Annotated in this window: 50 protein-coding genes and 3 tRNA genes (1 of these 53 running past the window's edge); 22 read left to right on the top strand and 31 right to left on the bottom strand. The window is 36.6% G+C overall.

The features are described from left to right. From porK to BUA76_RS17585, 4 genes are all read right to left on the bottom strand, one after another. Window positions 1-1,355, bottom strand: partial view of a T9SS ring complex lipoprotein PorK/GldK gene (porK, locus tag BUA76_RS17600; protein ID WP_072886095.1) — the 5' portion only. It extends 64 nt beyond the left edge of the window; the window shows 1,355 of its 1,419 coding nt (coding positions 1-1,355); the start codon lies at window positions 1,353-1,355; its stop codon lies beyond the left edge, outside the window. Window positions 1,356-1,463: 108 nt separating this feature from the next. Further along, window positions 1,464-3,317 carry a glutamine--fructose-6-phosphate transaminase (isomerizing) gene (glmS, locus tag BUA76_RS17595; RefSeq protein WP_072886094.1) on the bottom strand — a complete coding sequence of 618 codons (1,854 nt, stop codon included), beginning with the start codon at window positions 3,315-3,317 and terminating at the stop codon, window positions 1,464-1,466. Between the two features lie 36 nt (window positions 3,318-3,353). Next, complete coding sequence (locus BUA76_RS17590) at window positions 3,354-4,937, bottom strand: DUF4270 family protein (protein ID WP_072886093.1); 1,584 nt, start codon at window positions 4,935-4,937, stop codon at window positions 3,354-3,356. 15 nt (window positions 4,938-4,952) lie between these two features. Further along, window positions 4,953-5,723 carry a glycogen/starch synthase gene (locus BUA76_RS17585; protein ID WP_072886092.1) on the bottom strand — a complete coding sequence of 257 codons (771 nt, stop codon included), beginning with the start codon at window positions 5,721-5,723 and terminating at the stop codon, window positions 4,953-4,955. A 181-nt stretch (window positions 5,724-5,904) separates the two neighbouring features. Here BUA76_RS17585 and panC point away from each other — a divergent pair, with 181 nt between their 5' ends. Next, complete coding sequence (gene panC / locus BUA76_RS17580) at window positions 5,905-6,753, top strand: pantoate--beta-alanine ligase (protein ID WP_072886091.1); 849 nt, start codon at window positions 5,905-5,907, stop codon at window positions 6,751-6,753. 208 nt (window positions 6,754-6,961) lie between these two features. Here the strand turns inward: panC and BUA76_RS17575 are convergent. The 3 genes from BUA76_RS17575 to BUA76_RS17565 form a co-directional block, all read right to left on the bottom strand. After that, window positions 6,962-7,034, bottom strand: a tRNA-Lys gene (locus BUA76_RS17575). A 72-nt stretch (window positions 7,035-7,106) separates the two neighbouring features. Next, window positions 7,107-7,189: transfer RNA gene (locus tag BUA76_RS17570), tRNA-Leu, on the bottom strand. Window positions 7,190-7,224: 35 nt separating this feature from the next. After that, window positions 7,225-7,297, bottom strand: a tRNA-Lys gene (locus BUA76_RS17565). 115 nt (window positions 7,298-7,412) lie between these two features. Here BUA76_RS17565 and BUA76_RS17560 point away from each other — a divergent pair. Continuing rightward, a complete protein-coding gene (locus tag BUA76_RS17560) occupies window positions 7,413-7,928 on the top strand; it encodes a shikimate kinase (RefSeq protein WP_072886090.1) in 516 nt (171 codons plus the stop codon). An 11-nt stretch (window positions 7,929-7,939) separates the two neighbouring features. On the opposite strand, the gene BUA76_RS17555 is transcribed toward BUA76_RS17560, so the two are convergent. Further along, window positions 7,940-8,377, bottom strand: coding sequence for an RNA-binding S4 domain-containing protein (locus BUA76_RS17555; protein ID WP_072886089.1), 438 nt, complete (start codon window positions 8,375-8,377; stop codon window positions 7,940-7,942). Between the two features lie 54 nt (window positions 8,378-8,431). Between BUA76_RS17555 and BUA76_RS17550 the strand changes: the two genes are divergently transcribed. After that, window positions 8,432-9,190: a hypothetical protein gene (locus BUA76_RS17550; protein WP_072886088.1), complete on the top strand. Its 759-nt coding sequence runs from the start codon at window positions 8,432-8,434 to the stop codon at window positions 9,188-9,190. A 38-nt stretch (window positions 9,191-9,228) separates the two neighbouring features. Here the strand turns inward: BUA76_RS17550 and BUA76_RS17545 are convergent, their stop codons facing one another. Next, window positions 9,229-10,746 (bottom strand): FMN-binding glutamate synthase family protein, encoded by a 1,518-nt coding sequence (locus BUA76_RS17545; protein WP_072886111.1) that lies wholly within the window; start codon window positions 10,744-10,746, stop codon window positions 9,229-9,231. Window positions 10,747-11,024: 278 nt separating this feature from the next. Between BUA76_RS17545 and BUA76_RS17540 the strand changes: the two genes are divergently transcribed. After that, the gene (locus BUA76_RS17540; protein ID WP_072886087.1) at window positions 11,025-11,666 is read left to right on the top strand and encodes an acetyltransferase; all 642 of its coding nucleotides are present in this window, start codon (window positions 11,025-11,027) and stop codon (window positions 11,664-11,666) included. Between the two features lie 178 nt (window positions 11,667-11,844). Here BUA76_RS17540 and mtaB read toward each other — a convergent pair whose 3' ends face one another. From mtaB to BUA76_RS17520, 4 genes are all read right to left on the bottom strand, one after another. Next, window positions 11,845-13,191: a tRNA (N(6)-L-threonylcarbamoyladenosine(37)-C(2))-methylthiotransferase MtaB gene (gene mtaB, locus BUA76_RS17535; RefSeq protein ID WP_072886086.1), complete on the bottom strand. Its 1,347-nt coding sequence runs from the start codon at window positions 13,189-13,191 to the stop codon at window positions 11,845-11,847. Window positions 13,192-13,257: 66 nt separating this feature from the next. Continuing rightward, window positions 13,258-13,899 (bottom strand): hypothetical protein, encoded by a 642-nt coding sequence (locus tag BUA76_RS17530; protein WP_228408505.1) that lies wholly within the window; start codon window positions 13,897-13,899, stop codon window positions 13,258-13,260. Between the two features lie 68 nt (window positions 13,900-13,967). Next, the gene (locus BUA76_RS17525) at window positions 13,968-16,061 is read right to left on the bottom strand and encodes a T9SS type B sorting domain-containing protein (RefSeq protein ID WP_072886084.1); all 2,094 of its coding nucleotides are present in this window, start codon (window positions 16,059-16,061) and stop codon (window positions 13,968-13,970) included. Window positions 16,062-16,190: 129 nt separating this feature from the next. Continuing rightward, window positions 16,191-16,988: a hypothetical protein gene (locus BUA76_RS17520; RefSeq protein ID WP_072886083.1), complete on the bottom strand. Its 798-nt coding sequence runs from the start codon at window positions 16,986-16,988 to the stop codon at window positions 16,191-16,193. Between the two features lie 194 nt (window positions 16,989-17,182). Here BUA76_RS17520 and glgP point away from each other — a divergent pair, with 194 nt between their 5' ends. Next, the gene (gene glgP / locus BUA76_RS17515; protein ID WP_072886082.1) at window positions 17,183-18,847 is read left to right on the top strand and encodes an alpha-glucan family phosphorylase; all 1,665 of its coding nucleotides are present in this window, start codon (window positions 17,183-17,185) and stop codon (window positions 18,845-18,847) included. Between the two features lie 155 nt (window positions 18,848-19,002). Here glgP and BUA76_RS17510 read toward each other — a convergent pair whose 3' ends face one another. Further along, the gene (locus BUA76_RS17510; protein WP_072886080.1) at window positions 19,003-19,194 is read right to left on the bottom strand and encodes a DUF6496 domain-containing protein; all 192 of its coding nucleotides are present in this window, start codon (window positions 19,192-19,194) and stop codon (window positions 19,003-19,005) included. 11 nt (window positions 19,195-19,205) lie between these two features. Beyond that, entirely contained in the window at window positions 19,206-19,679 is a 474-nt protein-coding gene (locus tag BUA76_RS17505) for a hypothetical protein (protein WP_072886079.1), read from the bottom strand. Window positions 19,680-19,797: 118 nt separating this feature from the next. Between BUA76_RS17505 and BUA76_RS17500 the strand changes: the two genes are divergently transcribed. Continuing rightward, window positions 19,798-21,927, top strand: a complete 2,130-nt coding sequence (locus tag BUA76_RS17500) for a S9 family peptidase (RefSeq protein WP_072886078.1) — start codon at window positions 19,798-19,800, stop codon at window positions 21,925-21,927. Between the two features lie 345 nt (window positions 21,928-22,272). Here the strand turns inward: BUA76_RS17500 and BUA76_RS17490 are convergent, their stop codons facing one another. Continuing rightward, the gene (locus BUA76_RS17490) at window positions 22,273-22,518 is read right to left on the bottom strand and encodes a DUF2281 domain-containing protein (RefSeq protein WP_072886077.1); all 246 of its coding nucleotides are present in this window, start codon (window positions 22,516-22,518) and stop codon (window positions 22,273-22,275) included. Window positions 22,519-22,603: 85 nt separating this feature from the next. Here BUA76_RS17490 and BUA76_RS17485 point away from each other — a divergent pair, with 85 nt between their 5' ends. From BUA76_RS17485 to recG, 6 genes are all read left to right on the top strand, one after another. Next, a complete protein-coding gene (locus BUA76_RS17485) occupies window positions 22,604-24,259 on the top strand; it encodes a peptide MFS transporter (protein WP_072886076.1) in 1,656 nt (551 codons plus the stop codon). Window positions 24,260-24,392: 133 nt separating this feature from the next. Then, window positions 24,393-26,147, top strand: a complete 1,755-nt coding sequence (locus BUA76_RS17480) for a peptide MFS transporter (RefSeq protein ID WP_072886075.1) — start codon at window positions 24,393-24,395, stop codon at window positions 26,145-26,147. 62 nt (window positions 26,148-26,209) lie between these two features. Next, the gene (locus tag BUA76_RS17475) at window positions 26,210-27,196 is read left to right on the top strand and encodes a PDDEXK nuclease domain-containing protein (protein ID WP_072886074.1); all 987 of its coding nucleotides are present in this window, start codon (window positions 26,210-26,212) and stop codon (window positions 27,194-27,196) included. Window positions 27,197-27,213: 17 nt separating this feature from the next. Beyond that, window positions 27,214-28,725, top strand: coding sequence for a peptide MFS transporter (locus tag BUA76_RS17470; RefSeq protein WP_072886073.1), 1,512 nt, complete (start codon window positions 27,214-27,216; stop codon window positions 28,723-28,725). A gap of 40 nt (window positions 28,726-28,765) precedes the next feature. Further along, complete coding sequence (locus tag BUA76_RS17465) at window positions 28,766-29,299, top strand: thioredoxin family protein (protein ID WP_072886072.1); 534 nt, start codon at window positions 28,766-28,768, stop codon at window positions 29,297-29,299. A 70-nt stretch (window positions 29,300-29,369) separates the two neighbouring features. Next, on the top strand, window positions 29,370-31,454 hold the full coding sequence (gene recG, locus BUA76_RS17460) for an ATP-dependent DNA helicase RecG (protein WP_072886071.1): 2,085 nt from the start codon (window positions 29,370-29,372) through the stop codon (window positions 31,452-31,454). 488 nt (window positions 31,455-31,942) lie between these two features. On the opposite strand, the gene BUA76_RS17455 is transcribed toward recG, so the two are convergent. From BUA76_RS17455 to dapA, 4 genes are all read right to left on the bottom strand, one after another. After that, on the bottom strand, window positions 31,943-32,386 hold the full coding sequence (locus BUA76_RS17455; protein ID WP_072886070.1) for a response regulator: 444 nt from the start codon (window positions 32,384-32,386) through the stop codon (window positions 31,943-31,945). Beyond that, window positions 32,383-32,961, bottom strand: a complete 579-nt coding sequence (locus BUA76_RS17450) for a helix-turn-helix domain-containing protein (RefSeq protein ID WP_072886069.1) — start codon at window positions 32,959-32,961, stop codon at window positions 32,383-32,385. The genes BUA76_RS17455 and BUA76_RS17450 overlap by 4 nt, the downstream gene beginning before the upstream one ends. Before the next feature lie 286 nt (window positions 32,962-33,247). Further along, window positions 33,248-33,754 (bottom strand): GNAT family N-acetyltransferase, encoded by a 507-nt coding sequence (locus tag BUA76_RS17445; RefSeq protein WP_072886068.1) that lies wholly within the window; start codon window positions 33,752-33,754, stop codon window positions 33,248-33,250. 208 nt (window positions 33,755-33,962) lie between these two features. Continuing rightward, the gene (dapA, locus tag BUA76_RS17440; protein ID WP_072886067.1) at window positions 33,963-34,835 is read right to left on the bottom strand and encodes a 4-hydroxy-tetrahydrodipicolinate synthase; all 873 of its coding nucleotides are present in this window, start codon (window positions 34,833-34,835) and stop codon (window positions 33,963-33,965) included. 819 nt (window positions 34,836-35,654) lie between these two features. On the opposite strand from dapA, the gene BUA76_RS17435 reads away from it, so the two are divergent. The 8 genes from BUA76_RS17435 (at window position 35,655) to recO (ending at window position 43,306) form a co-directional block, all read left to right on the top strand. Beyond that, on the top strand, window positions 35,655-36,425 hold the full coding sequence (locus BUA76_RS17435; protein ID WP_072886066.1) for a hypothetical protein: 771 nt from the start codon (window positions 35,655-35,657) through the stop codon (window positions 36,423-36,425). Between the two features lie 173 nt (window positions 36,426-36,598). Continuing rightward, entirely contained in the window at window positions 36,599-37,276 is a 678-nt protein-coding gene (locus tag BUA76_RS17430; RefSeq protein ID WP_072886065.1) for a T6SS effector amidase Tae4 family protein, read from the top strand. A gap of 6 nt (window positions 37,277-37,282) precedes the next feature. Further along, entirely contained in the window at window positions 37,283-37,771 is a 489-nt protein-coding gene (locus tag BUA76_RS17425) for a hypothetical protein (RefSeq protein ID WP_072886063.1), read from the top strand. A gap of 35 nt (window positions 37,772-37,806) precedes the next feature. Next, on the top strand, window positions 37,807-38,289 hold the full coding sequence (locus BUA76_RS17420) for a hypothetical protein (RefSeq protein ID WP_072886062.1): 483 nt from the start codon (window positions 37,807-37,809) through the stop codon (window positions 38,287-38,289). A 337-nt stretch (window positions 38,290-38,626) separates the two neighbouring features. Continuing rightward, window positions 38,627-39,388 (top strand): 5'-nucleotidase C-terminal domain-containing protein, encoded by a 762-nt coding sequence (locus BUA76_RS17415; RefSeq protein ID WP_072886061.1) that lies wholly within the window; start codon window positions 38,627-38,629, stop codon window positions 39,386-39,388. Further along, window positions 39,385-40,335, top strand: a complete 951-nt coding sequence (locus tag BUA76_RS17410) for a bifunctional metallophosphatase/5'-nucleotidase (protein WP_072886060.1) — start codon at window positions 39,385-39,387, stop codon at window positions 40,333-40,335. The genes BUA76_RS17415 and BUA76_RS17410 overlap by 4 nt, the downstream gene beginning before the upstream one ends. Before the next feature lie 2 nt (window positions 40,336-40,337). Continuing rightward, window positions 40,338-42,620 carry a type IX secretion system anionic LPS delivery protein PorZ gene (gene porZ, locus BUA76_RS17405; RefSeq protein ID WP_072886059.1) on the top strand — a complete coding sequence of 761 codons (2,283 nt, stop codon included), beginning with the start codon at window positions 40,338-40,340 and terminating at the stop codon, window positions 42,618-42,620. Then, window positions 42,620-43,306 carry a DNA repair protein RecO gene (recO, locus tag BUA76_RS17400; RefSeq protein WP_072886058.1) on the top strand — a complete coding sequence of 229 codons (687 nt, stop codon included), beginning with the start codon at window positions 42,620-42,622 and terminating at the stop codon, window positions 43,304-43,306. Before porZ ends, recO begins: the two co-directional genes overlap by 1 nt. Before the next feature lie 16 nt (window positions 43,307-43,322). On the opposite strand, the gene BUA76_RS17395 is transcribed toward recO, so the two are convergent. The 7 genes from BUA76_RS17395 to BUA76_RS17360 all read right to left on the bottom strand — a co-directional run bounded on the left by BUA76_RS17395 (window position 43,323) and on the right by BUA76_RS17360 (window position 51,730). Then, a complete protein-coding gene (locus BUA76_RS17395) occupies window positions 43,323-45,977 on the bottom strand; it encodes an MGH1-like glycoside hydrolase domain-containing protein (protein WP_072886110.1) in 2,655 nt (884 codons plus the stop codon). A 359-nt stretch (window positions 45,978-46,336) separates the two neighbouring features. Further along, on the bottom strand, window positions 46,337-47,146 hold the full coding sequence (locus tag BUA76_RS17385) for a glucose 1-dehydrogenase (protein WP_072886056.1): 810 nt from the start codon (window positions 47,144-47,146) through the stop codon (window positions 46,337-46,339). Window positions 47,147-47,220: 74 nt separating this feature from the next. Next, entirely contained in the window at window positions 47,221-47,694 is a 474-nt protein-coding gene (locus tag BUA76_RS17380; RefSeq protein WP_072886055.1) for a GNAT family N-acetyltransferase, read from the bottom strand. 3 nt (window positions 47,695-47,697) lie between these two features. Further along, window positions 47,698-48,312, bottom strand: coding sequence for a DUF1684 domain-containing protein (locus BUA76_RS17375; RefSeq protein ID WP_072886053.1), 615 nt, complete (start codon window positions 48,310-48,312; stop codon window positions 47,698-47,700). A 123-nt stretch (window positions 48,313-48,435) separates the two neighbouring features. Then, on the bottom strand, window positions 48,436-48,840 hold the full coding sequence (locus tag BUA76_RS17370; RefSeq protein ID WP_072886052.1) for a hypothetical protein: 405 nt from the start codon (window positions 48,838-48,840) through the stop codon (window positions 48,436-48,438). A gap of 117 nt (window positions 48,841-48,957) precedes the next feature. Further along, a complete protein-coding gene (mqo, locus tag BUA76_RS17365) occupies window positions 48,958-50,463 on the bottom strand; it encodes a malate dehydrogenase (quinone) (RefSeq protein ID WP_072886051.1) in 1,506 nt (501 codons plus the stop codon). A 229-nt stretch (window positions 50,464-50,692) separates the two neighbouring features. Then, the gene (locus tag BUA76_RS17360) at window positions 50,693-51,730 is read right to left on the bottom strand and encodes an NAD(P)H-dependent glycerol-3-phosphate dehydrogenase (protein ID WP_072886050.1); all 1,038 of its coding nucleotides are present in this window, start codon (window positions 51,728-51,730) and stop codon (window positions 50,693-50,695) included. A gap of 227 nt (window positions 51,731-51,957) precedes the next feature. Here BUA76_RS17360 and BUA76_RS17355 point away from each other — a divergent pair, with 227 nt between their 5' ends. After that, window positions 51,958-52,956, top strand: a complete 999-nt coding sequence (locus BUA76_RS17355; protein WP_083573254.1) for a M23 family metallopeptidase — start codon at window positions 51,958-51,960, stop codon at window positions 52,954-52,956. Window positions 52,957-53,028: 72 nt separating this feature from the next. On the opposite strand, the gene BUA76_RS17350 is transcribed toward BUA76_RS17355, so the two are convergent. From BUA76_RS17350 to BUA76_RS17335, 4 genes are all read right to left on the bottom strand, one after another. After that, entirely contained in the window at window positions 53,029-53,679 is a 651-nt protein-coding gene (locus tag BUA76_RS17350; RefSeq protein WP_072886048.1) for an NAD(P)-dependent oxidoreductase, read from the bottom strand. Window positions 53,680-53,738: 59 nt separating this feature from the next. Further along, window positions 53,739-54,146 (bottom strand): Rrf2 family transcriptional regulator, encoded by a 408-nt coding sequence (locus BUA76_RS17345; protein WP_072886047.1) that lies wholly within the window; start codon window positions 54,144-54,146, stop codon window positions 53,739-53,741. Between the two features lie 65 nt (window positions 54,147-54,211). After that, window positions 54,212-55,162 carry a hypothetical protein gene (locus tag BUA76_RS17340; RefSeq protein WP_072886046.1) on the bottom strand — a complete coding sequence of 317 codons (951 nt, stop codon included), beginning with the start codon at window positions 55,160-55,162 and terminating at the stop codon, window positions 54,212-54,214. 97 nt (window positions 55,163-55,259) lie between these two features. Further along, window positions 55,260-55,694: an FKBP-type peptidyl-prolyl cis-trans isomerase gene (locus BUA76_RS17335; protein ID WP_072886045.1), complete on the bottom strand. Its 435-nt coding sequence runs from the start codon at window positions 55,692-55,694 to the stop codon at window positions 55,260-55,262. Window positions 55,695-55,903: 209 nt separating this feature from the next. Here BUA76_RS17335 and BUA76_RS17330 point away from each other — a divergent pair, with 209 nt between their 5' ends. Further along, window positions 55,904-56,905: a catalase family protein gene (locus BUA76_RS17330; protein WP_072886044.1), complete on the top strand. Its 1,002-nt coding sequence runs from the start codon at window positions 55,904-55,906 to the stop codon at window positions 56,903-56,905. The last annotated feature ends 766 nt before the right edge of the window (window positions 56,906-57,671 follow it).

Here is a 57,671-nt window from a genome sequence, read left to right as displayed (position 1 = left end):
ATATAGCTTCTTGCTGAATCTTTTCTCTCCCAGTCTCTTGTACCGTTCATCAACATATATCCTACATCTTTCCAAGAACCTCCTCTCACTGATTTTTTGTTATCAGCCAAATCTTTTGTAGAAGGGTTTAAAGTAGATGAGAACCCGTATGAAGAGTTGTTGTAAGCAGATAATGTCCATTCAGAAACGTTTCCAGCCATATCATATAATCCATAACCGTTTTTCTTAAATTTCTTTACAGGAGCAGTATATGTATAAGTACCTTTTTTGTTGTCTTCCATGTAATCTCCTCTCTTAGGCTTGAAGTTTGCCAAATAGCAACCTCTGTCGTCCATCAAGTAAGGACCACCCCAAGGATAAGTCGCATTTTGCATTCCGCCTCTTGCAGCATATTCCCATTCGATTTCCGTTGGAAGTCTAAACTGCAATGGTCTTTGTTTTCTTCTCTTTAAACTTTCGTTATAATCAGATTTCAGTTTTGATCTGAAGTTACAGTAAGCTCTTGCCTGATCCCAGGTAACTCCAACTACCGGATAATCTTTGTAAGCTTTGTGCCAGAAATATTGCTCGAACAATGGTTCGTTATAAGCAAAATGGAAATCTTTTACCCAAACGGTTGTATCAGGATAGATGGCGATGCTTTCACTTCTAAGGTAGTTTACACCTCTTTCTTTTTCAGCCATAGCAACATCCATATCTCCCCATCTGTAAGTATATTTAAGTTTACTAACATCAAGGATTCTTTCATTACCAATTCTTGAAGAAGCAGGTAAATACATTGACTCCAGAACCTCTGCATATTCTACATCCGGATATTTGGATGTATTCCAATGCAATGGAACTTTCCAGTCGATTTTTTTGGTAGGATCGAAAGTGCTTTCGTCTCCTCCTCCCTGTGCTTCTAAATATTCCTGATATGGTGTTAAATTTTCTTCTTTTTGAGCAAGATATGCATAATCTCCTATGCTTTGTCCTCTACCTCTACCTTCACCACCTTCTCCGGCAGCTTCAGCAAGCAGCGTTCTTGCGATAGAATCTCTTACATAATTGATAAATACTCTGTATTCAGCATTGGTAGTTTCTGCTTCATCCATGAAGAAAGAAGAAACAGTAACTGTTTTTGCCTGAGCTTTTTCAGGACTGTCTGTAAAATCCTCATCAGTTAGCCCCGCAACAAACGATCCTGCAGGAATTGCAACCATGCCGTATGGTCTTTCCGCAACAAATGATTTTGTTTTTTCTCTTGGTATCAACTCTCCTTTTGTTCCTGGTTTCCCCACAGAAGAAGTACCACCACCTGAACAAGATACCGACGCTACTGACGCAGACAATAATAAAAGAAATATCCTTTTCATGTTAATTTTTATAATTAAGCCGTAAATATATAATTTTTTTAAGAAACTTTTAAGATTTTTTTTGAAATAACGAAAGAAATCTAAATTTATTTTATTTACAAGTATTTTTTATTCTACAGTTACAGATTTTGCGAGGTTTCTCGGCTGATCTACATTAGCTCCCCGGTACACTGCAATATAGTATGCTAACAGCTGTAAAGGCACTGATGCTACGATCGGCGAGAAACATTCTGACGTTTCAGGAATCTCAATAACGTAGTCCGACATTTCGCTTACCTGTGTATCTCCATTATTTACCACAGCGATTACCTTTCCTTTTCTTGCTTTGATTTCCTGAACATTGCTTACAATCTTATCATAATGTCCTTTTTTAGGAGCAATGATAACAATCGGCATATTTTCGTCGATCAACGCAATTGGCCCGTGTTTCATCTCTGCAGCCGGATATCCTTCTGCGTGGATATAAGAAATTTCTTTAAGCTTCAAAGCTCCTTCAAGGGCTGCAGGATAATTGTATCCTCTTCCCAAGTAAAGGAAGTTTGTTGCATTGACAAAATCTTTAGCAATATTCTGCACCAGCTCATGAGTAGAACTTAATACATCTTCGATCTTTTTAGGAATAGCATCCAATTCAGCGATTAAGCTCATGAAATCTGCATTTCCTAAGTTTCCGTTGTGTTTACCTAATTTTAACGCAATTAAGCTAAGAATAGTAAGCTGCGCTGTAAAAGCCTTTGTAGAAGCCACACCAATTTCAGGGCCTGCGTGCGTATATGATCCTGCATCCGTAATTCTTGCGATAGATGAATCTACAACATTACAGATTCCATAAATGAATGCTCCTTTTTCTTTTGCGAGTTTTAGGGCTGCCATGGTGTCTGCCGTTTCTCCGGATTGGGAAATTGCAATAACAACATCTTTATCTGTAATAATAGGATTTCTGTATCTGAATTCAGAAGCGTATTCTACTTCAACAGGAATTCTTGCATATTCTTCGATAAGATACTCTCCGATAAGTCCTGCATGCCATGATGTTCCGCAGGCAATGATGATAATTCTGTTGGCATTTTTGAATCTTTCGATATGATCCCAAATTCCGGCCATCTTGATAACACCTTCTTCAACCAGCAATCTTCCTCTCATGGTATCATGAACGGATTTCGGCTGTTCGAAAATTTCTTTTAACATAAAATGCTCATAGCCGCTTTTCTCAATCTGCTCAAGACTCAGCTTAAGTTTCTGGATTTCAGGGATAATTTTAGAATTCTCAGTAATCGTTCTTATATCTACACCATTTTCCAATGAAATAGTAGCCATGTGACCTTCTTCAAGATAAATCGCTTCTTTGGTAAATTCCACAAAAGGAGAAGCGTCGGACGCTATGAAATATTCTTTATCTCCGATTCCGATTGCCAACGGAGACCCTAATCTTCCAACAACAAGAACTCCAGGATAATCTTCATGCATTACGGTAATAGCATATGCCCCGTAAACTTCATTTAAAGCGTATCTTACAGCGGTAGGGAAATCCGTTTCAGCATTAAGATCCATAAAATACTGAATAAGATTGACCAATACTTCGGTATCTGTTTCAGATTTGAAGGTGAATCCTTTTCCGGTAAGCATTGTTTTGATGGTATCATAATTTTCAATGATCCCGTTATGAATAATAGCAAGCTTGCCGTTATTAGACAAATGAGGGTGAGAGTTTCTGTCGCTTGGCACACCGTGAGTTGCCCAACGGGTATGTCCCATTCCTATTTTAGCTTTTCCTTTTAACTGGCTGGAAATATTCACAAGATCCTCAACTTTACCTTTCGTTTTTTCAACCTCTAATTTGTTATTTCCATCTTCTAAAACGATTCCGGCACTGTCGTACCCTCTGTATTCTAATCTTCTAAGACCATTAATTACTATATCATAAGCGTCTTGAAAGCCTGTATATCCAACGATTCCGCACATAATTATATCAAGTGTTTAAGTGTTTTTTGTTCAATTTTATTTTGTCCCGTAAGTAACCATAAGCTGTACTCGGTTAGCATTTGTTGCATCTGTCCCAATAAATACAGCTCTGCTTGTATTATAAGGAGTAGTTGTAGATTTGTATCCGGTAAGAGTAATCCCGTCGGAACTTGTTTCGAAACTTCCTAAATCTATTTTAAAATATTTTGTTTCGGTTTTGTCTGTTGACGCTTTGCTATCCGGTTCAATCATTTCTTTTATGGACTGTGTAACAATAAAGTCGTAATATGTTTTATCTGTATCCATATTGTACGCTTTAAAAATAGTATATCCGGTAACTCCTGCCAGTTTTAACAGATCGTTGGTGAAGTTTGTTCTAACTTTAGTAGGATTGGTAGAACTTGGATCAACATATCTTCGCAATAAAGTAAATTCTTTAGGTTTTGTATATTTTGTACTATTCCATGCAGGATCTACATAAATTCTAATCTTAGCACTTATTATAGCTGCTTTATTATTTTGATATAGATTTTTAAGATCATTAATAGTAGTCTCAGGAATTTTAATCCCTATAGAATTACCTCCCATTGCCTGTGCATAAAGTTTTGCATCACCAGTAACACTGTTATATCCGGCACCAGCTACTGCAGAACCCGTTCTGGCATACTGATACTGACCGATATGAGCATTTCCTGATCCTAATACAAATGAATATGAAGTCTGCGGTCTTGTGGTAGTCCCGTTTTCCGTTTTATCATATTTATAATACATGATCATCTCCATATCGTTAGGAGAGAACTGGAACAAATATCCGTCCGACTCTGCAACAGAAACTCTTAATCCTTTAAAATAACGGATAAAGTTGGATGCATCCTGAAGCTCGGGCTGATCTTTTTTAGCAATGATTTTAGTCTGGAAGAAATTCTTATCCAGCGGAATTCTGATTCCCGGCGTTGAAGCAGTAAATAATGCCGTACCACCATCATCTTTTGTAATGGCAATAGAACTCGCATTTCCATTGAATACTTTTGAACCCAATTCATTGGAATCAAACGCAAAAACATCATTAGATTTTACCGTATCTGATGCTGCTTTAAGGAAAGTCTGTACTTCATTTACCTTTATGGTCAAGCTCTTTTTTGCTTTACCGAATTTTAAAACAGGATATGTATTCACCACTTTTTTCGCATTTACCGCTCCATCTGCTGCTGTAGTATAAGTGTAATTATCATCTACGGTATTTGTCGTAACAGAATCTGAGGCATATCTTGGTTTTATCACGAGAACTACAGAATCTACAGTGGCATTGGTTCCAAAGTCAGGATCATAAGTGGATAGCTTAACCTGAGTAAGATAAGATGCCTTCTGCATTCCGAACTGGCTTTCATTAAAAGCACCCAACACTCCATAAGTAAGTTTTGCAGCATCCGTACGAATGGTATCGTTATTATTAATATTATATGCAATAACAGGAAAAGCCTGTTCCTTACCTTGTGCAGCCCCGTCTAAAAACAGCTGTTCTCCCAAAGTATCCGCTTCCGGTTCACAATTGTAAAGTAATATACTTCCCAAAACCACCATAGAAATTGCGGTGATTGTCTTCTTAACAGTATGAATCATTAAAAATGTGTTTTCTTAATAAAGTTGATTAATAGAATCGATGTCCAGATATTCCGATTTCGGGGTTGATGTTTCATTGAAAGCCTTATCAAGGTCTTCATCAAGAAACTCATCACCTTTTACAATCATATCCACATAGTCCATACTTTCGGCCACAAAAGTTTTAACGCTTGGATTATTTAACGCTTTAAGACCTGAAATATTATCAAACTTCAGCTTTTCGTCAATATTGGAAGCTAAAGGGGCATCCTTTTCATTGTACAACGAAAGAACAATTTTTGCATCCTTAAAATAAGTATCGGATTCGTAGTATGTTTTAAGATAAATAGGAACAAAAGATGACATCCACCCGTTAAGATGAATCACATCAGGAACCCAGTTGAGTTTCTTAATGGTTTCGATTACGCCTCTGGCGAAGAAAATAGCTCTTTCGTCGTTATCATCAAAAGGATTTCCTTCATCATCAAAATAATATTGCTTTCTTTTGAAATATTCTTCATTATCGATAAAGTATACCTGAAGTCTTTCCCCCGGAAGAGACGCTACTTTAATAATAAGAGGCTGATCCAGATCATTGATAATGATATTCATCCCCGACAGGCGGATTACCTCATGGAGCTGGAATTTCCTTTCACTTATTTGTCCAAATCTTGGCATAAAAACTCTTACATCATTGCCTTCATTGTGCATCTTAAGTGCCATTTTGTTTACCACTGCAGCCATATTTGTATCTTCCTGATATGGATACATCTCTGTAGTAATGTACAGTATTTTTTGATTCGGCATAAACTTCTATCTAATTTTTGTAAAAATGCTTTAATGCGCAAAATTACGAAAAAACATTCAACATTAGTTTAATTAACATTTTTTTACGATAATTCACTGTCTGAAATTATTAAAACCATGTCTAACTGTATCATAACTATATGATATTTTTACTATTTTTGAATTACTATTAAAATAAACTATGGAAGTTTTAAAAAGCAAGAAGATTCTTCAGGATTTCATTGAAAGACAGAAGGAAATGGGAAAGAAAATAGGTTTCGCCCCCACTATGGGCGCCCTCCATGACGGCCATCTTTCGCTCTATAAACTGGCAAGAGAAGAGAATGATCTGGTGGTTTCATCAATTTTTGTTAACCCAACGCAATTCAACAATGCGGAAGATCTTGAAAAATACCCGAGAGACATTAACCGCGATATTTTGATCCTTGAAAAATCCGGGTTGGTAGACGCGGTTTACATTCCTGAAGTCACCGATATCTATCCTGAAAAGACCGAAAGCAGGCATTATGATTTTGATGGACTTGAAAATGAGATGGAAGGAAAATCCAGGCCGGGCCATTTTGATGGTGTGGGAACCGTAGTAGAAGAACTTTTTTTACAGGTAAAACCGGACAGTGCTTATTTTGGGGAAAAGGATTTTCAGCAGCTTGCCATTATCAGAAAGATGACTGAAAAGAAAAAGCTTCCTATTAAAATAATTGGAGTTCCTATTTTCAGGGCAGAAAACGGACTGGCCTTAAGTTCCCGAAACCAGAGACTCGATAAAGACCGCAGAGAAGCTTCAAAAATAATTTATGAAACGTTAAAAAAAGTCAATGAATGGTTCCGTGTATTAACGGTTCCGGAAATTAAACAGCGGGTACAAGAGGTTTTCGATAACCAGAGAGGAATGCAGCTTGAATATTTCCTGATCGCCGATGAGAAAACATTAAAAGAAACTGATTTCTTTTATAAAGACAGAAGTTTCAGGGCATTTATCGTAGTCGTTGTAGACGGAGTGCGATTGATCGACAATATACATCTGGATTAATTAAATCTAAACTTAATCTTTAACCAACTAAAACATAAACGTTACTTTCCGAGTGGCGTTTTTTTTACTGTAATTTCAGGTTGAAAAAATTTTAAAAAAAAGAAAATGATTGGAGTACATAAAAAATCAAAGGCCTCCTGAGGGAAGCCTTTGAAACACCAAATCACAAAATATTAATATGAAAAAAATTTACTTTTCAGTAAACTTGTGACCCGGCTGGGATTCGAACCCAGGACCCATACATTAAAAGTGTATTGCTCTACCAGCTGAGCTACCGAGTCGGTCACAATTAATAATGATAAATATAAATAAAATTTTTATTCTCAGTATTAACTATTTCATTTTCTGCATTGTGCCTGCGACTGGACTCGAACCAGCACATCCTTAGGAAACCACCCCCTCAAGATGGCGTGTCTACCAATTTCACCACACAGGCAATAAAATTACAAAAATCCAGTAATTTTTTGCTAGTGACCCGGCTGGGATTCGAACCCAGGACCCATACATTAAAAGTGTATTGCTCTACCAGCTGAGCTACCGAGTCGGCCACTTTATTATCAAGTTTTCATAATGATAATGTCCCTTGTTTTAAGTGGTGCAAAGATATAGCTTTTTTTTATTTCTCAAAACTTTTTTGCAAATTTGTTTAAAAAAAATTCATGATAATTTCACTGGTCGGATACATGGGAAGTGGCAAATCTCACATTTCCAAAATATTAAGCGAAAAACTAAATTTTAGACTTATTGACCTCGATAAAGAGATTTCTAAGCGAAATAAATTAACCATTCCTGAAATATTCGCAAAAAAGGGAGAAATCTACTTTAGAAAGCTGGAACGTGAGGCACTGGAAGAAATTCTTGCTACTGAAGAAAATCTGGTTTTGAGCCTGGGCGGAGGAACGCCTGCCTACTACAATAATATGGAAATCATCAACAGTAATTCCCGAAGTGTTTTCATGAGAGCTTCCGTAGGAACTTTAGCAGAAAGGCTATCCAAACAAAAGGAAAAACGTCCGCTCATTGCCAATATAGCCGATGAAGATCTTCCCGAATTCATTGCCAAGCATTTGTTTGAGAGAAACGCTTTTTACAGTAAGGCACAGTTTCATGTGGTTACAGACAACAGACAACCTGAAGAAATTGTAGCTGAAATAATAGAAAAGCTCTATCTCTAGAGCTTTATTTATTAATCATCTTCTGAATTGTCACCATCCTTTTCACCAAAAAAATCATCCCAATCGGTAAAATCGGAAGAAATATCATTTTCCACATAATCATCCATATCCCTTCTGTCTTTTTTAGTGGGCCTTCCCTCTCCTTTGATCCTGTAATAATCCTGGGACATTTTACGCATTTTCAGAAGTTCGTACTGCTCTTTATCCGTCACATCCTTGATATGTAGCGGAACAAGCTTTGCTCCTATCCTGCTTTTAGGGATCTGAATTACCTTAATTTTATAATCAATTTGATTTTTACGGATCTTAATGACATCTCCTTCTTTCACCTCTTTAGAAGACTTTACCACAGACTCGCCGATAGAAACCCTGTTTTTTTTGATTTCCTCTGTAGCGATGGTTCTTGTCTTATAAAAACGAATGCTCCATAAAAATTTATCTATTCTCATAATTTTTTATACTTTTGCCGTTATATTATTTGTAAAGTAATTAAAGTTTTTGAAATGAAAAAAATATTTTTATATATCCTTGCGGGATCTCTCTGCTTTTCTGCATGTAAAAAGGATGATGAGGTTGAAACTTTTATAGAACCTGAAGATGTATCGGTAAGAAATTCATATGACGACCAGGCTATTCAAAAGTTTATGGATAATAATTATCTTGATGCGCAGGGAAATATAAAAGCTTTCAGTTCTACAGACGCTTCTGATGACAATGAAAAAAAACTTTCCGAGCTTAATCCTGTAAAACTTCCTTCAGGAGTGGTTTATATCATAAGAAACGGAGCACAGCCATCTCCCGGTGTAACCCTTGAGACCAATTCCACGGCAGACAATGCCACACAAATCAGAGTAATGATGAGGGCCAATTATTATCTTGCAGCAGAAAGTGATGGAAATATATCTTTCGGAAGCGCAGGAGTTCTTTTAAATACTATTAACGGCTCTGGCTCACCAGCGACAGATCCGCCTTACTATTATGTAAAAAACAACGTTCTTGAGAGTGCGACCAGCGATGATGCAAAAAAAAGAAGCTATTACGAAATCGAAGGACTTCAGGAAGGATTGAAATACTTTAAAGGGTACGAAAATAAAGATGATGGTGACCCGTATAATTTACAGGGCGTAATCATTGTTCCTTCAAGAGCGGCATTTGCAAGAGATGTGCATTATAACTATACAGGATTTTCGCTTAAAAATAATTGCTTTGTTTTTAACTTTGAAATTTATAAAGCCAACTTAAGGCCGGCGAATGAAAAATAGACAAAAAACGCTTCAGAATATGAAGCGTTTTTTTATGATCAGAATCCTGATTTATGTTTTACATTTCCCAGAATGTCTGGGAAATAATGATCTGAAAGATGATCAAACTCATCACCTCTCATAAACATGGTTGCATCCACTTCTTCATAAGAACTTCTTCCTGCTGCCGCAATAAGTTCATTACAGGTATGCAGTGTATTTTTATGGAAATGATATACCCTTTCTGCTTTATCGGTAACATCCAGCCCTTTGATCAGCATTTTATCCTGAGTGGCAACACCTGTAGGACAATTATTGGAATTACATCTCAATGCCTGAATGCAGCCTAACGAGAACATAAAGCCTCTTGCATTGTTACACATATCCGCGCCCATTGCAATAGCTCTCAGGATATCCAGACTTGTTAAAACCTTTCCGCTGGCAATGACACGAAGTTTATTTCTCAGATTATAATTTTTAAGCGTTCTGTTTACAAAAATCAATGCAGGTTCCAATGGCATTCCCACCCCGTCTGAAAATTCCGGCGGCGCCGCGCCGGTTCCTCCTTCTGCACCGTCTACGGTAATGAAATCAGGATAAATTTTTAAGACATTCATCTGGACGCAGATATCTTCAAATTCCTTAGTATCACCTATACATAATTTAAAACCAACAGGTTTTCCTCCGGAAAGCTCCCGCAGTTCCTGTACGAATCTCAGCAATCCTGCTGCATCAGAAAATGCGGAATGAGATGGTGGCGAAATAATTGTCATTCCCGGAGTGACATGACGGATTTTCGCAATTTCCGGAGTATTTTTCACCCCTGGCAAAACACCTCCGTGTCCTGGTTTTGCGCCCTGAGAAAGTTTAATTTCAATCATTTTTACATTGGGAAGATTGGAATATTTTGCAAAGAGTTCAGCATTAAACTTTCCCTCATCATCACGACACCCGAAGTAGCCTGTCCCGATCTGCCAGCAAAGATCCCCTCCTTCAAGGTGATAAGGTGAAATGCCTCCTTCTCCTGTGTTATGATAAAAGTTCCCTTTTTTAGCGCCTCTGTTCAGGGAAATCTGGGCACGGTCACTCAAGGATCCGAAACTCATCGCTGAAATATTCAATAAAGAAGCATGATAAGGCTGCGTGCACTGTGCCCCTCCTACCCATACTCTAGGAAGTTCTTCCGAAGGCGACTTTGCATAAATAGAGTGTTTGATTCCTTCGTATTTTCGATGGTTGATTTCCAGCTGCGTTCCAAAAGCAACAGTATCCCCCAAGTTTTTGGCTCTTCTGTAGACTGCAGAACGCTGATTTCTTGGAAACGGTTTTCCGTCTGTTTCCCTTTCAATAAAATACTGCTGCATCTCCGGTGAAATATTTTCGAAAAAGTACCTGAAATAGCCTAATACAGGAAAATTTCTTAGAATTGCATGTTTTGTCTGATAGGTATTGTAAACCCCTAATGCATAAATGGCCGTCAAAAGAATAGGTATCCAGTAATGTGCCCTGATCAGTAATGCTACAACCCAGGTAACAATCACCAATACCAGTCCCCAAGATAAAAACTTATCTCTCATTTCTATTATTTTTTTATAAAGATAAAGATTAAAAAAGATTTTAATGGCTGAAACATAGTAAAATCTGATATTCCGCAGCCATTCTTTGTGGTATCTGCCGAACCAATACACCGGCTTAATTTTCAATGTTTTATAAATATACAAAATTTCCAATATTTTAATTATGTGTTAATAAATTACTTTATACGCATATAAAGTAAAAATAATTTCAATCCATAAAAAACAATTGCGTAAATTTGAGCGTTTGTTACCATTAGAAGAAAAATCAAGATAGAGATATGATAAAATTTGACAACAAAGTTCTAATTGTTGGCGCGAGCGGGTTTGGTAAGGAAGTACTTATGTGTTTAAGTGATTGTATTGCCGGTACAGATTTAAAATTAGAAGATATTGCCTGCTTCATGGAAACGGATGAATTTTGTAAGAATGTAAGAAATGTTCATGGAATTCCTGTAATTACCGAGGATCAATTTAATCCAGCTGACTACCACGTCCTGATTGCCATAGGAGATCCCAAAATTCGAAAAACAGTCGTTGAGAGACTTCCAAAGGAAACAAAATATACAACCCTTATCCATCCTTCAGCCATCATTTCTAAATATGTTGAAATTGGTGAAGGAACTATCATTACAGCAGGAACAATTGTTACCACAGATATTAAGATCGGTAAGCATGCCCATTTAAATCTGCTCACAACCATCGGGCACGACTGTAAAATCGGAGATTACTTTACGACAGCACCTTCAACAAACATCAGTGGAAACTGCGAAATTGGAGATAATGTTTATTTCGGAACAAGCTCATCCATAAGACAGGGAATAAAAGTTTGTGATAATGTAACCATTGGGATGGGTGCAATTGTTGTTAAAGATATCCGTGAAGAAGGAGTGTATGTCGGAAGCCCGGCCAGAAAACTGTAAAACCAAATTAATTGCCCAAAAGGCAAGAATGATACAGGGGCGCATATGCCCCTTTTTATTTTAGCGTAAAAGAAAAAATATCATACAGGTTTTTAAAACACTTTTACTATAGCCATTACATTGATTTATTGATTGAAAAGATACTAAGCTGATTTTTTTAGAGCCTAAAAAGCACACATTACAATTTCTCTAAAAATTTCTCAAAAGAATACTGTACGGAAACCGTACCATCAGCTTCTATTCTGTCCAGTTTCAGGAATTCAATCTGGTTTACGGACGCTGCATCAAAATCTTTCTGTACCCTCACATAATTTTCCGTGAAGCCAAACATTTTTCCGTCTTTATTTTCATGTTCCCAAAGTACGGGAAGCGTTTTCCCAAGCTGGGTCTGATAGAATGCCATCTTTTTCTTTTCGGAAAGGATTCTCAGCATTTTATTACGCTTCTTTCTTTCAGAAATCGGTACAATTCCGTCCATTGCGGCAGCCTCCGTATTTTCTCTTTCGGAATAGGTAAATACGTGGAGATAGGTAATCGGAAGCTCATTCAGGAAGTTATAGGTTTCCATGAACAAATCTTCCGTTTCTCCCGGAAAGCCTACAATGACATCGACACCAATTGCAGCATGAGGCATTACCTCACGGATTTTAGCAACCCTGTCTTTATACAATTTGGTAAGGTAACGGCGCTTCATTTTTTTCAGCAGCTCATCACTTCCCGATTGCAGCGGAATGTGAAAATGCGGAACAAAGCTTCTGCTTTTGGAAACCAGCTCTATACTTTCGTCTTTCAATAGATTCGGCTCAATGGAAGAAATCCGGATTCTTTCGATCCCATCCACTTTGTCCAGCTCGGAAATTAAATCCAGAAAGGTATGTTCATGTTTTTTATTTCCAAACTCTCCTTTTCCGTAATCACCGATATTAACTCCGGTAAGAACGATTTCTTTGATATCTCTTTGGGAAATTTCTCTGGCATTTTTCAGTACATTTTCAATGGTATCAGAACGGGAAATTCCTCTTGCCAAAGGAATGGTACAGTACGTGCATTTATAGTCGCAGCCGTCCTGAACTTTCAGGAAAGCTCTGGTTCTGTCTCCGATAGAATAGCTTCCGATAAAAAAATCAGTTTCTTCAATTTCACAGGAGTGCACAATTCCTTCATTTTCAGATTTTTCAAGATCATCGAGATAGCTTAGGATATTGAATTTTTCCTTAGCTCCCAATACAAGATCTACTCCTTCAATCTGTGAAATTTCTTCAGGCTTCAACTGCGCATAACATCCCACAATGACAACCAGTCCTTCAGGATTGGCTTTCATCGCTCTTTTCACGTGAAGTTTACACTCACGATCAGCATTTTCCGTAACAGAACAGGTGTTGATTACGTAAATATCCGCTTTTTCATCGAAACCCACTTTTTCATACCCTGCATCCGTCAGCTGACGGGCAATGGTAGATGTTTCCGCAAAATTTAATTTGCAGCCTAAGGTATGAAATGCGGCAGTTCTGTGAAATTGAGACATTTATTAATCCTGAATTTTGTGGCTGCAAAGATAATCAATTTAATACAAACTGTAAATTGATTCAGTCTATTGTTTAAATTCATCTCTAACTTCCTGACTGTTTTGATAGCAAACGGGAGAAAAATTATCAGTTCCACAATCATCCCTTTTCTGCAAATCCTGAATGCATTGTTCTCTGATCTCCCAGATTTTATGTAAACTATAATTAAGATTTTCTGTATTAATCCAATTTTTAAAGAAGTCCTGATGAAATGCACTTTTTTCTTCAACAATTTGATTATATTCTATCTCCTTTTCAATCAGCAGTTTATTTTTAAAATCATGATAATTGGAATTGGCCTTTGTAAAGTCGTAATATGTTTGCTCAATTTTCAGATAATTATGCGCTTCGGGAATGTATTCCAGGTTAAATTTCTCTAATGTATTTTTAATTTTACCCGTATATCCTGCATCCATTTTAAAAATTCCGAGTATAAGTTTTATTTCAGCAGCATCATTTTCAAGTGCGAGCTTTCTCAGTACTGCATGTTTTGTACTGCATGTTCCGCCTGAATCATTAAATACACAGAGAATATCGTGTTTATCTGTATTTCTTTTATATGGCAACATTGAAATATAATGACAGGCTGAATAAAAGTCATGGATATTTCTGTTTAAAAATTGCTCAGAAACAATTCCTTTATCTTTCTGTATTTTGAAATTTTTCATAACCATTAATGCTCAAAAAATAATTTAAAATAAAAACCACCTCTTTCGAGGCAGTTTAATTATATAGATCAATCTCTGTTTTTTACCATCACCCAACCCGAATACTTGATTAATGTATTCTTTTTATCATTTTCGTTCCATGTTACGGAATACCAGTAAGTGCCGGTCGGAACTTTTTTACCTCCTGTGGTTCCATTCCATTGATATCCATTCATTTTATCAGCCTGAAAGATTTTATTTCCGTACCGGTCGAAAATATTAAATATGAGATTTTGTTTATTTCCCAGTGCAGAATAATCAATTATATCATTAACGCCATCTCCGTTCGGAGTAATAACATTCACTAAATTCGGTACAACAATCGTGATATCAATAGGATCACAATCATAGGCATCTTTAACAAAAATATGATGATCCCCTCTTGGAATATTTGTTAAAACATTAGATTCCTGCCAGTTGATACCGTCTGTAGAATAGCTGTACGGACCTGTTCCTCCTGTGGCATTTATCGTTACTGTAGTATTCGCAATATCCACAGAAGAGATGACAGGCTGCTCGGAAGCATAAATTTTTACGGTTTGCAATGTGGTACAATCTCCCGTTTTCAGTTTTACCCAATATGTTCCCACACCCACATTGGATATGGTCTGGGTCGTGCCACCCGTACTCCATTCATAAGCGGTAAAGCCGGGTCCTGCATCCAGTGTTGTTTTATCTTCCATACAGATAATTTTATCCTGAAGAACATTAGAATACACAGGCGGAAGAACAACCAGATTAACTTTGGCAATGGCAAAACAGCCGTTTTCATTGGTTACTCTTATAAATACGACACCGTTGGATGCAATATAATTAGCAGGATTTGAGATGGCATTAGTATTATTTTGCGCATCGGCAAGAGAAGGAAAATAGGTTTTTGTCCCCGTTTGGGCAGTTACCGGAGCCGTTGTTAAATTAAATGAAGCCGTAGAAGGGTTTGATTCTATAAAACACGATCTTAATGTTGCTTCTGCCACGATAACAACCGGGTAAAATTTCAAAGTAATCTCAGCTACAGCTATACAACCGTACTGAGAAGTAATTTTCACATAGATGATTCCTTCAGCGGAAACAAACGCGGCAGGGTTTGTAATTTCATTAATTCCTGCATTAAGATCATTCAGGGTATTGTAATATTTTTTTGTAGCGGTAGGATCAGCGAAAACCGCTGCAGAAGTAAGGTTAAAAGTAGCAGTCCCTGCATTATTGTTATTACAGCTGTAAAGAGTAACATTATTTCCGGTAATATTTCCTTGTTTAAATTTAAATGCTCCCGTTTGTCTGCAGGAATTGATCGGATTATTAGGGTCTGCCGGATCCTGATAATGAATGCTGTAATAATACGTTAATGCCATATTTACTGTTTGTGGCGTAAGAATAGGATTCGCTCCCGAAAGCGCATTATTTTGAGAAGTATGATACGTAATTTGAAAATTCGAATTTCCGTTCAGGATACCTGCCGTTAACGTACTGAAATCAAAAACAGCAGGATTTTGGCAGATAATGATCTCTCTTGGATCTGCTGGATTTGCAGCCGGAGCTCCCGGTGGCGTGAAAGGCTGTGTCTGGATATTAGGATTGGTAAACGGAGACGCAAGGGTTGCCGTTCCGCCCCAGGTAAGCGAAAAAGGAGCCATAGTAGGGTTAAACACATCAACCCAATTGTCAATGTAAAGATAATAGGTTTGTCCAGGCAGCACATCCAGATATTTGCAGTACGGTGTTAAAGAGCCACCAGCTGCGGAAGTAATCGTACTCGTCATATTCAGTCCGGTAGAGGCTCCTACGCCTATTACAGTTGCTGCATTACAGCGTATCGGTGCTCCCAGATTTCCGCAATTAACATTCGGACCGTATACCGCCCAGTCGTAATCGGCATCCGGATCGCTCGGCACCAGATCAAAAGTAAGGGTTCCGCCTGTTGCTATGGTGATTTTGTACCAGATGGAATTATGTTCGCCAGTAGTAAGACATCCTCCAAGATTTTCATTCACAGCACCAATTCCCGAAGGAGAATACGTGATATCTGAATTTCCACAGACAGTGAGTGCTGTGGAACAGTCAGCCTGGGAAAAAAGCGCTCGGGATAATGACAGTAAAAAAAAGAGTAAATATTTCTTCATACTTTTTTCAATTTGGTTATATTCAGTGATTTTTGTTTATATCAAATATAAACATTCCATATCGATTATGCTATTTTAATTTAACATAATTCATCATAAATTGAAAAACAATGAAAGATACTCAACAAATCACTTTATACTCGTAATATTTCCGCAAAGATTTTCGATGTGAAAAATTTTATGAAAAGGACTTTTTACCTGATGCAGGTGTTCCTTATCCTGAATAAAAGTATAACGTGAAGCAATAGAATTCATATCCGAAACAATCACGAGCCAGCATTCGTCTACCGAAGTATCGTAATATGGAAACTTTTCGTTCTTTTTTTCTATAAGTTCTACAATTTTTTCAGAGCACAATTCATCAAAGAGGTTCATATTGTATTCATGGGTGATAAATACGTTTCTCCTGTGAAAGGATTTTCTTAAGCTCTTTACGCAACCATATGCTTTTCCGCGTTTGATGCTTTTGTAGATATTGAGGATAATTTCCTGTTGATTTTCCAGTGTATCGGGCCGGATATTGGAGTGGAATTCCAAAAAATAAACACCACGATATTTCGTAGTGTCTTCCTGTTCCAATACTATTTCTGCCTGACGGAAAATTTTGTTTAAGCTGCTTTCGATCTTCTTCATTTCAAGATGGTTAATCACTTCGGTGAGTTCTATCCCTATTTTCTTGTCATTGAATTTTGCTATAAAATCCGGACTTTCACAGGTTAAATCCTCAAATTTTACTTCAGGAAAATGGTGCATAAAAGAATTAAGCAGTAAGATCTCAGTTTTTTTCTTATACTTTTCCCGATCATGTAAGGGAGACTGATCTATGGTACGGTGATATTTTTCGATCGGCTTTTTTTTCAAATGCCGGTTGAGATAATAAAGGCTTAGATTTTTAATTAAATCTTCATCAGAAAAAGTCTTTTTCATGTGCTTATATTTTATTGTTATGGAACACATAAAACTTTCGGTTTCATGTCATGAAGTTTTGATTATCAAAAAATTACAACTTAAAGATAAGTAAAAATTCAATGCTATATTTTCTTTTAAAATAATTTATCTGATATTTAACATTTAGTTTACTTTCATAATTAATACCTTTGGCTTTCAAATATAAAACTGTGATGGATTTTAGAAACTTTAAAATGCCTTTTGGCACCAATCCCAAATACTCTAAAAAAGTAGCTTATTTTTCAATGGAATTTGCCATAGAGCAGGTTCTTAAAATATATTCCGGAGGACTCGGATTTTTAGCAGGATCTCATATGAGAAGCGCTTATAATCTGAAACAGGATCTTATTGGAATCGGAATTTTGTGGAAATTCGGATACTATGATCAAGCTAGAAATCATGACCAGACCTTACAGCCGGTCTGGACTAAAAAAATGTACAGTTTCCTTGAAGATACTGGCATAAAATTCCAGATCGAAATCCACAGCGCGCCGGTTTGGGTAAAAGTATGGTATCTTGATCCTGAAATTTTTCATACAGCACCCATGTTTTTGCTCTCAACGGATGTTCCGGAAAACGACCATGTTTCAAAAACCATTTGCCATAAGCTTTATGACGCAAACGAGTCTACGAAGCTTGCCCAATATATTCTTTTAGGGAAAGGCGGTGCCAAGCTGCTTGATGAGATGAATCTGGAGAGGGATATTTATCATCTTAACGAGGCGCACGGACTTCCTGCAGCATTTCATCTGCTTAAAAAATACAGCGGAGACCTGAACAGGGTAAAAGAAAAGCTGGTATTCACTACCCACACTCCCGAGGAAGCCGGGAATGAAAAACACAGCCTGAGACTTTGTTATGAAATGTCTTATTTTTCCGGGTTCAGTATGGATGATGTGAAGAGAATAGAAGGTTCCGGTGATGACCGTTTCAACCATTCTTTGTGCGCTCTTAAGATGGCGCATATTGCCAATGGTGTTTCTCAGCTGCATGGTGACGTTTCGAGAGCCATGTGGAGCAAGTATGACGGAATATGTGAAATTACCTCTATTACCAATGCACAGGAATTCAAGTACTGGTCAGACAAACCTTTGTATAATGCTAAAGATGAAAATGATGAAACGGTTTTTGATTACCGTAAAAAACATCTTAAGAAAAGACTTTTTAAAGTAGTTGCAGACCAGACGGGCGATCTTTTTAACCCAAATATTTTCACCATCGTATGGGCAAGGAGATTTGCAGGATATAAAAGGGCAGATCTTCTTTTGCAGGACAAAGAAAGATTTTACAGGCTTCTGAATAATCCGAAACATCCTGTACAGATCATTTTTGCAGGGAAACCCTATCCTATGGATTATTCTGCTATTTCTATTTTTAATTTACTGGTAGAAGAAAGCAAGAACAATAAAAATATGGCAGTTCTTACAGGATATGAACTTGCCCTAAGTAAATTACTGAAACAGGGATCTGATCTTTGGCTCAATAATCCGAGAGTTCCGAGAGAGGCTTCCGGAACATCAGGAATGACTGCCGCGATGAATGGTTCCGTAAATCTTTCCACGGACGACGGCTGGATTCCTGAATTTGCAAAACATGGAGAAAACTCTTTCGTTGTACCGAAAGGAGATTACGAAAATATGAGCGTTTATGAACAGGATAATTATGACATGAACAAGCTGTACGAAATTCTTGAAAACGAAATTCTTCCTGCTTATTATGATCATCCGAATCAATGGAGAAAAATACAGTACAATTCAATGAATGATGTTAAAGATCAGTTTAACAGTGACCGAATGGCGGATGAATATTATCAGATGCTTTATAATTACAAAGGATAGCTGTTGATTGATGTTAAACTATTTATATACCGTAGCCAGTTCTCGATACATTTTTCTCCGCTTCGCTGCGAAAAACACTCAAACTGACAAACGATAACACTTGTTACAAAATGAAAAGCCCGGCTTGAAAATTTTCAAGCCGGGCTTTTATAAAATTAATCTTTTTTCTTTTTTTCTTTAGGCACTTTTAAGCCCTCTTCTCTTGCTTCAGAAATCCCTATGGCTACCGCCTGCTTTCTGCTTTTCACTTTATCTCCGGAAGAAGACTTTAGCTTTCCTTCCTTAAATTCGTGCATTACTTTCTCTACTTTGTCCTGAGCTTTTTCTGAATATTTGTTCTTGCTCATAATATTATATTTTAAGATATTGGTACTGAAACTCCTATTTCATACACTTTTGCGTGTTTCATGTATTTCGACCGCTCTCGTGAAGTTACCGATTCAAAATGATCATTTTTAAGGACAACAATCGGATCTTCGGTATTTTCAATCTCGAAATTGGTAAGGTACCTTTCATCCGGTGGAGACTGCAATAGCTTTGCTTTTATTTTCTGAAGTTCATCCGCATATTCTTTAAAACCCGGATCGGATGAATGGATGAATTTATACTCATCTCCCGCATCAACAAAATAATGCAGCTTTTTATCAATCAAATGTGCTTCATCGCCTATTATAGGGTTATCGTTTCCATCTTTGAAACCTACTTCCACCAATTCGCCATTTTTTTTCTGAGCGTATTCTTCGGCATCTTTATAGCTTGAAAAACCTGTGTATACAATGGTACTGCTTAATTCGTAGCGGTTTAGTTTTTGATCATAAGCATTCGTTTCCATAATTATTATATGATATTGATTATACTTTAACCATTCAATTTTTTTGCCAAAAGCCTATTTTCAAATGCTTTTTCTGACATTCATAAAATTGTTATATTTGAAAGCTTTAAAATAAAAAATGAAAAGATTCATATTAACACTTACCATCGCTGCTGCATTTCAAAGCCTGACAGCGCAGGAAATCACTTTAGACAAAATTTATTCAGGATATTACCGCGGAAAAGGCATTGCCGGAATCACGTCCATGAAAAATGGCGAAAACTACTTGGTGATCGAACAGGGAGGAATAGCAAAATATTCGTATAAAACTTCTCAGAAAGAAGGAAATATTGTTGACGGGCAGTTTGAAAGCTATGAATTTTCTGATGACGAATCTAAAATTCTTTTACTTAAAGAAAGTGAACCTATTTACAGACATTCTTTTCTTGGAAAATTTGAGGTTAAAGATTTAAAATCCGGAAAATTAACCGCTTTATATGATGGAAAATTTGTTCAGGAGCCGAGATTTTCACCGGACGCTACCAAAGTTGCGTTTATTGCTGATAACAATTTATTTTATCAGGATTTAAATTCGGGAAAAATTACGCAGATTACAACAGATGGCAAGAAAAATTCAATCATCAACGGACTTGCAGATTGGGTGTATGAAGAGGAATTCGGGCATGCCAGACAATATGAATGGACGAAAAATTCAGACGCGATTGTTTTTGTAAAATCAGATGAAAGCGAAGTTCCTGAAATTTATATTCCGATTTACGGTAAAACGCTTTACCCATCTGAAATGCGTTATAAATATCCGAAAGCGGGAGAAAAAAACTCTAAAGTTTCGGCGCAATTGTATCGCTTAGACAATGGAAAAACAACTTCTTTAAATTTAAGCTCGTTTAAAAATTATTTTATTCCTAACGTTATTCAGACGGCAAAACCAGATGAAATCGTTTTGATCACTTCTGAAAGAATTCAAAATGCTTCTGATGTTCTGAAAGTAAATACCAAAACCGGAACCATACAGAAATTATTCACTGAAACAGATGAAAAATGGATTGACACCGACAGTCCGACATTGGAATTTTTAGAAGATGATTCTTTCCTTTGGGGCTCCGAAAGAGACGGCAACCGCCATCTGTACTGGTATGACAAAGACGGAAAGCTCAAAAAACAGGTTACCAAAGGGAACTGGGAAGTAACCGATTATTATGGCTACAACCCCAAATCAAAAGAAATTTACGTTCAGACTACGGAGAAAGGAAGCATCAACAAAGTGGTTTCCAAAGTAAATATCGAAAACGGAAAATCTCAGCTGATCTCCAATACGGAAGGTAATAATTCTGCAAGCTTCAGTAAAAACTACAATTATTTCATCGAGACATCTTCTACCGCTTCAAGACCTTATACTTTTGTTCTAAAGGATGGAAACGGAAAAATAATAAAAGAGCTTCAGAATAACGATGCCCAGCTTCAGAAATTAAAAGCAGATCAATTTGTTGAAAAAGAATTTTTCACAATTCCCAACGAAGCCGGAGACCAGATGAATGCCTGGATTATCAAGCCTAAAAACTTTGATAAAAATAAAAAATATCCGTTGTTCATGTTCCAGTATTCCGGGCCGGGATCTCAGCAGGTTGCCAATTCATGGGATAACGGTAACGCACTTTGGTTTGAAATGCTGGCGCAGAAAGGTTATGTTGTTGCATGTGTAGACGGACGCGGAACGGGCTATAAAGGTGCTAAATTCAAGAAAGTGACCTACCTGAATTTAGGAAAATATGAGATTGAAGATCAGATTGCAGCGGCAAAATGGTTCGGCAATCAATCATATATTGACAAATCGAGGATCGGGATGTTTGGATGGAGCTTCGGTGGTTATATGACGAGCTTGGCGATGACCAAAGGTGCGGATGTTTTCAAAATGGGAATTGCGGTTGCGCCGGTTACCAACTGGAGATTTTATGATTCCGTTTACACAGAAAGGTTTCTCAGAACACCGCAGGAAAACCCTGATGGATATGATAAAAACTCCCCTACCGAATATGCGAATTTACTGAAAGGAAAGTTCTTATTAATCCACGGAACGGCAGATGATAACGTACATTTCCAAAATTCGATGGAATTTTCTGAAGCGTTGATTCAGAATAAAAAGCAATTTGATTTTATGGCTTATCCGGACAAAAACCACGGAATTTATGGTGGACAGACAAGACCTCAGCTGTACCAGAAAATGACTGATTTTATATTGGAGAATTTGTAATTCAGATAAAATTTAAACATAAAAAAATCCGAATCTTCGATGTAAGATTCGGATTTTATTTTCTTTCTTGCCATTTTTCAGGATCTCTATAAGTATGGAATACGGAATATATTTCAATTATGTTTCTTCTGCGTTATATAAATAATGAATTCCATAGGGAAATTTCTTTAGAAAAACGATTCTGATATTATTATATTTCAATTCAAACGATAAAGGATTTTCTTTAATGAGATTGATTTTCAGACGGAATTCCTTAGTAAAACTATTCCACAATTCTTTATTTATTTCTTTATACCACTTATTGATTTCTTAAGATCATCTTTAACAAAACGGTTATAAATTAATTTAATCGCCATCTTCTAAACTTCTTAAGTAATCATCCATTTCAGATTCGGAAACAAAACTTTGAGGATTATTTTGAGAATAATTAATCCTTTTTTTTACCTCCTCTTGTTGCCATTCTGGAACTTCATTTTGTTTTTCTTTAAAATGTTTATGCTTCAAAAAATCAATAAAATCATTTACTTCCTCATAAAAATTCTCCGGAAGTGTTCTGATATTGTTTTCTAAATCTTTTAATGTGATTTGCATTTTTCATCTTATTTTATCCAAAGTTAATAAAATCCCATTATTATTTTTAAAATTCTATATTTGTGAAATTTGAAATTTATCAACTATGAAGACTAAACATCCTAAGGGATTGCCTTTCCTCTTCTTTACGGAAATGTGGGAGCGTTTCGGGTATTATCTGATCCTCGGAATTTTTGTACTGTATGTGATTGAACCAACCGGCGCTAAAGGCGGTCTCGGACTTCCCGACAAAACTGCAGACGATATTTTCGGGACCTATATTGCGTTGACCTACTTAACTCCTTTCATCGGAGGATTTCTTGCGGACCGGGTTCTGGGATATATCAAATCGATTTATCTCGGAGGAATTTTAATGGCTGCCGGATACATCGGTATGGGTGTTTTTAAAGATCTTACTCTTTTTTATTCTTCATTAGCGTTAATCATCATCGGAAACGGATTCTTCAAGCCTACCATTTCAACATTGCTTGGAAATTTATATTCCGAAGAACCTTATAAGGCCAACAAAGATTCCGGTTATAATATTTTTTATATGGGAATCAACATCGGGGCATTTATCTGCAATATTATCGCAGCATTCATGCGGAATAAATTCGGATGGGGTGAAGCTTTTATCACGGCTGGAGTCGGGATGCTTATCGGATTGGTTATTTTTACCATCGGCAGGAAACATTATATTCATGCAGCTCAGATGAAACCTGTTCAGGAAGGGGATACCAAACTTTCTGAAATTTTGCTAAAAGTTTTTGTTCCTGCGATTATTGCCGGAGTAATCGGCTGGATCATCCCCGGAAATATTTTCGGAAGTGACAGTACAGACGCCTTTATCTTTGCCTGTGTACCGGTAATTTATTTTTATGCTTCTCTTTATTTTAAAGCAAAGCCGGAGGAAAAATCTTCCATTGGAGCGCTGCTTTCTGTTTTCATGATCAGTATGTTTTTCTGGGCGGTATTTAAGCAAAACGGAACGGCTTTAACAAGATGGGCCAATTATTACACTGACAGAAGCGTTCCTGCCGCTATGGAAAAGCCATTGGAAGGCATTTATATGGTTGAAGGGAAGAGTTATGAAGACAAGGAAGTTCCTGTGTATGATGATCAGTTTCAGTCGCAGAAAGACAAAGACGGAAAAGCTATTAAAGTACAGGGAAAAGATGTGTATTTTAAAAATATTTCTCCTGAAAAAAGAGCTGCGTTAGAAAAAAATCCTGAAGCCAAAACCTATTTATATAACACCGAATTATTCCAATCCATCAATCCGTTTTGGGTAATTGCCTTAACCCCCGTTGTCGTTGCATTCTGGGCATTTTTAAGAAAACGCGGAAAAGAGCCGTTAACTCCAACAAAAATTGTTTTGGGATTATTCATTTCAGCATTATCATGTCTGGTCATGGTTCTTGCGGTTTGGGCCGGCGACAATGGTGCCGTGAAGGTTTCACCGTGGTGGCTCGTGGCAGGATATGGAGTGATTACCGTTGGTGAGCTTTGCCTTTCGCCGATGGGATTATCTTTTGTTTCCAAACTATCCCCGGCAAGAATTACCGCATTAATGATGGGAGGTTTCTTCCTGGCAAATTCCGTAGGGAACAAGCTTTCCGGGATTTTAGCAAGTACTTGGTACAATTATGATAACAAAATGAATTATTTCCTCGTAAATTTTGCTTTGCTGATTTTTGCTACTCTTTTAGGATTATCTATGTTAAAAAGATTAAACAAAATCATGAAGGAAAAAGGACATTAATTGCATTCAACAATAATAAAAACAAAGCTGTAGAGTTACTCTGCAGCTTTTTTATTGAATTATAAAATTAAAACCTTGCCGAAAACCCAAAAAAAACTATATTTGTCAGTCTTAACAAAAATTAACAATAAAAATGGATAATACTGAAGCATTAAGTCCGAAACAGGATGAATTTGTAGAGAATAAAGGATCCAGACATCCGAAAGGTTTGTGGGTTCTATTCGGAACAGAAATGTGGGAGCGTTTCAACTTTTATGGAATGAGAGCATTGTTAACGCTCTTCATGGTAAATTCCTTATTAATAAAAGAAGCTGATGCAGCAATCATCTATGGTGGATTTTTAGCTTTATGTTACCTTACTCCGCTTTTGGGAGGTTTCATTGCAGATAAATATATCGGAAACAGAAATGCGATCCTTATCGGTGGATCATTAATGGCCATCGGACAGTTTTTACTGTTCATCAGTGCCTCTACTTTCTCAGGAAGCATTGACAGCGCAAAAATGTTTATGTGGCTTGCCCTTTTCATCATTATTTTCGGAAACGGATTCTTTAAACCGAACATTTCCTCAATGGTGGGAAGTCTTTACCCGAAACAGGAGAAATCCAAACTAGATTCCGCTTTTACGATTTTCTATATGGGAATTAATATCGGGGCGTTTTTAGGTCAGTTTATCTGTCCTTATTTAGGAGATGTAAAAGACGCGACTACAGGAGTAAGAGATATTTTTGCATTCAAATGGGGATTCCTGGCCGCTTCCATCGCAATGGTGATTGGTACGGTAACCTTTTTTATTCTTAAAAACAAATATGTAGTAACTCCGGAAGGAAGACCAATCGGAGGATTACCAAAACATAACACCAGTGCAGATTTTGAAGAAGGTGAAACGCAGACTGCTAAATTCTCAGGTCTTGCTCTAGGAATAACAGGAGCAATATTTATTATTTTATTCTTTCTATTCAGATATGTATTAGTAGGAGAAGTTGGCTTCAAAGCGGTAGAAATGGGACAATTAATCAAAGGAATTATTTATCCTTTCATTTACGCGGCAGGTATTTCCTTAGCATTTTTAATCATGACTTCTGCTGAAAATAAAGTAGAAAGACAGAGAATCTGGGTTATTTATATCGTATCTTTCTTTATTATTTTCTTCTGGGCTGCTTTTGAGCAGGCAGGTTCTTCATTAACGTTTATCGCAGATAACCAGACAGACAGAAATATCTTCGGATGGAATATGCCGCCTTCAATGGTACAGATTTTCAACGGAATTTTCGTGGTAATGCTTGCAGTTCCTTTCAGCTTAATCTGGGATAAACTAAGAGCGAATGGCAAGGAACCGGTTTCTCCAATGAAGCAGGCCATGGGTCTTGCCTTAATTGCATTAAGCTATTTTATCATCGCTTATAATGTTAAAGATCTTGGAAACTCAGGATTGTTAGCGATAAAATGGCTCATGCTTTTATACTTCATCCAGACGTGTGGTGAGCTTTGTCTTTCTCCAATCGGATTATCTTTAGTAGGTAAACTGGCTCCAAAAAGATTTGCTTCGTTGCTGTATGGTGTTTTCTTTATTTCCAATGCTGCGGGTTATGCTTTGGCGGGCTCGTTAGGAGCACTAATTCCTGCTACAGGAGACAAGTTTTCCAAAGCACAGGAAATTGGGGTAAATCTTCAGGATGTTTTGGATAAAAAAGTAACCTTAACAGCTGAGCAGGCTGCAGCGTTTGAAAAAGCTCAGTTGCCTTTACAGAATCCTACTTTTGCAGGATTTGAAATCCACAACTTATTTGAATTCTTCATGGTATTCGTAGTTCTTTGCGGTATTGCAGCAGTAATCTTAGCTTTAATTTCACCAATCTTAAAGAAAATGATGCATGGAGTAAACTAATCTGCATCAAATAAAATAAATGAAACCTCTGCTAAGTCGGAGGTTTTTTTTATTTTCGTGTGATGGAAATTTCTGAAGATTCTTTATTTCAGTCGGTAAAAGAGATTATTATACAGTCGCGCGAAAAGGTATTTCGTATGGCTAATTCTACGTTATTACTTACTTATTGGCAGATCGTCGAAGATGAGCAGAAAGGAAAAGAACGTGCCGAGTATGGGAAATATACGCTGAAAAATCTTTCCAAAAAACTAACGTTAGAATTTGGAAAAGGTTTTGACGAAAGCAATCTTAGAAATATGAGAACTTTCTACCATTCATTTCCAATATGTGACGCATTGCGTCACGAATTGAGCTGGACACACTACAGATTATTAATAAGACTTAATAATTTTGATAAAATCAATTATTATATTAATGAATCCATTCAAAATAACTGGAATTACAGAGATTTAAAACGACAAATCAACTCCTTAGCCTACGAAAGAGTTTTAAAGCATACAAAAACTACAGACGAAACCATTCACAGTGTTTTAAAAGATCCCTACATATTTGAGTTTCTGGGACTCAAAACCGATGAGAAAATTTCTGAGAAAGATATTGAAACAGCTATTATTGATCATATTCAAAAGTTTTTATTGGAATTCGGAAAAGGCTTTGCCTTCGTAGCAAGACAACAACACATTTCCACCGAAACTTCAGATTTTTATATTGATCTTGTTTTCTATAATTACATTTTAAAATGTTTCGTCATCATTGATTTAAAAACCGGTGAACTTTCCCATCAGGATATCGGACAAATCGATATGTATGTAAGAATGTACGACGACTTGAAACGTGGCGAAGGAGACAACCCAACCATCGGAATTTTACTGTGTTCTGAAAAAGATCAAACGATTGTAAAATATTCTGTTCTTAACGACAAAAATAATCTTTTTGCCAGCAAATATCTTTTATACCTTCCAAAAGAAGAAGAATTAAAACAAATTATTGATCAGGACAGAATCCGTTTTGAACTGGATCAGAATGATCATAACGAAACCCTTATTTAAAACTTAATCATATCATTATGAGTTTAACTTTAGACGAAATACAAAATTTCAAAGGAAAATATCCCAGACAAATCTGGAGCCTCTTCTTCTCCGAAATGTGGGAACGTTTCTGCTTCTACGGAATGCGCGGAATGCTTGTTTTCTTTATGATTTCCCAACTTAATCTCCATGAAAAAGAAGCTAATCTTCAGTATGCCGCAACGCAGGCATTTGTATATGCTTTTACCTTTATCGGAGGTTTATTTGCCGATAAAATTTTAGGTTTCAGGAAATCACTCTTCTGGGGCGGGATTTTAATGATTGTAGGAAGCATCATTCTGGCTGCTGATCCTCACAAATTTTTCTTTTTAGGCATTGCCTTTACCGTTGTAGGAACAGGGTTTTTCAAACCGAATATTTCATCAATGGTGGGACAGCTTTACAAACCCAATGATTCAAGAGCTGATGCAGGATTTTCACTTTTTTATGCAGGAATTAATCTCGGAGCTTTGCTTGGAGGTTATATTTGTATTACCATCGGAAAAGGGGAAATTCTGGCGAAAGTAATCCCGGAAGGAATGAGATGGAATGTTGCATTCGGTTTGGCAGCCATCGTAATGGTAGTCAGTTTAATTAATTTCATTTTTACTCAAAAAAGATTAGGAACAATCGGTCTGCAGCCGGGACATCCGTTGAATGAAGTCAAATCTGCACCCATTCCGAAATGGCAGGAATACGGCGTTTATGTTTTATCGTTGATTTTTGTACCAATTATCATGATCATGGTCGCAAAAACCGAGTATACGGATTATTTCATGTGGACCGTAGGACCGCTGACTTTGATTTACCTGTTTTACGAAATGACCAAAGTAACCCCTGCCGAACGAAACAAACTCTTGGCGGCACTAGTCTTCATTTTATTTTCCATTTTATTCTGGGGAATTTATGAGCAAAGCGGAGGTTCACTAAGTATTTTTGCTGCTAAAAATTTAAATAATGATTTATTGGGGCTTGATCCAAATGGTGTTAATAATTCCGGGGGTGCCTTTTTTATTATTTTCCTGGCTCCATTGATAGGATTATTATGGATCTGGTTAAACAAAAGAAAAATTGAGCCGAATACCATTATCAAATTCGGGCTAGGATTTATTTTCTTAGGATTGGGATATTATATTTTATTTGCAACACGGTTTTTCGCCAATCTTCAGGGAATCACTTCATTGAATTTCTTTACCATAGCATTGCTGGTTATTACCTTGGGTGAGTTATGCCTCTCTCCTATCGGATTATCCATTATGACGAAACTTTCAACCAAAAATCTTCAGGGGATGATGATGGGAATGTGGTTTCTGGCTTCAGCATACGGACAATATGTGGCAGGAATTATCGGTGCCGGACTCGCAACGGCAAAAGAAGGCTCTACCAATTATGATGCTTTGATCACTTATACCGATGGATATAAACAATTGGGATTATATGCTGTAATTGCCGGAGTTGTATTAATTTTGATTTCACCTTTTGTTAAGAAATTAATGCAGGAGGTACGATAAGGCATACGTTTTATGCTTATTTTTACATAAATATCAAATCATGAAGAGAATTATAAGCATAATTTGTTTTTTCGTTTTAACATTAAATTTTGCACAGGTAAAATGGATGACTATTGAAGAAGCACTGAAAGCTCAGAAAGAAAATCCGAAAAAAATCCTGATTGACTTTTATGCAGACTGGTGTGGCCCGTGTAAAATCATGGATAAAAAAACGTATGGAAATCCCATTATTGTGGACATTATAAATGAAAATTATTACGCCGTAAAATTTAACGCCGAAGAAAAAAGCACCATCCAAATTTTTGGAAGAAAGTTTTCAAACCCAAATACGGAACATAAAAAAGGAAAAAATTCACTGCACGAGTTTACACAATACATGAATGTGGGCGCTGTCCCGAGTACGGTATTTCTGGATGAGAAAGGAGGCCCTATTACTATTCTTCAGGGAGAATTATCTGCAAAAGAACTGGAGCCTTATCTTGAATTTATTTCCAGGGATTTATTTAAAAAGATCCGTTCCAGACAACAATGGGAAGATTATCAGACAAAATTTAAATCCAAAATAAAAGAATAATAAATAAAAGACTTTCAGCTTTGAAAGTCTTTTTTAATTTCTAATTTTTCCCGAAATTCGTGACCTCTTAATGACATTAGAAACTTCCATAGAATATGTAAAAGGAGTCGGTCCGGAAAAAGCGAAACTCATCAGGAATGTGCTGGGGATTTCCACCGTGGAAGATTTCCTGAATTTTTTTCCGCTCCGGTATCTGGATAAAAGCAAAATCCATAAAGTTGCGCAGCTTCATGAGGTATCAACAGAGGTTCAGCTGAAAGGGAAAATTACAAGTGTTCAGGAAATACAAACCGGAAAAACCAAAAGGCTTTCTGCAAAATTCAATGACGATACGGGAGCCATGGATCTGGTATGGTTTCAGTATTCAAAATGGATGAAAGAACAGCTTCCCATCAATAAGGAAATCTATATTTTCGGGAAAATCAATGTATTCAACAGCCAGTTTTCGATGCCACATCCGGAAATAGAAATTGATGAAAAAAAAGAAGCTGACAATCGTCTGAAACCCATTTATCCAAGCTCTGAAAAATTAACTAAAAGAGGACTGAACCAAAAATTTTTCCAAAATGTATTAAGGACTATCTGTATGGAAATTCCAAATCTTATCCAGGAAAATTTTCCGGATTATCTGATGAAAGCTTTTAAATTCCTGTCCAGACAGCATACATACCTCAACATCCATTTCCCCAAAGATGCTGAACATTTTAAGAAAGCTGATTACCGCCTGAGATTTGAAGAATCTTTCTTTTTTCAGCTGGGTTATGGATTGAAAAAAATTCATCATAAAAGTCATACTGCAGGAAATCCTTTCCCGATTGTGGGTGATTATTTTAATAATTTTTACCAGCATCATCTTCCTTTTGACTTAACAGGTGCCCAAAAAAGAGTATTGAAAGAGATCCGGCAGGATATGAAGCGCCCGATCCAGATGAACAGGCTCCTGCAGGGAGATGTAGGTTCAGGAAAAACAATGGTTGCTTTATTAACGATGCTTATTGCGAAGGACAATGGTTTCCAGAGCTGCATCATGGCTCCCACCGAAATCCTTGCCCAGCAGCATTACAACGGTATTAAAGAGCTTTTGGAAAATACGGAAGTGAATGTGAAACTTTTAACCGGATCTATCAAAAAATCAGATCGTAAAATCATCCATGAAGAACTCGAAAACGGCGAACTTTCCATTCTGGTAGGAACCCATGCTGTATTGGAAGATAAAGTAAAGTTTAAAAATCTTGGACTTGCTATTATTGATGAACAGCACAGATTCGGGGTTGCACAGAGGGCAAAATTATGGGCTAAAAATAAAATCCCGCCTCATATTCTTGTAATGACCGCAACTCCTATTCCGAGAACGCTGGCCATGAGTTTTTATTCTGATCTTGATGTTTCTGTAATTGATGAAATGCCTGTAGGAAGAAAACCGATTATCACTGCTCACAGACGTGAAAAAGACCGGGCGTATGTCTACAATTTCTGTCGTGAAGAGATCCAGAAAGGACGGCAGGTGTATTTTGTATATCCTCTGATTGAAGAATCCGAGACTTTGGATTACAAAAACCTGATGACCGGACTGGAAAATGTAATGGATAATTTCCCGAAATATAATGTAACCATGCTTCACGGGCAAATGCGGCCGGAAGAAAAAGATGCTGCAATGGGCTATTTTGCTTCCGGAAAAGCGGAAATTATGGTGGCAACTACGGTAATTGAAGTGGGCGTAAATGTACCAAACGCCTCGGTAATGGTGATTGAAAGTGCGGAGCGCTTCGGTCTTTCCCAGCTTCATCAGTTGCGTGGACGGGTCGGACGTGGTGCAGAACAGAGCTATTGTATCCTGATGACTTCAGATAAATTATCCAGCGACAGCAGAACGCGTATTAAAACCATGGTAGAAACCAACGACGGATTTAAGATTTCCGAAGTCGATATGCAGCTTCGGGGTCCGGGTGACATCCTTGGTACACAACAAAGCGGCGTGGTAGATTTTAAAAGGCTTGACCTGATTAATGATTCGGCCATCATTAAAATTACTAAAAGTACGGTTGAAAAAATCCTTACAAAGGATCCTTTATTGATAAATCCTGATCATCAGATCCTGAAAAATTATTATTTACGGCAGTATAAGGGCAAAAACAAGTGGAGTAAAATATCATAAAAAAACCGCGAAAAGAAATAAATCCTTACGCGGCTCCCCTTATAAAACTGTTATTTGAAGAAATTACTTCATCATCATAATATTTTGTGATGTGGTGTGAATATGTGTGGTGTGATGTGATGTTCTATTGATAATAAAGTAAAAACAAAATGAATTATCTTCCCAACCTGCTTATTTATAAAAACTAACTAGGCTTGATAAAAAATAGTTAAACAACTATTCTTTACCTTTCGAGTTTTCATGATTGTACCGTTTTGTTTTAAAGATCTTCTGCGCTTTATAGTTGGAAATTACTATAATTCATTTTGTTTAACTACATTGTGATTATATAATTTAGTTCATTATTAAAATGATTTTTCTCCATAAGACTGTTATTTCTTCCATACAATAAAGCAGAATTTCCGCTCTGATATTATCACCTTTGTGTGAATCTTGAGATACAAATATAGAACTTTAATTTTAATTCCAAAATAATTCTTAAGTTTTTTTCACACTTTCATGATAAAATTATTTTTATTCAATCCTGAAGTATGATATTGCCATGTTATGGAGATAATATCGGTTATACTTTTTTTCATATCTCTATAATTATCAGGTGTTTTCATTATAACATTGGCACCGGTTACAAAAGCCTCTTCTTCTTGTTCATAAGATAAATCTTCATTAAATACTATGATGGTCATAGGATCAAATTTCTGATCAGATTTAATTTCACTGAGGCACTCCATAGAATTTTTCAAGGGTAAATAATAATTCAAAAAAACTACTTCAGGTACTACAATGTTTTCATTTAGATAAGTCATCAGGTCTTTCCCGTTGCAGAATGTTTTTACTTTAACCTGAACTTTAAATTCCTGCAATATATTTTTAAAAAGAATAAGATTTCCTTCGTTGTCATCTGCCAGTATAACATTAAGATACTCTTTTTTCATATTGCTTTGGAATAATAGCTGTCGTGACGCTGAGTTTTCCTTCTCATCGCAATAATTTTCTGAAAATGCGATGGAGTAATTCCCGTGAGATTTTTAAACTGAGTACTCAAATGAGCAACACTGGAATAATTCAATAGTTGGGCGATTTCCGTAAGGTTATATCTTTTGCCGATGATGAGTTCTTTAGCATATTCAATTTTCTGAATAATAATAAAGTTCTCTATTGAAATATTGGTTGTATCAGAAAATACGTTTGACAGATATCCATAGCTATGATTCAGTTTTTCCGCAATATAAATGGAAGCTTTCACCGGAACGGCCTCATTGGAGCCTACAAACTCTGCTATGGCATCTTTTATTTTTTGAACCAGTGCAGTCTTCTGGCTTTCGATAATTTCAATACCATAATCTTCCAGATTTTCTCTGAAAACTTTGCTCTGTTCCTGTGTAAGGGTCCCGTATAATTCTACTTCTCCAAAATTGAGAAGCCTGTATTTCAATCCCTGATCTTTCAGTTTTTCTTCCAGTACCTTCATGCAGAGTGTATTGAAATCAAATTTTACATACATTTTCATCCTTATTATATGTATTTAATCGTTAGTGGTAAATATAATAATTTTATATCAATTATAGGTGATATAATCAAAATACTGTTAAGAGTTCCATATAAAAAAATTCCTGTATTGACAAACACAGGAATTTAAACACTAAGGATGAAAAAAAATATACTGATCAAGCAATTATGCTTGAGACCAGGCAAATGAATATTTATTAATAAGTAACTTGGTTCTTTTACAAAGATGGAACAAAAAAATACATCACATTTTATAGAATTACATTCAATTTTTATATAATTTTAAGTCAATTATAGGTGACATAAAGTTCCATTTCATAATCATCCATTAAAAATCCGTCACCGATATTTACAACCACTTCATTAGATACCTTAAATCCCTGAGATTCATAGAATTTCTTTGCCGCATTATTTTTGTTAACATTCAGGATTATTTTCCTGTCGGCTGCAGAGACTACTTTTTCCTTCAAAAAATCAATGGCAGTTCTGCCGATTCCTTTACCCTTACTTTCAGGAACAAGATAGATCCTGTGAAGCTTTGTGGTATATTCCTGAAAACCATGTTCAAATCCGATAAATCCTTCAAATGAATTATTAATTTCATCGAATATCAGATAATAATGATAATCAGCATTTTGCATTTGCTGTGTGATTCCATTTCGGGAATACATTGTTCCGAGCATATAGTCTATCTGTTCCGGGGAAAGTATTTCTGCATAAGCAGTTTTCCAGGATCTTTCAGCAAGGTTCTGAATCAGCGGAATATCTTTCTCGTTAGCTTCTATAAATTTCATTTTAATTGTTATAAATATTAATGTAAAAGATATTGAAATAAAAATGATTACTTTTCTAAATTCATCAAAAAAGGGTGAAAAGCTATAACCTTTCACCCATATTTATTATTAGTATTTTTGAAGAAACAGCATATCAAAAAGTATTATCCACTTCTCACTACTCACATCTTACCTCTCACATCTCACTTCTCACTTCTCACAAACTTTCTTAAATATTTGCCATTTCAGCTTTAATTTTCGCGTAAAGTCCTTCCGAAGCCGCTACAAGAGGAAGTCTGAGATGATTTTTAATAATTCCTTTTTCGGCAAGAACAACTTTAATCCCGCAAGGATTTCCTTCAGCAAAGATGAGCCTGGTAATTTCTACAAGCTTATTGTGGATTTCATAAGCTTCATCCACTTTCCTGTCAAATGCCAGCTGCACCATTGTAGAAAATTCTTTAGGATAAGCCTGCCCGATTACAGAAATCACTCCGTTACCTCCCGCCAGGGTAACAGGCAGCGTAAATTCATCATCTCCGGAAACAAGATTAAAACCTTCAGGCTTTTTTCTTAAAATATCAAAATACTGGAGAATATTCGGTGCTGCTTCTTTTATCATCAATAGATTCGGAAATTCCTTTGCCAGACGCAACGTGGTTTCCGCTTCAATATTTTGTCCGGTTCTTGACGGAACATTATAAATAATAATATTTTTCCCGGTGGAAGCCAGCATTTTATAATGCTGATAAAGTCCTTCCTGATTTGGTTTATTATAGTAAGGAGATACAGAAAGTACGGCTTCAAATGCTGAAAGATCCGTTTCTTCAATCTGTTTCTTAACTTCGAGAGTATTGTTTCCACCAATTCCAAGTACCAATGGAACACGTTTATTAGTAACCTTAATGATATGCTCAACTACCTGTTTCTTCTCTTCTGCAGAAAGCGTTGCAGCCTCTGCTGTAGTTCCCAAAACAACTAAATAATTGGTCCCGTTTTCGATATTATAATCCACCAGTTTGGTAAGGCTATCAAAATCTACGGATAAATCTTCATTAAAGGGTGTCACCAATGCAACACCTACTCCTTTTAAAATGCTCATCTGTTAGAATAATTTTTTTCAAATTTAATGATTTACAAGAAGAATTCTTATTTATTTGCTATTTTTTTATCTTAAATAATGCTTCTGAATCTTCAATACTGAAATAAAAATATACTACAGTAAAATAAAAATCTACAACAGTTAAGCAACAACATTGATTACTGGATAAAAAATACTGAACAGCAGTTTCAAATCACAGTAAAATGTAAAAAATTTTCTATACAACAAGCTGTATCATGTAAATACTAAGGCAAAATACAACACAGTATTAATAATCTAAAGAACAGCGCAATAAAAGTAAACTCTTTAAGTAAAAAAGCCTGCGGACGAAAATGAAAGTAAGGAATAAGCAATTAAGATTTAATGATTTAATATAAAAATATTTTTTATATTAGCACCCATAATTTTAACGAAACAAGCGTAAGCTATCAATTTGGAACAAAGAAAACTGCGAATCTTCTTAAAAGACCAAACTTTGATAGACTTACGCCCGTGTACCTATATTGGCACGGGCGAAGTCTTTCTTGGTCTTTGGGTTCTTCGCAGTACCTCTTTGTCAGATCGGCTTTTGCTCCGTGCCTTTCTATTTATTCTCTCCAGAATCTTTGTTAAAGGCATAATTAAAAGTATTACGGTAGCTTCTGCCGTACTGCAAATGTATTTTGCGAAAAAGAATTTTAATAAAAAATATAAACGATGAAAACAGATAACCGATCGGGATAAAAAATAAACCGTACAACGACGAACAAAAACATGGGGTTTTCCCTGTATAGAAGTATTAAAAAAAATTGTAATTTCACAACTTTAAAAAAAACCAAAATGAAAAAAAAGATTTCGTGGCTGTCTTTTATGGCAGTGTTTTTTATTCTATTCTCCTGCCGAAATGAACAGGAGGCTTTAAACGAATCCTCTGCAAATAGAAAAAGGGATGTCATTTCCTTTTCTGCTTTCCAAAAAGAAACACAGATTCAAAAAGTTGGAGAGGTGATTTCTCCGCTAAGCGCCGCGCAAAAAAATAATCAAAATGACGATCTGCTTTCGGGATTCCTCATTGATACAGAAAATATCAACCGTATTAAAGCCAACGCAGATATTTCTACCTATTCATTCAGGATCTATTCTTTGTTTGGTAATCCCCAGGATGTTTATAATATTGTGTACCGCAAGAGAAATGACGGCACGCTTCATTATTCTATTATAAGGATAATAGGGAATACTCCTTACGTTCTTTACGACTCCGAAGTGGCTTCCGTTGCCCAAAAGCACTCTCACAAAAATGCGGTTGCCAAAACTTCAAATTATGAAGACTGCCTGGCTTCTTACAGCGTGAGTGTATGGCACTGTAAAAACGGTTCCAGTTGGGATGCATGCGATAAATGTGAGAGCTGCCTGGAAACATTGACAGTTTGTGTAGGAAGTGGTGGCGGAGATAACTCCGGTGGTTTTGGCGGTCAGAATAACGGAAATCCTTCCAGCCCGCCACCTCCTGTAGACCCTATTACAGAGGGTGGCTCTGCTGCATATCTTACCGACCCGAGCGGGTATGTTTTTGATCCTAATATACCGCCTTCTACAGATAAGGAAATGTAAGAGGACTGAGAGCACGTCTGTTTTGGGAGCAAATTCCGGGAGCATTATACCGACAATGGGCGAGTGGAAATGCAGGCATTTATCATAATTTAATAGAAAATTATCTTAATAATTACTCTACTGGCGACAACAGTAACAATATTAATTTTACCAACTGGGCAATAGATTTTCTAATGCAAAATCCAGATACGACTTGGGAGCAGTTTCAGAATTGGTTTATAACAAAATCGGAAGGACAAGATGGAGAGTATATTGATAATTTAGATGATATACAAAATACAATACAGTACCAACCAAAACAGATGCCTACATATTCTCAATTCGTAAGTGTTTTTCCAAAATTACCTTATCCTGGATATGCTGGCTATTTTAAACAAATGCCGGCAAAAGATGTTTACGAATTAGTTGGGGATCCTTTGAAAAGTTTGTATATTTCTAAGGGTGGAGATAATGGTATTTATAGAAATGCTTGCACCGTAAGATGGTCTTTTGCATTGAACGCACTAGGAATATTGATTCCACAAAATAGTTTAAGTTTGAGAGGCGCAGATATAAATGGACAACCCCGATACTATTATATTAGAGCGGTTACAGCAGGTGATGCCATGCAAAAAATTTTTGGAAATCCAACACATAAATTAGAAGGGGCAGATGCGAACAATCCAAATAAGGTAGCTGCTTTTTTAAAAGGAAAAACAGGTATATATGTTATTGTGAATAATGATGCTAGTCAAGCTAACTACACTGGGCATGTAGACTTGATTCAAAATGGACATATTCCTGGAGGAGCAAATGCATATGGTGTTCCAGGAGGAATTAAATCAATTAGAATTTGGGAATTTAAACCATAATATATAATGAAATCAATATTATCTTTAATAATCATTCTTACTTTTTCAAATATTTTCGCACAAGAAATTTATCCTAATACAACTAAAATAGGAAAGTATAGTTATGAAATCTACTTAAAAGGTTTTTATAATTATGAAATTGATGAATATGGAATTAATTATTGTATACGCCTGAATGGAAAAGAAAGAATTATAGGTTCTTTTTTAACTTATCGAACTTTTTTAAAATCCCGAATGGCTCCAATAGTTGATGAAAACCTGCCTCCTAATCCTCTTTTAAAATTTAGTGACCGAGAAGTGACGGGCGGTGGAAAGATTGAAATAAAAAAAAGCAAAAGAGAAATTGTAAATACTTTTATAAAATATACCAAAAACTATGAGAGTGAACCTGACTCTGTTAAATCTGTCTATAAACAAACAAAGAACGGTCTGTTTAATATTGTTTTAATTTCAGAATATCATAATGGAAAAGAGAAAACAGTTTTTAAAAAGTGATTATTAATTAAAGTTGTAATAGTAGCTTAAGAAAAATGAGAAATATTCTTTTTAAAATTAAATATATACTAGCGTTATTCATTTTATCATCCTGTTCAGTATCTACAGATCTGAAGGAAGAAAGGAAGAGCTGGAATTTTAATAACTGGGAAAATGAATATAAAAACAGAGCTTTTTGCCTTTGTGTTTTAAAGGGTTATGAGGATAAAAAAATTGAATCATTATTTTCGGAAAAAGACCGTTCATTCTATAATCCATTAGGCATAGCAATTTTCGATAAATCATTAAACCCAATAATCGATGATGAGGTAGAGAAAATAAGATATGATTCAATTAATTCTATCAATCAATATCCCGAAGACCTAAAAGGAATTTATCAAAAAAGACAAGTATTTAATCATTGTATAAAATTCTATAATAGTAAAGAACTGGATAGTCTTTCAAAAAAAGAAAAAGTAAATTGGAATAAAATCCCTAATATTCTTGATGAAATCCATAAAGAAATTCCAACTTATTAATTATGGAATGTTTTATTGATTTAATAAATTTATAATAATGGAAACAAAAGAAATAAATCCAGGAATGGGATTAATTACATGGCAAGTCGTTATATTAATCCTCGTAGTCGTAATAATATATTTTTTATATAGAATTTTTAAAAAAAGAAAATAAAGTGAACTTAAACCGCAGAAAATTTCTGCGGTTTTTTTATTTGATTCATAGTATTATAAATACATATAATTATATTTGCATATACTAAAAGATATTATGAAATCGCTAGCTTAAAATTGTTTAGAAAAACACTATAATTGCTATGATTGCATAAAGATCTTTTAAAAAATTAAATTGCTGCATATGAAAAATAAATCCTTGTTACTAGGAATTGCTCTGGCTGCGCTCTCCTCCTGCAAAACGGCCTCTCCGTTACAGGTAGCGAATGTGGAGACCCGGAAGAATATTTCTATTAATAATGAGCTAAAAAATGATGAGGAGTTTGTAAAAGTGATTGAACCCTATAAACAAAAACTGGATAAAGAGATGAACCAGAAAATCTCTTATACTGCAGTAGATCTTAACAAACAGGGAGATAACAGCAATCTGGGAAATCTTTTAGCAGACTATACTTTCGGCGGGGCAGAAGAATGGGCGAAAAAAAATCTTAATAAAGATATAGATGCCGCCCTGATTAATATCGGAGGAATCCGTACAAGCATCGGAAAAGGCGACATTCTGCTCAAAAGTGTATTTGAAGTAATGCCTTTTGAAAATGAAGTGATTATTGTAAAAATGAAAGGATCGGATTTACACGGGCTTTTTGATTATTATGCAAAAACACAGGTCAATAATCCGGTTTCCCATCTGTACATTGAAACCAATAACGGGCAGCTTACCAAGTCTTTAATCAATGGAAAAACGGTAAACCCGGATCAGGAATATTATATTGCCACTTCAGATTATCTGGCGTTGGGCGGTGATAACATGAAATTTTTCTCAAAGGGGGAAATGATTCCTACGGGAATCAAACTCAGAGATCTTTTTATTGATTATTTTAAGAAAACCCCTGAGGTAAATCCCAATTCAGATATTCGTTTAAATTTTATCGGTAAGAAGCAATGAACAGAAAAAGTTTTTTAAAAGCAATAGGCGGCGGGACTTTGGCAATGGCTTTAGCCCCCAATATGATGATGGCGGAAGAACTGAATTTTGTTGATATGAAATCAACAAATAAGCTTACTATTCTTCATACCAACGACCAGCACAGCAGAATTGAACCTTTTGATTCAAGCTATATCAAAAATCCTAACCAGGGAGGCTTTGCAAGACGGGCAAGCCTGATTCAACAGATCAGGAATCAGGAATCCAATATATTGCTTTTGGATTCAGGAGATATATTCCAGGGGACTCCTTACTTCAATTTTTTCGGCGGCGAGCTGGAATTCAGGTTAATGTCCATGATGAAATATGATGCTTCCACGATGGGGAATCATGATTTTGATAATGGTCTGGACGGATTTTTAAAGGTTTTGCCTAATGCCAAGTTCCCTTTTATCTGTTCCAATTATGATTTTAAAAATACAGTGCTGGATGGAAAAACTTCTCCGTATAAGATTTTTAATAAAAACGGGATCAAAGTGGGAATTTTCGGTGTCGGAATTCAGCTGGACGGACTTGTCGGCAAGAAGCAGTATGGTGAAACCATTTATTCTGATCCTGTAGATGTAGCACAACATTACGCTAACTTCCTTAAGAATGAACAGAAATGTGATCTGGTAATCTGCCTTTCACACATCGGTTATGATTATAAAGAGGATCCGGATAAGATAAGTGACAAAATCCTGGCTGCTAAAACCGAAAATATAGACCTTATTTTAGGGGGCCATACGCATACTTTCCTTCCGGAACCTCAGACTTTTGTCAATAGACAAGGCAAAAACGTTCTGGTTAATCAGGTTGGCTGGGCAGGACTTCTTTTAGGAAGGATAGATTTCTTTTTTGACACAAATAAAAACATAAAACATATTGCCTGGAACAATCAGGTAATTGACAGCAGTATAATAGCATAAGCATGAAAAAACTCTCTTTAATTTCTCTTGGTATTTTAGCATCCCTGCACGTTGCACATGCACAGACTATTTCTTCAAAAAAATGGGCAGACCTGTTTTCTTATAACAACGTTATTGCCATGAAAGAAGATAACGGAAAAATAGTTGCAGCAGCAGAAAACGGGATTTTTTACTATACCATTGCATCAGGTGAAATTACCAAGCTGTCTAAAGCAAACGGCTTGCATGAGGTTAAAATTTCAGCATTCGATTATAATCCACAGAATAAAATTGCACTTGTAGGATATCAGAACGGCTCACTGGATGTTATATCTCCGGACGGAATCACCTATGTTGTGGATATCCCCATTGCGACAGGGTATAACGGCAGCAAGAGAATTAATCATATCTCAATAACAGGAGACCTTGCGGTTATTTCAGTTGGTTATGGAGTTTCCATTTTTGATTTGAGGAAGAAAGAGTTTAAAGATTCTGCTTTCTTTTTATCCGGAGGGGTATATGAAGCGAGTAATGAAGCGACTATTTTCGGTAACAAAGTTTTTTCGGTAACCAATACAGGAATGAAAAGCCACGAAATGAATACAACATTTCCAGTATTCACCACATGGACAACGGAGATGGCCGGATCTTTCAGACATATCGACTCTGAAGACATTTTAAGCTTTTCATCAGCAACAACAGGATATCTTTACAACAATGGGGTTTCTGTACCTCTTTCTCAAACATTTATCAATGTGCGGGATGTTGTGGTGAACAGCAATAATATTGTTGTAACAGACCTAAACAGGGTTTATACATTTAATAACAACGGAAATTTTAACAATACCGTAAGTTTCGGGGAAGAATGTAATACGGCAACTACCGTAGGAAGCAGTGTTTATGGCGGAACGGTTTTATCAGGAATAAAAAATGAAAGCAACAATTCTTTCAGACCAGACGGCCCTTATTTTAATTATGCTTATAAAATGAGTCTGTATGGTGAAAATCAACTTCTTGTATCTACGGGAGGAAGAGAAAACAGATTCAATACTGCCCTTAACAATCCGAAAAACCCCGGCTTTTATTATTTTAACGGTATGGAATGGATCTATCCTTCCTACTTCATAGGAAATACAACGAGATTCAATGTGCTTGATGTTGTATCAGATCCTGCAAGTCCGGATGATGTTTTCTTTACGAATTATACCACCGTAACAGGACGCGGAGTGTATAAAATGAAGTACAATGCAAGCAGTAAGGATTTTACTTTTACTAAGAACTACAATTTAGGAACCGATAATCTTTTTGCAAGGCGAGCTGTAGGATTGGCTTTCGATGATGCTAATAATCTTTTTGTAAGCATCGCTTTTTCCAGTGACGGACCAGATGTTGGGCAGCTTACTGCAATAGGCGCATACGACAGAGCAACTGATGATTTTCTTATAAAAAATACTACTTCTTTGGGTGCTGCACAAAAACCATTATTCTATGAAGGGCTATTGTGGATCCCGATCCCGAGATTGAGCGCACTTGTTGCATATGATGCTAAAAAAACAGTAAACACTTCTGATGATACCGCTTATATCCTGAACCAGGCCAATGGTTTTGATCCAAATTCCGGAGGTAATATTTCTGTAGCATTGGACAAATCCGGAGATGCATGGATCGGTGGAGATTTGGGATTAAGGGTTTTACAGAATGCTGTTTCAGAAGTGAAAACTCCTGCAAACGCTACCGTAGAGCCAATTATTATTGAACAGAACGGCCTTGGCGAAGAGCTTTTCAGAGATTCTCAGATTTTACAAATTGAAGTGGATGCCGGGGATCACAAATGGGTTTCCGTGGATGGCGGAGGGGTCTATTATTTATCTTCAGACGGACAGCAAACCATAAAGCATTTTACTAAAGAAAATTCTCCTCTTCCTACCAACAGTATTACTGATATTAAGGTTGATAAAAAAACAGGAAAAGTATATTTTGTTTCTTATGACGGAATAGTGACCTACCAGGGAGATGTTGCCGACGTTACTTCAGGCTTCGGAAATGTACTGGTGTACCCTAATCCTGTTGTTTATTCCAATTTTAAAGGAAAAGTTACCATAAAAGGCCTTGCCGAAGTTACCAATATCAGGATTGCGGATGCAGCGGGAAATGTGGTTCACTCTGCTGTGGCAAGAGGCGGATATTACGAATGGGATCTTAATAACCAAAGAGGTAAAAGAGTAGCTTCAGGAATATATTTTGTTCTAATGACAAATGAAGATGGCTCTGATAAAGCAACGGCAAAGATTGCGGTAGTTAATTAATGAATTCACAAAACGGCTTTTTATTATCTTATATAAAATATGGTGAAAATGATGCAGTACTGCATTGTTTCACGGAAGAAGAAGGGTTTCAGTCTTATTTCCTGAAAGGTATTTATACCAAAAAGAATAAGAAAAAAGCCCTACTCCTGCCGTTAAGTAAACTTAATTTTTCCCTGCTTCCCCCAAGAGGAAACGGAATACAGACCATTTCCCGGTTTGAGATGATCAAAAACAATGATATTTATACAGATATCCGTTGCAATTCGGTGGTATTTTTCATTTCAGACTTTCTGAATCAGAATTTAAAACATGAAAATAAAAATCATCATCTATTTTTCTGTCTTGAAGAATTTATTGATGAACTTGAAAACCATAACTATCAGTCTCATTTGATTTTCCTGATTAAAATTCTGAAAATTCAGGGCGTTGCCCCGCTCCTGAACAATGGGAAATTTCTTGATCCGGAAACCGGTACGTTTTCTTCTGAATTGATGCATCAGATCTTTAATGAGGAGATCTCCGCAATATGGCAGGCCATTCTTTCTTCAGTAGATCCATACCGGATTAAAATCCCTTCATCCTACAGGAAAGATTTTCTTGACAGCATTCTGGTTTATTATCATTATCACATAACAGATTTCAGAATTCCGCCATCATTGGAAGTCATTCAGCAGATTTTTGAATAAAGCACCATTCAGCTGCTCATTTTTTTTGATCCGGCATTTCGGTTTCAGATTCAGCAATTTTTTTCTTTGAAAACCGGGGCATTAGGATTTTTGCAATAAGACCCGTCCAGCCTGTCTGGTGGGAAGCGCCTACTCCACGCCCGTTGTCTCCGTGAAAATATTCATAAAATATAATATAATCTTTAAAATCCGGATCAGTCTGAAATCTTGGATACTGACCGTTGAAAGGACGGTTTCCTTCTTTATCTTTTAAAAATATACTGGATAGTCTTTTGCTGAGTTCATCCGCAATCTGATCAAGGTTTAAATAATTTCCACTTCCCGTAGGACATTCTACCAGAAAATCCGGACTGTAGTAAAAGAAAAAGCGTTGAAGGCTTTCAATAATTAAAAAATTTATAGGGAACCATACCGGACCGCGCCAGTTGCTGTTCCCTCCGAAAAGCAGGCTATCGCTTTCTGCGGGTGTGTATTTTACGGTGTAGTCTTTACCATTCAGATGCAGGCTAAACGGATTTTTTTCATATTCTTTAGAAAGAGCACGAACTCCGAAATCGCTCAAAAATTCTTCAGGATTCAGCATTCTGTGAAGCAGTCTTTTTAAACGATGCCCACGAAGCAGGGAAAGCAGATGTTTTGAATCTTCCCCTTTAACCTCCCAATGAGAAACCAAAGCAGCAAGCTCCGGTTTGTTCTCCAGCACCCACTGCATTCTTTTTTTAAAATTAGGAAGATTTTCAATCATTTCATCATCAATAATTTCAACGGCAAACATCGGAATAAGGCCAACAATAGTCCTGATTTTTAAATACATATGATCTTTTTCCCCAAATGAAAGCGCGTCATAGAAGAATTCATCTTCATCATCCCAAAGACTGAAGCATTCATCCCCCATATTAGCAAGAGAATTGGCAATCGCCAGAAAATGTTCAAAAAACTTGATAGCCATTTCCTCATAAACTTTATTGTATAAAGCCAGCTCTAAAGCAATTCTCATCATATTAAGGGCAAACATGGCCATCCAGCTGGTACCATCCGACTGCTCCAGGTGTTCACCGTCGGGAAGCGGTGTATTACGATCAAAAACCCCGATATTATCCAGCCCTAAAAATCCGCCTTCAAAAATATTATTGCCATTGTTATCCTTTTTATTAACCCACCAGGTAAAATTCATCAGCAGTTTTTGAAATGCACTTTCCAGGAATGGCAGGTCTGGTTTTCCTTTTAAATACTCATCAATTTTAAAAACCCGGAAAACGGCCCACGCATGAACCGGCGGATTCACATCATTAAAATCCCATTCGTAAGCAGGGAGCTGCCCGTTGGGATGCATATACCATTCAAAAAGGAATAATTTCAGCTGATGTTTGGCAAAATCAGGATCAATCAATGAAAAGCTGATCGTATGAAAAGCCAGATCCCATGTTGCATACCACGGATATTCCCATTTATCCGGCATTGAAATGATATGTTCATTGTTGAGGTGTTTCCACTGGAAATTCCGGATCTTATCCCGAGATTTTGGAGGTTGTGGCTGCGCAGGATCGCCTTTCAGCCATTTTTCGACATTGTAATGGTAAAACATCTTGCTCCATAGCATTCCTGCAAAAGCCTGCCGCTGTACCAATTTTTCATCTTCCGTTTTAATGCCGTCCTGAATTTCTTTGTAAAATTCATCTGCTTCCTGCTGTCGCTGACTGAAAATTTCATCAAATCCGGAAAAAGGTTTACTCAAATCTTTATCCGTTAGTCTGAACTTAAAAACTTTTTCTTCTTTTGGATTAAAATGTTCATTGATTAAACAAGCCGCTTTCGTACCTATATTCCGGGGATTTACGGATGGTAAATTTCCATTGATAATAAAATCATTAATCCCATCTTTGGTGTAATCCCTTTGGTTGGGACACTGATACAGTTTTTCGTTATTGGTTTCATTATCACAGAATAAACTCTGTTCAGAATACTCTGCATAAAAGTTTTTGATTTCTAAATCCTTATGCTGAATTTTCACAGCATTTACTCCGTCCGAATTCATACAGGGCATATAATCATCATAACCCCACCGCCATGTATTTCTGAACCATAATGTTGGAAGAATTACGAGAGGAACTTTTTTTTCCGATTTATTGACAATGGTAAGCTGAATCAGAATATCCTGGGAATCGGCTTTTGCATATTCGATGAAAATATCAAAATACTCATTGTTATCAAAAATTCCGGTGTCGATCAACTCATATTCAGGGTCCTGCTTGCTTCTTTCTGTGTTTGTTTTGATGAGGTCCTCATAAGGAAATGTATTTTGAGGATATTTGTAAAGCATCTTCATATAAGAATGTGTCGGTGTGGAATCCAGATAATAGTAATACTCCTTCACATCTTCTCCGTGATTTCCCTGTCCGTTGGTAAGTCCGAAGAACCGCTCTTTCACTATTTTATCTTTCTTATTCCAGAATCCAAAAGAAAATACGAGTTTCTGAAGATCATCGCAAATGCCGCAGATGCCTTCTTCTCCCCAACGATATGCTTTTGCCTCTGCCGTATCATGTGTGGTATAGTTCCAGGCGTCTCCATCGGCACTGTAATCTTCGCGTACCAATCCCCACTCCCGGTTGCTGACATAAGGCCCCCATTTTTTCCAAGTGATATCGGAGATTCTTTCTTTTTCTTTCATGCTGCTGTTGATGATTGATGATTGATTTATGATATTTTTGTTCTGAAAGCATTGAAGTGCATTATATTCTTTATGAACCGCAAGACTACACAAATTATTTTATCAACCTTCCATATATTAAGATAAACAAGGCCATTTCACTTTTTTTGAAATACAGGAACATTGTTGAGCTGTATTTAAATTGACCGTAATGAGATTGTTTATTCACATTGAAATGGCTTCCTTTTATGCTTTGCCAAACATGCGCCCCGGATTGAACGGCCTGTCTGAGCTCTTTTTCTGTTTTTCGGCGGCGGCTTTGCCGCCGCCGAAAAACAGAAAAAAGCGAGTAGTGAAAGCCGGAAATGTGCGCCCAAATTTTATCCTCCCGTAGAAAAGCTTTCAAAAGTAGTCATGGCTCCGTCTACAAATATACTCGCACCGGAAATATAATCTGCAAGATCACTGGCCAGAAATACCGCAAGATTTCCAATATCCTCCGGTTTTCCGATTCTGTTATAAGGGACAAGTTTCATGAGAGCATCCATGGCTTCGGGAGTACTCCAGGCGTCTTTATTAATCGGCGTCTGAATAGCACCCGGACAAATAGAATTGACACGGATTTTATCCGCTCCGTATTCTTGAGCAAGTGTCTGCATCAACATGCGGATTGCTCCTTTGCTGGCTGCATAATTGGCGTGGCCGGCCCAGGGAATAACTTCATGAACCGAACTGATATGAATTATTTTTCCGCAGGCAACGGATCGTGAAGTATCGATACCTCGGCGAAGAAATTCTTTTATGGCTTCACGGGCACATAAGAACTGGCCTGTAAGGTTGATATTGATTACAGTATTCCATTGGTCAAGCGTCATTTCAGTGAATTTTGCGTCTTTCTGAACCCCGGCGTTGTTAATAAGAATATCAACAGTTCCGAATTGCGAGATGACCTCCTGAAACATTTTGATGACCTGCTCTTCACTGGAAACATCACACTGATAAGTGATTCCGGTTCCTCCGGCGTCCGTTATTTCCTTTAAAATATTACGGGCTTCATCTGCTGAATGTTCGGATGAGTGATTTACAATGACGGCAGCTCCGGCGGCAGCAAGTGATTTTGCAATTCCCGAACCTATTCCGCTGGAAGCTCCGGTGACAATGGCCACTTGATTTCTGAGAGAAATTTCCATGTTTTATTATTTGATGTTACTCAAATGTAGCTGAAAGGATCACGCCAAACATAAAAATTTCACTTAAAAAATTCTTAAAGTTTTTTAAACATGATGTATTGCGGTCCGCTTCTTCCGATTCTCGTTTTTCCTTCGTAATGATATCCTGTATTACGATATAGCTGAAAAGCGGCAATATTGTTCTGGTTTACGGCAAGAACAATTTCATCGCAGTCTTTAAAATTCTCCCGAACGAATTCGTCTACCTGAATCATTGCTGTTTTTCCAATACCCTTACCCTGCAGTTTAGGGTTTATGGAAAATGATCGCAGCAGCATCGCATTTTTATTATCGGTAAGATCAAATTTATCATTTCCGAAATCCAGCACAAAGAAACCGGCAGGATGTTCATCTTCAAAAATGGTTATCGGAAAAGCAAGGGTATCCTCACGTTCTTCGATTCTCTGCAACGCCTGTCCTGCGCTTGCGGTATATTGCAGCTGGTTTTCATCCAGAGCATAATCTACTCCGGGAAAATCTTTTTGTTCATAAAATTTTAAGTGTACCATATATTAGTGATGATAGATGTCTTCATACATTACGCCCGCTCTTATTTCAAGAGGCAGCCTGTTTTCTTCGGGAACAATCGGGCAATTGTAATCGTAGGCATTGTAGGCGCAATACGGTTGATAAGATGTATTAAAATCCAGAATGATGGTATTGCCTTTAGGAATTTTTAGATCCATGTATTTTCCGCCGCCATAGGTTTCTTTTCCGTTGGTTGCATCACGAAACGGCAGAAAAAGATAATCTTTGTATTTCTTTTGTTTGAGTAAGTCCAAACTTTGATAAAGAGCCAATGTGTAGGACTTTCCGCCAAGTTCAAAAGTTGCTTTCCCGTATTCTCTGTATGACTTTGATTTTCCGGAAGAGGTAGGAAGATCAAAAGGTTGTGCATTTTCGGTTTTGGTAAATTTTGCCGCGACTCTGTATTTTATATCAATTGGAAAGAAAGGATGCTGTTTAAAATTTTTGAAATTATCTCCGCGCAAAGGTGTTTCTTTAGGGTTGAGATATTCTGCATTCAGCTCTTTTTGGAATTTTTTTACCACAGCTATTTGTTGTGAATCTTTTTGAGAGAAGACCAGCACAGGTAAAAGTAAAAATAGGAACAGGTATTTTTTCATGGTAAGAAGATTTTACTTTAACGCGAAGTTCGCAAAGATTTTTTTATATTTTATCGTATATTTCCATTAGCAACAGCAATGTGTGCAGCCAAGAAACAACCTTAGCCTTAACATCACAGTCTCTTATATATAAGACTCCGAAATCTTCACCCGGTAAATATCAGAGGAATTTCTTTTGATCGACTCTACGAAAAATCCACCTTCTTCCGGGATAACCTCTTTCAGATCAAAACTTTTACAGTCTTTAGGAAGTCCTGAAAAAACCAGAGTAAACCAAAAGTCTTTCATAAACGGTACCGGTGTCCAGTTCGGGTAGATAGTGATATTTTCCGCATGAATCAGCCTGCTCTTGTGATCCGACTGATTATCAAAAAGATAGGTTGAATGCCAGATTCTGATCAGATTTCCTAAAAATGGAGAAGCCGGGAAACAACAATGCACGATCACCTGCTGTTCTTCCTGAACTTCAGTTTGTAAGGATTCCAGTAATTCTTTAACAATAACAGGTTTTGCAATAGTTTCTGACATATTTTTAATACAGTAAGCCGTGAAAAGTAAATGGTAAGAAGCTGATTGTATAAAAAAATACATGACTACTAACATCTCACTTCTTACCTCTCACTTCTCACTTCTCACCTCCTACTTTTAATATTCTAGTTGTAATTTTTCTTTGGTATAATTCCTCACTTCTTCGGTCAGTTCCGGATTGGCAGCCAGCTTTTGCCCGTAAGAAGGAATCATTTCCATCAGCTTGTCTTTCCATTCTCCGTGAAGCTTTTCAGGGAAACATCTTTCCAGGACGTTCAGCATCGCGTAAACGGCTGTTGACGCACCCGGTGAAGCACCTAATAAGGAAGCAATGGTTCCTCTTTTATTAACGACCACTTCAGTTCCGAACTCCAGTTTTCCACCGTCTTTCTCATCTTTTTTAATGATCTGTACTCTTTGCCCGGCCACTTTAAGTTCCCAGTCTTCTTCCTTGGCATCTTTGATAAATTCTCTCAAATGTTGAATTCTCTGAGCCTTCGTCATGGCTACCTGCTGAATAAGATATTTTGTTAAGGGAATGTTATGCCACCATGCTCCGAAAAGTGATCTCAGGTTTTTTGTATTGACGCTCTCCGGAAGATCCAGATAACTGCCTTCTTTGAGGAATTTTGTTGAAAATCCTGCAAAAGGACCGAACAGTAAAGCTTTCTCACCATCTATAATTCTCAGATCCAGGTGCGGGACGGACATTGGCGGCGCGTCAACGGTTGCCTGGGTGTATACTTTTGCATTATGCTTTTCCACCAATTCCTGATTATGACTTACCAGCCATTGCCCGGAAACAGGAAATCCTCCATACCCTTCACTTTCTTTAATATCTGAGCTGTCCAATAGCGGTAATGCATAACCTCCTGCTCCGATGAATACGAAATCTGCTTCCACTTCCTGTTTATGATTGTGAATTCTATCTTTCACCTTCATTTCCCAGGTCCCGTCTTCTTTAGGATCAATATCTTTAACTTCATGATACAAAAATACTTCAACATTAGAATCCTCTAGCAGATGTCTTCCCATTTTTCTGGTAAGGGTGCCGAAATTAACATCGGTTCCCATATCCATTTTGGTGGCAGCCATTACTTCGGAACCGTTTCTTTTACTCATGACAAGAGGAATCCATTCTTTTAGCTTTCCATGATCTGTGGTGAATTCCATTCCTTTAAATAAAATGGATTCGGACATTTTTTCATAGCGCTTTTTGAGGTATTCGGAATCTTTTGCACCGAACACCAGGCTCATATGCGGACAGGAATTGATGAAATCCTTCGGCTGCTGAATATATCCTTTATTAATTAAATATGACCAAAACTGTTTTGAAATTTCAAATTGTTCTGCTATACTTTCTGCTTTTGAGATATCGATTGTTCCATCTGGCTTTTCGGGGGTATAGTTGAGCTCACAAAACGCGGAATGTCCTGTTCCTGCATTATTCCAGGCAGCGGTGCTTTCTTTAGCAAACCTTCCTAACCTTTCAAAAATAGCGATTTCAAGATCAGGATCAAACTCATGTAATAATGTGGCTAAAGTGGCACTCATAATTCCGCCACCTATGAGAACAACGTCGTATTTTGGTTTCGGCGTTCTGCTTGTAAGCGATTGTGACATAATTTAAATTTTATTATCTCAAAGTTCGGGAAAAGTAATTAAAATGAAGCGCTGTTTAGGGATATTTAACATCAATTTTTAAGGTTTAGATTGAAGTTGAGACTGAAAGAAAATAGGAAGAGGGAAAGTTGAATTGAATAGTTGCGATCCGTAAAAATAAGCATGATATCATTGTAAATAATTCATAATTATCTGTGGCGATATCATGCTATATCTTCAATAAATGGGATTAATTTAATTTTGTAGTCAGCTTTTTAAACTGTTTTTCAGCATTTTTACCTTCGTAAAGGATTCCGTAAATGGTGTCAACAATAGGAAGCTTTAATCCTTTGTCTTTCGATGTTTTATAAATTGAATCTGCTGCATAATATCCTTCTGCTACCATATTCATCGACTGAATAGCCGATTTTACGGTATATCCTTTTCCGATAAGATTTCCCAAGTTTCTGTTTCTTGAGAATAATGAATATGCGGTTACCAGTAAATCCCCGAGATACGCACTTTCGTTAACATCTCTCGGTGCTTCGTAAATGGCTTCCAGGAAAGTTTCCATTTCACGGATGGCATTTGATACGAAAACGGCGGTGAAGTTGTCTCCATATCCCAAACCGCTGGCAATACCTGCTCCAATGGCAAAAATGTTTTTAAGGATTGCACTGTATTCATTTCCTAAAATATCTTTGCTGGAATGTACCTTAATAAATTCTGAATTGAAAATATTCACCAGCTTTTCGGAAGTTTCATCTTCCACTGTAGCTATGGTGAGATAAGAAAGTCTTTCCATAGCGACTTCTTCTGCGTGACAAGGGCCAGCAATAACGGCCTGGTTACGGAAACCTATTTTGAATTCGTCTCTCAGATAATGGGCTACCACATCATTTACTTTAGGTATAATCCCTTTAATGGCAGAAACGAAAATTTTGTTCTTATAATCACACGTCATTTTATCCAAGGTATCGGAAAGATAAATGGAAGGGGTCGCCAACACGATTGTTTCACAAGCGCTAACAAGCTCATTGATATCGGTGGTCAGCTTTAGGTTTTTCAGATTGAAATTAACTGCAGTAAGATAAGTTGGGTTATGCCCTCTTTGCTCAATAGCCCCTTTTACATATTCGTTTCTTACGCACCAATGTACCGTTTTACAGTTTTCAACCAGCATTTTTACGATAGCCGTTGCAAAACTTCCGCTTCCTACCACGCCTACGGCAATATCATTTTTGCTTTTTTTCGGATTCGATTCTGTATTCGTTTTCTTTTTAGCCATAATAGAAATGTGAACTGCAAATATATTAAAACAAAGATTGATGAACCCTTTTCAGGGTATGATAAAACCCATTTTATTTTAAAATTAATATATCAGGACAATGAAATGTTTAATTCTGCGTTATTTATAGAAATATTTATTTTTTTATTAAACATAAGCTGCAAAATGTATTTTTATGTAAATTTGCATGCTTAAAATCGTTTTGTAATTATACTAAGAGAGGAAAAATGAAAAAATTTCTGAGCAGCAAAAAAAACGTAAACGTGCTTTTGGGAGCTCTTTTACTGATTGTTTTTGCGCAGGGGATCTTCATTGCAAAGTTGTACTCCCAAAAGGATGACAAGAACTATGAAGTAAACCTTGTAAAAATAAACACTGAAAAAGACAGTGTGGATTATTTAAAAATGAAGACTGATCTTGCATTAGTAGATCAGACAGTAGCACAACTCAACTCATTCCTGAAATCAAAAGATGTGCCGAACGTAAAGCTGGAGGTTCTTGAGAAAGACAGCATTTCCAATTCCGTTTATCTTGCCAAACAAGCCAACCGGTACAGCCAGTATCTGATGGATATTCAGAAAAAACTGCTTCAGGTTCCTTTGGGAATGCCTACAGAAGGATATATTTCGTCTAATTTCGGAATAAGAAAAAATCCTATTCCTTTTAAAACTGTTTTTGCTTCCGTAAAAAACAATGCTGCAAAACCGGCAGTCGCTGCTGCAGCTCCTGAAGTGAAAGCCGAGCCGGTAGAAAAAATTATTGAAGTAACCGACAGCTACGGAGAAAAACGACAGGTAAAAGTAATGGTGACCCCAAAAGCCAATTCCACAGCTCCTGTTGCAAATAATTCGTCAGCTACTGCAATCAATGCAAAGCCGACAGAGAAGAATAATCCGCCTGCCGAAGCAGATCAGATGCAGTTTCATAAAGGACTGGATATTGCCGTTCCTTTTGGTTCCGATGTTGTTGCTACTGCTGCGGGAACCGTTATTTTCTCAGGTCAGAAAGGTGGTTACGGAAACTGTGTTATCGTTTCTCATGGGAATGGTTTAGCAACGCTTTACGGGCATTTGTCTCAATTGGTTGCGAAAGTAAATGATAAGGTAAAAGTAGGTCAGGTGATTGCCAAGTCCGGAAATTCCGGCCGTTCTACAGGTCCTCACCTTCATTATGAGGTACATAAAAACAACAGCCCGGTAAATCCGAAGCTGTTTATGAATTTATAATTTCATGATTATTTATATTGACAGGATTTCGGCGGCACCTTTGGTGCCGCCGAAATTTTTTATAGCACTATTTTAATAAGCTGCCGTAAAACGCTCTCTGATATGATTGTTCTGTTCAAGTTCATCAACAAGAACTACTGCTACATCTTCCACGGAAAGAACACTTCTTCCGTTTTCATCAAATACAGGGTTTTCTAAGGCGGTTCTGTATTTTCCGGTTCTTACCCCTGCTGTTCCTTGATGCATTTCAATGGCAGGACTGAAGAAAGTCCAGTCGAGGGTATTGTTTTCTTTGATTTTATTTAAATAATCCCTTGCAGCAGTAGCGCCTGGCTTAATTTCGGCAGGGAAATCCGGCCCGTCTACCAATTGTTTACCATCAAGATATAAGCTTCCTGCACCGCCTACGGTAATAAATCTTTTAACACCCGATTTTTCAACAGCTTTTTCGATATTGATCGATCCGTTAAGAAAATCATCGTACAAATTAGGATTTGTCCAGCCTGCATTAAATGCACTGATTACTGCTTCATTGCCTTTCAGCGCTTCTGCCAGTTTGTCGATCTTATTTACATCAACACTTTTTGCTTTCACTTTTTCATTTTGCTGAATTTTTGAAGTATCTCTTACAATGGCTTCCACTTCATATCCTCTGTTTGATAATTCATTTACAATCTGTGATCCTACAAATCCTGTGGCACCGATTACTGCTACTTTTTTCATACTTTTTTATTTAAATTAAATTGTAATATATTTTATTACATTAAAAGACAAATTTTTTATCAGAACTGATCAAAAAATTCCTGCAGCGTTTTATCGCCCAAAAAACTAAGAACCAGCTGGTCTGTTTCGGAAAACAATACCTCCAAATGGTTGTTAATTTCTTTTCCTACGGGACAGGAAGGATTCGGATTGTTATTTTTTTTTCCTAAGACTTCCGTATTTTTAACTGCCAGATAAATATCTGATATTTTTATAATATCGGCATTTTTTGAGAGTTGGCTTCCCCCTTCTTTTCCCTGTCTGCTGGTAATAAGACCTGCTTCTCTGAGAACACTTAATTCTTTTCGAACAATAACAGGATTAATATTAATACTCCCTGCTATCCACTCGGAGGTGAGCCATTCCTGCGGATTTTCCGCCAATAAAGTCATGATATGTATCGCCGTGGCAAATCTTGTATTGTTCATCTCAATTATAGTACAAATATATAGAAAATTATAAATGTAACAAACTTTATTACATTTAAATTGTATTAAAGAATAAGTTTGTCCAGATCCAAAAGAAGATAGTTGATACTTTGATTAATCGTTCTGGTCGCCGACTGCATTTGATTGAGCATTGCCGCACGGTTATGAAGATCATTGGCTCTGTAATAACCGCCGTCACTAAAAATGACGGATTGGTCAGCTTTAAGCTTATTATCATCAAACTGATAATGCAGCCACCGCTCCTTCATACTGCTGATAATAGAATGTTTCTCTTTATTTGAAAATTTCTTTTCAGTGTACATATACCAAACAAAGGGTGGAAAGTTCGGTGATTCTAATTTTTCATTCCATACGTCCCGTAAAAGATTTCGCTGATGGATAAACTCCACTTTTTGACCTTTCGGATTTAAAGTCGCTAAACCCAAACCTGCCCCTAGTGTACCACCCCCAATATCTATTGCATTGCTCCAACCATTGTCTTTAACAATACCTCCGGCAATGGAAGCTGCTGCTCCTGCAACAATAGAATAAAGAATCAGTGTATTATTTCGGGATTCATTAAGGTTATCTACGTAGGCACCAATTTGTGCTACTCTTTCCCCCTCACAATCAAACTCTGCAGCCACTGCGTCAAGTTCTGTTAATGCAATGGTTATTTTACTATTGATCTTTGTTTTGAGTTGTAAAACTTTTACCTGAGAAGCTAGTGAACTGTCTTTTTTAAGTTTCATGATCTCATGAACTTCATCAAGATTGTCCAGCGCATTTAAAATTAAAATACTCTGATCTGAAAAATTTTCTTTAAGGTCTGTATTGGCTGCAAGAATAGAATCTGAATTGTAGGAAGGAATTGTGTTGGAATAATTGTATTTAAAAGGTGCCTTACAATAGCTATCCTTAAGGGTAAGGATATTTTGTCTGATTACCTGGTTTTTCTTTGAAATACATGATGTCAAAACGCATGAAAAAATTAAAAAATAAAATAAATTCCTCATTCCATTAAATTATCACAAATCATTATTAATACTAATATACGGAAATAAAAAAATTTACCCGGAAGACAGGTAAATTTAATGTTTATAACAATAATAATTATTTAATCTCAAGAAGTTCCACCTCAAAAATAAGGGTACTGTTCGGTCCTATCTCTTTACTGATCTGCTGATCTCCATATGCCAAATGTGGTGGGATAATCAGTCTCCATTTACTTCCTACAGGCATCTGCTGAAGTGCTTCTGTCCAGCCGGCAATTACCTTATTTAACGGAAAAGATGCTGGAGTACCTCTTTTTACAGAGCTGTCGAAGATTTTTCCTGTAATGGTTGTTCCGTGATAATGACATTTTACAGTAGACCGGGGACCTGGTTTTTCGCCGTCACCTTCCTTTATAACTTCATACTGCAAACCGCTTGGTAACTGAACAACTGTTTCTCTCTTACCATATTCTTCCATATATTCTTTACCATCTTTTAAATTTTTCTCCGCCTGTTCTTTTTTTCTTTTAAATAACATATCTGCTACGCCCATAATTGATATTTTTTACAAAGATATAACTTTACAACCGGAAGCAGATTAGATAGGGGAGGTTTATTTTAAAACTGAAATTGAAGAAATTAATTATTTGAAATATTAAGCTTGAGTTTATATGGTGTTCATTTTTCAGAAAATTCAAATATGTTTAATACTATGTTAACAGCATTTCCGAAACTTGGCGCTATAATTGGATTTAAAAACTGATGCCAGATCCATTGAAATATAATAAAGATTACGATAGGTTGACTGACGAAGAAAAAGTACTTTTTGAAATTAATAAAAAAAGTATTTCTGATTTTGTGGAACAGTCGGCTTCTTTAAGCGATGTAAATTACGCTACCAGAAATGCCCATGCTAAAACGTATGCCGTTACCAAGGGCAGATTAATAATTAGTGAAAATATTCCTCAAGAATTTGAGCACCTTTTCGATAAAAAGATCTACGATCTTACCATCAGACTTTCTAATGCACATTTGAAAATCAACAAAAGTAAAAAAGATATCCCGGCCTACGGTTTTGCAGTAAAAATAAAAGATGAGCAAGCTAACCTCATTGCCAATTATCCATTGGTAAATTTCCCATTATTTCCTATTAATTCAGTTTGCACTTTTCTGAAATTATTTACTTCAATAAATCAATTTTATATTAAAAAATGGAGCAGCTTTTCTTTAATTGCACAAATTGTTAAAGTGATTCCTTCTACATGTACACCCTCTTTTATTAAGAATCTCTTTAAGCTTTTTCAGAAAAGAAACGACTTTATCCTTTCATTCGACTTTTATTCGGTGGGTGCATATCGTCTCGGAGACTATATGGTTAAGATTAAGCTGGCTCCCCAATCTGTTGATAAAAAGTTTACTAAAAGTAAAAAGATGAAAGAAGCCGCTGAAGACTATCTGAAATCAAAAACTTTTTCTGCCGATGTATATATTCAGCTATGCTATGATATAAAAAAACAGCCAATAAATCAGCTAAATGTTGAATGGAAAAATTCACCATTTATTAAAATTGGAGAATTAAAGATTGGTAAAGAAGATATACTTGACCCTGCATCTTGTGAAAATGAACTCTTATCATTTAATCCTTACGAAAGTAAAGCTTTTTTTCAGCCTGTAGGCAAAATACAAAGACTAAGAGAAGAAGCATATAAAGTTTCTTTAAAAACGCGGGTTAAAATCAACAAATTGCTGAAATATGAGGCATAACCATATTACAACATTTCGATATATCACTTAATCATCATAATTTTTATTTTCTTTCAAGGAGCTTTCTCTCGCTATCCACTCATACTCCTCGCGCCGGGGTTTTTCCGGGCATAATCCCCTTCTTTCATCTTCTGCTGCGGGGTAACCGTTTCTATCGAGGCTAGGTGGAAGTGAAAAAAGTGAGAAGTAAAAAGTAAGAAGTAAGAAGTGAGAGGTAAAAAGTGAGAGGTGAAAAGTGAGGTGAGAGGTTAAATTTTGGGTAGTGAAGAAGAGGTATGAGTGATAGAGAAAAGATATGGCAGGGTGTTCTGCATGCTGCCTTGAGCTTAAATAATAAAATGAACATTTTGGGTGTACTAACTGCTCATTGCTTCTTTACCAAAAAACCGTCACTTAACCTGAAAACAGTAAAAGACTGCCAATTATTTTTAAATTTTGCTACCGAACTCAGGTTAAATAATAAAATCCGGGACTTCCAATCTGATCGTAAATATTTTAAATATCAAAACATCAAACGCTGAATATTCAATCTTAATTAAACCCTATTCTAAGTCTTAAACCTAACGTTAAGTATTAAACTCTAAACCCTGAAACTTTAAACCCTGAACTTTAAACGTACACCTGAATATCCTTCTCACCTCTCACTTCTCACTTCTCACTTCTCACTTCTCACTTCTCACCTCTCACTTCTCACCTTTTACGTCTCCCTTACGGTAGCAAGCAAAAAAAACCTCACACATTGCTGTATGAGGTTTAAAAAAAAACT

This window comes from Chryseobacterium takakiae (assembly GCF_900129385.1).
GTDB classification, from domain to species: domain Bacteria; phylum Bacteroidota; class Bacteroidia; order Flavobacteriales; family Weeksellaceae; genus Chryseobacterium; species Chryseobacterium takakiae.
The sequence above is the reverse complement of the archived record's forward strand: the minus strand, read 5'-3'. Positions and strand labels throughout refer to the sequence as shown.

Coding starts and splice junctions, on each gene's coding strand:
- glmS (WP_072886094.1), bottom strand. CDS start 3,317: ATGTGCGGAATCGTTGGATATACAGGCTTTCAAGACGCTTATGATATA.
- BUA76_RS17590 (WP_072886093.1), bottom strand. CDS start 4,937: ATGATTCATACTGTTAAGAAGACAATCACCGCAATTTCTATGGTGGTT.
- BUA76_RS17585 (WP_072886092.1), bottom strand. CDS start 5,723: ATGCCGAATCAAAAAATACTGTACATTACTACAGAGATGTATCCATAT.
- panC (WP_072886091.1), top strand. CDS start 5,905: ATGGAAGTTTTAAAAAGCAAGAAGATTCTTCAGGATTTCATTGAAAGA.
- BUA76_RS17560 (WP_072886090.1), top strand. CDS start 7,413: ATGATAATTTCACTGGTCGGATACATGGGAAGTGGCAAATCTCACATT.
- BUA76_RS17555 (WP_072886089.1), bottom strand. CDS start 8,377: ATGAGAATAGATAAATTTTTATGGAGCATTCGTTTTTATAAGACAAGA.
- BUA76_RS17550 (WP_072886088.1), top strand. CDS start 8,432: ATGAAAAAAATATTTTTATATATCCTTGCGGGATCTCTCTGCTTTTCT.
- BUA76_RS17545 (WP_072886111.1), bottom strand. CDS start 10,746: ATGAGAGATAAGTTTTTATCTTGGGGACTGGTATTGGTGATTGTTACC.
- BUA76_RS17540 (WP_072886087.1), top strand. CDS start 11,025: ATGATAAAATTTGACAACAAAGTTCTAATTGTTGGCGCGAGCGGGTTT.
- mtaB (WP_072886086.1), bottom strand. CDS start 13,191: ATGTCTCAATTTCACAGAACTGCCGCATTTCATACCTTAGGCTGCAAA.
- BUA76_RS17530 (WP_228408505.1), bottom strand. CDS start 13,899: ATGAAAAATTTCAAAATACAGAAAGATAAAGGAATTGTTTCTGAGCAA.
- BUA76_RS17525 (WP_072886084.1), bottom strand. CDS start 16,061: ATGAAGAAATATTTACTCTTTTTTTTACTGTCATTATCCCGAGCGCTT.
- BUA76_RS17520 (WP_072886083.1), bottom strand. CDS start 16,988: ATGAAAAAGACTTTTTCTGATGAAGATTTAATTAAAAATCTAAGCCTT.
- glgP (WP_072886082.1), top strand. CDS start 17,183: ATGGATTTTAGAAACTTTAAAATGCCTTTTGGCACCAATCCCAAATAC.
- BUA76_RS17510 (WP_072886080.1), bottom strand. CDS start 19,194: ATGAGCAAGAACAAATATTCAGAAAAAGCTCAGGACAAAGTAGAGAAA.
- BUA76_RS17505 (WP_072886079.1), bottom strand. CDS start 19,679: ATGGAAACGAATGCTTATGATCAAAAACTAAACCGCTACGAATTAAGC.
- BUA76_RS17500 (WP_072886078.1), top strand. CDS start 19,798: ATGAAAAGATTCATATTAACACTTACCATCGCTGCTGCATTTCAAAGC.
- BUA76_RS17490 (WP_072886077.1), bottom strand. CDS start 22,518: ATGCAAATCACATTAAAAGATTTAGAAAACAATATCAGAACACTTCCG.
- BUA76_RS17485 (WP_072886076.1), top strand. CDS start 22,604: ATGAAGACTAAACATCCTAAGGGATTGCCTTTCCTCTTCTTTACGGAA.
- BUA76_RS17480 (WP_072886075.1), top strand. CDS start 24,393: ATGGATAATACTGAAGCATTAAGTCCGAAACAGGATGAATTTGTAGAG.
- BUA76_RS17475 (WP_072886074.1), top strand. CDS start 26,210: ATGGAAATTTCTGAAGATTCTTTATTTCAGTCGGTAAAAGAGATTATT.
- BUA76_RS17470 (WP_072886073.1), top strand. CDS start 27,214: ATGAGTTTAACTTTAGACGAAATACAAAATTTCAAAGGAAAATATCCC.
- BUA76_RS17465 (WP_072886072.1), top strand. CDS start 28,766: ATGAAGAGAATTATAAGCATAATTTGTTTTTTCGTTTTAACATTAAAT.
- recG (WP_072886071.1), top strand. CDS start 29,370: ATGACATTAGAAACTTCCATAGAATATGTAAAAGGAGTCGGTCCGGAA.
- BUA76_RS17455 (WP_072886070.1), bottom strand. CDS start 32,386: ATGAAAAAAGAGTATCTTAATGTTATACTGGCAGATGACAACGAAGGA.
- BUA76_RS17450 (WP_072886069.1), bottom strand. CDS start 32,961: ATGAAAATGTATGTAAAATTTGATTTCAATACACTCTGCATGAAGGTA.
- BUA76_RS17445 (WP_072886068.1), bottom strand. CDS start 33,754: ATGAAATTTATAGAAGCTAACGAGAAAGATATTCCGCTGATTCAGAAC.
- dapA (WP_072886067.1), bottom strand. CDS start 34,835: ATGAGCATTTTAAAAGGAGTAGGTGTTGCATTGGTGACACCCTTTAAT.
- BUA76_RS17435 (WP_072886066.1), top strand. CDS start 35,655: ATGAAAAAAAAGATTTCGTGGCTGTCTTTTATGGCAGTGTTTTTTATT.
- BUA76_RS17430 (WP_072886065.1), top strand. CDS start 36,599: ATGCAAAATCCAGATACGACTTGGGAGCAGTTTCAGAATTGGTTTATA.
- BUA76_RS17425 (WP_072886063.1), top strand. CDS start 37,283: ATGAAATCAATATTATCTTTAATAATCATTCTTACTTTTTCAAATATT.
- BUA76_RS17420 (WP_072886062.1), top strand. CDS start 37,807: ATGAGAAATATTCTTTTTAAAATTAAATATATACTAGCGTTATTCATT.
- BUA76_RS17415 (WP_072886061.1), top strand. CDS start 38,627: ATGAAAAATAAATCCTTGTTACTAGGAATTGCTCTGGCTGCGCTCTCC.
- BUA76_RS17410 (WP_072886060.1), top strand. CDS start 39,385: ATGAACAGAAAAAGTTTTTTAAAAGCAATAGGCGGCGGGACTTTGGCA.
- porZ (WP_072886059.1), top strand. CDS start 40,338: ATGAAAAAACTCTCTTTAATTTCTCTTGGTATTTTAGCATCCCTGCAC.
- recO (WP_072886058.1), top strand. CDS start 42,620: ATGAATTCACAAAACGGCTTTTTATTATCTTATATAAAATATGGTGAA.
- BUA76_RS17395 (WP_072886110.1), bottom strand. CDS start 45,977: ATGAAAGAAAAAGAAAGAATCTCCGATATCACTTGGAAAAAATGGGGG.
- BUA76_RS17385 (WP_072886056.1), bottom strand. CDS start 47,146: ATGGAAATTTCTCTCAGAAATCAAGTGGCCATTGTCACCGGAGCTTCC.
- BUA76_RS17380 (WP_072886055.1), bottom strand. CDS start 47,694: ATGGTACACTTAAAATTTTATGAACAAAAAGATTTTCCCGGAGTAGAT.
- BUA76_RS17375 (WP_072886053.1), bottom strand. CDS start 48,312: ATGAAAAAATACCTGTTCCTATTTTTACTTTTACCTGTGCTGGTCTTC.
- BUA76_RS17370 (WP_072886052.1), bottom strand. CDS start 48,840: ATGTCAGAAACTATTGCAAAACCTGTTATTGTTAAAGAATTACTGGAA.
- mqo (WP_072886051.1), bottom strand. CDS start 50,463: ATGTCACAATCGCTTACAAGCAGAACGCCGAAACCAAAATACGACGTT.
- BUA76_RS17360 (WP_072886050.1), bottom strand. CDS start 51,730: ATGGCTAAAAAGAAAACGAATACAGAATCGAATCCGAAAAAAAGCAAA.
- BUA76_RS17355 (WP_083573254.1), top strand. CDS start 51,958: ATGAAAAAATTTCTGAGCAGCAAAAAAAACGTAAACGTGCTTTTGGGA.
- BUA76_RS17350 (WP_072886048.1), bottom strand. CDS start 53,679: ATGAAAAAAGTAGCAGTAATCGGTGCCACAGGATTTGTAGGATCACAG.
- BUA76_RS17345 (WP_072886047.1), bottom strand. CDS start 54,146: ATGAACAATACAAGATTTGCCACGGCGATACATATCATGACTTTATTG.
- BUA76_RS17340 (WP_072886046.1), bottom strand. CDS start 55,162: ATGAGGAATTTATTTTATTTTTTAATTTTTTCATGCGTTTTGACATCA.
- BUA76_RS17335 (WP_072886045.1), bottom strand. CDS start 55,694: ATGGGCGTAGCAGATATGTTATTTAAAAGAAAAAAAGAACAGGCGGAG.
- BUA76_RS17330 (WP_072886044.1), top strand. CDS start 55,904: ATGCCAGATCCATTGAAATATAATAAAGATTACGATAGGTTGACTGAC.